The sequence below is a fragment of the Aliiroseovarius sp. genome (genome assembly GCF_030148435.1).
Lineage (GTDB): Bacteria > Pseudomonadota > Alphaproteobacteria > Rhodobacterales > Rhodobacteraceae > JASBTN01.
This window is the reverse complement of record NZ_JASBTN010000061.1, coordinates 57217-99583: the sequence shown is the minus strand read 5'-3', so window position 1 is coordinate 99583 and position 42367 is coordinate 57217. Positions and strand designations below refer to the sequence as shown.

The 42367-nt window shown below is 64.4% G+C and carries 41 protein-coding genes, 1 tRNA gene and 1 riboswitch (1 of these 43 cut by a window edge); of the genes, 24 read left to right on the top strand and 18 right to left on the bottom strand.

The features are described 5' to 3' along the window. The coding region (locus tag Q1V43_RS11390) for a DHHA1 domain-containing protein (protein WP_300517888.1) at positions 1–339 on the top strand (339 nt) is incomplete at its 5' end. 85 nt (positions 340–424) lie between these two features. Continuing rightward, complete coding sequence (locus tag Q1V43_RS11385; RefSeq protein WP_300517887.1) at positions 425–712, top strand: DUF1330 domain-containing protein; 288 nt, start codon at positions 425–427, stop codon at positions 710–712. An 84-nt stretch (positions 713–796) separates the two neighbouring features. Here the strand turns inward: Q1V43_RS11385 and typA are convergent, their stop codons facing one another. The 5 genes from typA to Q1V43_RS11360 all read right to left on the bottom strand — a co-directional run bounded on the left by typA (position 797) and on the right by Q1V43_RS11360 (position 6100). Continuing rightward, positions 797–2617: a translational GTPase TypA gene (typA, locus tag Q1V43_RS11380; RefSeq protein WP_300517886.1), complete on the bottom strand. Its 1821-nt coding sequence runs from the start codon at positions 2615–2617 to the stop codon at positions 797–799. Positions 2618–2792: 175 nt separating this feature from the next. Further along, entirely contained in the window at positions 2793–3122 is a 330-nt protein-coding gene (locus Q1V43_RS11375) for an SMR family transporter (RefSeq protein WP_300517885.1), read from the bottom strand. A 129-nt stretch (positions 3123–3251) separates the two neighbouring features. Next, positions 3252–3875: a YitT family protein gene (locus Q1V43_RS11370; RefSeq protein WP_300517884.1), complete on the bottom strand. Its 624-nt coding sequence runs from the start codon at positions 3873–3875 to the stop codon at positions 3252–3254. A gap of 89 nt (positions 3876–3964) precedes the next feature. Then, positions 3965–5179: an NADP-dependent isocitrate dehydrogenase gene (locus Q1V43_RS11365; protein WP_300517883.1), complete on the bottom strand. Its 1215-nt coding sequence runs from the start codon at positions 5177–5179 to the stop codon at positions 3965–3967. A 126-nt stretch (positions 5180–5305) separates the two neighbouring features. Continuing rightward, positions 5306–6100 (bottom strand): enoyl-CoA hydratase, encoded by a 795-nt coding sequence (locus Q1V43_RS11360; protein ID WP_300517882.1) that lies wholly within the window; start codon positions 6098–6100, stop codon positions 5306–5308. A 57-nt stretch (positions 6101–6157) separates the two neighbouring features. On the opposite strand from Q1V43_RS11360, the gene Q1V43_RS11355 reads away from it, so the two are divergent. Next, positions 6158–6583: a PaaI family thioesterase gene (locus Q1V43_RS11355; protein ID WP_300517881.1), complete on the top strand. Its 426-nt coding sequence runs from the start codon at positions 6158–6160 to the stop codon at positions 6581–6583. A 156-nt stretch (positions 6584–6739) separates the two neighbouring features. Here the strand turns inward: Q1V43_RS11355 and speE are convergent, their stop codons facing one another. The 3 genes from speE to Q1V43_RS11340 form a co-directional block, all read right to left on the bottom strand. Then, the gene (gene speE, locus Q1V43_RS11350) at positions 6740–7588 is read right to left on the bottom strand and encodes a polyamine aminopropyltransferase (protein ID WP_300517880.1); all 849 of its coding nucleotides are present in this window, start codon (positions 7586–7588) and stop codon (positions 6740–6742) included. Further along, positions 7585–8097 carry an adenosylmethionine decarboxylase gene (speD, locus tag Q1V43_RS11345; RefSeq protein ID WP_300517878.1) on the bottom strand — a complete coding sequence of 171 codons (513 nt, stop codon included), beginning with the start codon at positions 8095–8097 and terminating at the stop codon, positions 7585–7587. The genes speE and speD overlap by 4 nt, the downstream gene beginning before the upstream one ends. A gap of 244 nt (positions 8098–8341) precedes the next feature. Beyond that, complete coding sequence (locus Q1V43_RS11340) at positions 8342–8563, bottom strand: DUF1127 domain-containing protein (protein ID WP_300517876.1); 222 nt, start codon at positions 8561–8563, stop codon at positions 8342–8344. Positions 8564–8653: 90 nt separating this feature from the next. Here Q1V43_RS11340 and Q1V43_RS11335 point away from each other — a divergent pair, with 90 nt between their 5' ends. From Q1V43_RS11335 to Q1V43_RS11315, 5 genes are all read left to right on the top strand, one after another. Next, positions 8654–10024, top strand: a complete 1371-nt coding sequence (locus tag Q1V43_RS11335; RefSeq protein WP_300517874.1) for a PLP-dependent aminotransferase family protein — start codon at positions 8654–8656, stop codon at positions 10022–10024. Between the two features lie 177 nt (positions 10025–10201). Then, on the top strand, positions 10202–10666 hold the full coding sequence (rplM, locus tag Q1V43_RS11330; RefSeq protein ID WP_300517872.1) for a 50S ribosomal protein L13: 465 nt from the start codon (positions 10202–10204) through the stop codon (positions 10664–10666). Positions 10667–10668: 2 nt separating this feature from the next. Next, positions 10669–11157 carry a 30S ribosomal protein S9 gene (gene rpsI, locus Q1V43_RS11325; RefSeq protein WP_300517870.1) on the top strand — a complete coding sequence of 163 codons (489 nt, stop codon included), beginning with the start codon at positions 10669–10671 and terminating at the stop codon, positions 11155–11157. A gap of 91 nt (positions 11158–11248) precedes the next feature. Next, on the top strand, positions 11249–11551 hold the full coding sequence (locus tag Q1V43_RS11320) for a hypothetical protein (RefSeq protein WP_300517867.1): 303 nt from the start codon (positions 11249–11251) through the stop codon (positions 11549–11551). Between the two features lie 67 nt (positions 11552–11618). Beyond that, positions 11619–11695, top strand: a tRNA-Arg gene (locus Q1V43_RS11315). Between the two features lie 156 nt (positions 11696–11851). On the opposite strand, the gene Q1V43_RS11310 is transcribed toward Q1V43_RS11315, so the two are convergent. After that, a complete protein-coding gene (locus Q1V43_RS11310) occupies positions 11852–12685 on the bottom strand; it encodes a metallophosphoesterase family protein (protein ID WP_300517864.1) in 834 nt (277 codons plus the stop codon). A gap of 248 nt (positions 12686–12933) precedes the next feature. Here Q1V43_RS11310 and Q1V43_RS11305 point away from each other — a divergent pair, with 248 nt between their 5' ends. Together Q1V43_RS11305 and Q1V43_RS11300 are read left to right on the top strand one after the other, a co-directional pair. After that, complete coding sequence (locus Q1V43_RS11305; RefSeq protein WP_300517860.1) at positions 12934–13959, top strand: fatty acid desaturase; 1026 nt, start codon at positions 12934–12936, stop codon at positions 13957–13959. A gap of 169 nt (positions 13960–14128) precedes the next feature. Next, positions 14129–16342 (top strand): NADP-dependent isocitrate dehydrogenase, encoded by a 2214-nt coding sequence (locus tag Q1V43_RS11300; protein ID WP_300517859.1) that lies wholly within the window; start codon positions 14129–14131, stop codon positions 16340–16342. Positions 16343–16350: 8 nt separating this feature from the next. On the opposite strand, the gene Q1V43_RS11295 is transcribed toward Q1V43_RS11300, so the two are convergent. Then, positions 16351–17157, bottom strand: a complete 807-nt coding sequence (locus Q1V43_RS11295; RefSeq protein WP_300517856.1) for a glutamine amidotransferase — start codon at positions 17155–17157, stop codon at positions 16351–16353. A 171-nt stretch (positions 17158–17328) separates the two neighbouring features. Here Q1V43_RS11295 and Q1V43_RS11290 point away from each other — a divergent pair, with 171 nt between their 5' ends. Together Q1V43_RS11290 and Q1V43_RS11285 are read left to right on the top strand one after the other, a co-directional pair. Beyond that, positions 17329–19005, top strand: coding sequence for a tetrathionate reductase family octaheme c-type cytochrome (locus Q1V43_RS11290; protein WP_300517851.1), 1677 nt, complete (start codon positions 17329–17331; stop codon positions 19003–19005). 3 nt (positions 19006–19008) lie between these two features. Then, on the top strand, positions 19009–19683 hold the full coding sequence (locus Q1V43_RS11285; RefSeq protein WP_300517849.1) for a cytochrome b/b6 domain-containing protein: 675 nt from the start codon (positions 19009–19011) through the stop codon (positions 19681–19683). Between the two features lie 124 nt (positions 19684–19807). On the opposite strand, the gene Q1V43_RS11280 is transcribed toward Q1V43_RS11285, so the two are convergent. Together Q1V43_RS11280 and Q1V43_RS11275 are read right to left on the bottom strand one after the other, a co-directional pair. Further along, positions 19808–20677, bottom strand: coding sequence for a hypothetical protein (locus Q1V43_RS11280; RefSeq protein WP_300517847.1), 870 nt, complete (start codon positions 20675–20677; stop codon positions 19808–19810). Positions 20678–20792: 115 nt separating this feature from the next. Next, positions 20793–21362: a DUF882 domain-containing protein gene (locus Q1V43_RS11275; protein WP_300517895.1), complete on the bottom strand. Its 570-nt coding sequence runs from the start codon at positions 21360–21362 to the stop codon at positions 20793–20795. A 424-nt stretch (positions 21363–21786) separates the two neighbouring features. Between Q1V43_RS11275 and Q1V43_RS11270 the strand changes: the two genes are divergently transcribed. From Q1V43_RS11270 to Q1V43_RS11255, 4 genes are read left to right on the top strand one after another with little or no spacing between them, the layout of a single operon-like run. Beyond that, positions 21787–23379 carry a L,D-transpeptidase family protein gene (locus Q1V43_RS11270; RefSeq protein ID WP_300517844.1) on the top strand — a complete coding sequence of 531 codons (1593 nt, stop codon included), beginning with the start codon at positions 21787–21789 and terminating at the stop codon, positions 23377–23379. A gap of 43 nt (positions 23380–23422) precedes the next feature. Then, positions 23423–24520 (top strand): UDP-3-O-(3-hydroxymyristoyl)glucosamine N-acyltransferase, encoded by a 1098-nt coding sequence (locus Q1V43_RS11265; RefSeq protein ID WP_300517841.1) that lies wholly within the window; start codon positions 23423–23425, stop codon positions 24518–24520. A gap of 38 nt (positions 24521–24558) precedes the next feature. Then, positions 24559–24825 (top strand): acyl carrier protein, encoded by a 267-nt coding sequence (locus Q1V43_RS11260; protein WP_300517838.1) that lies wholly within the window; start codon positions 24559–24561, stop codon positions 24823–24825. Continuing rightward, on the top strand, positions 24822–26045 hold the full coding sequence (locus Q1V43_RS11255) for a beta-ketoacyl-[acyl-carrier-protein] synthase family protein (RefSeq protein ID WP_300517835.1): 1224 nt from the start codon (positions 24822–24824) through the stop codon (positions 26043–26045). The genes Q1V43_RS11260 and Q1V43_RS11255 overlap by 4 nt, the downstream gene beginning before the upstream one ends. A 78-nt stretch (positions 26046–26123) precedes the next feature. Here the strand turns inward: Q1V43_RS11255 and Q1V43_RS11250 are convergent, their stop codons facing one another. After that, positions 26124–26738 carry an invasion associated locus B family protein gene (locus Q1V43_RS11250; RefSeq protein ID WP_300517832.1) on the bottom strand — a complete coding sequence of 205 codons (615 nt, stop codon included), beginning with the start codon at positions 26736–26738 and terminating at the stop codon, positions 26124–26126. A 180-nt stretch (positions 26739–26918) separates the two neighbouring features. Next, positions 26919–27154: riboswitch (cobalamin riboswitch) on the top strand. Positions 27155–27223: 69 nt separating this feature from the next. Here Q1V43_RS11250 and Q1V43_RS11245 point away from each other — a divergent pair. Together Q1V43_RS11245 and Q1V43_RS11240 are read left to right on the top strand one after the other, a co-directional pair. Then, positions 27224–27550, top strand: a complete 327-nt coding sequence (locus Q1V43_RS11245; protein ID WP_300517829.1) for a hypothetical protein — start codon at positions 27224–27226, stop codon at positions 27548–27550. A 565-nt stretch (positions 27551–28115) separates the two neighbouring features. Beyond that, positions 28116–29675, top strand: coding sequence for a helicase HerA-like domain-containing protein (locus Q1V43_RS11240; protein WP_300517893.1), 1560 nt, complete (start codon positions 28116–28118; stop codon positions 29673–29675). Positions 29676–29786: 111 nt separating this feature from the next. Here the strand turns inward: Q1V43_RS11240 and Q1V43_RS11235 are convergent, their stop codons facing one another. Next, on the bottom strand, positions 29787–31082 hold the full coding sequence (locus tag Q1V43_RS11235) for an HlyC/CorC family transporter (protein WP_300517826.1): 1296 nt from the start codon (positions 31080–31082) through the stop codon (positions 29787–29789). An 82-nt stretch (positions 31083–31164) separates the two neighbouring features. On the opposite strand from Q1V43_RS11235, the gene Q1V43_RS11230 reads away from it, so the two are divergent. Beyond that, entirely contained in the window at positions 31165–31965 is an 801-nt protein-coding gene (locus Q1V43_RS11230) for a metallophosphoesterase family protein (RefSeq protein ID WP_300517823.1), read from the top strand. Beyond that, the gene (locus Q1V43_RS11225) at positions 31962–33224 is read left to right on the top strand and encodes an MmgE/PrpD family protein (protein ID WP_300517820.1); all 1263 of its coding nucleotides are present in this window, start codon (positions 31962–31964) and stop codon (positions 33222–33224) included. Before Q1V43_RS11230 ends, Q1V43_RS11225 begins: the two co-directional genes overlap by 4 nt. 79 nt (positions 33225–33303) lie before the next feature. On the opposite strand, the gene Q1V43_RS11220 is transcribed toward Q1V43_RS11225, so the two are convergent. The 4 genes from Q1V43_RS11220 to Q1V43_RS11205 form a co-directional block, all read right to left on the bottom strand. Next, the gene (locus Q1V43_RS11220) at positions 33304–34485 is read right to left on the bottom strand and encodes an ammonium transporter (RefSeq protein WP_300517817.1); all 1182 of its coding nucleotides are present in this window, start codon (positions 34483–34485) and stop codon (positions 33304–33306) included. Positions 34486–34654: 169 nt separating this feature from the next. Further along, entirely contained in the window at positions 34655–35122 is a 468-nt protein-coding gene (locus Q1V43_RS11215) for a CinA family protein (protein WP_300517815.1), read from the bottom strand. A 1-nt stretch (position 35123) separates the two neighbouring features. After that, positions 35124–35627, bottom strand: a complete 504-nt coding sequence (locus Q1V43_RS11210) for a phosphatidylglycerophosphatase A (RefSeq protein WP_300517813.1) — start codon at positions 35625–35627, stop codon at positions 35124–35126. 11 nt (positions 35628–35638) lie between these two features. Next, entirely contained in the window at positions 35639–36769 is a 1131-nt protein-coding gene (locus Q1V43_RS11205; protein WP_300517810.1) for a bifunctional 2-C-methyl-D-erythritol 4-phosphate cytidylyltransferase/2-C-methyl-D-erythritol 2,4-cyclodiphosphate synthase, read from the bottom strand. A gap of 166 nt (positions 36770–36935) precedes the next feature. Here Q1V43_RS11205 and dusB point away from each other — a divergent pair, with 166 nt between their 5' ends. The 4 genes from dusB to Q1V43_RS11185 all read left to right on the top strand — a co-directional run. Further along, a complete protein-coding gene (gene dusB / locus Q1V43_RS11200) occupies positions 36936–37913 on the top strand; it encodes a tRNA dihydrouridine synthase DusB (protein WP_300517807.1) in 978 nt (325 codons plus the stop codon). Further along, positions 37913–39004, top strand: a complete 1092-nt coding sequence (locus tag Q1V43_RS11195) for an ATP-binding protein (RefSeq protein WP_300517805.1) — start codon at positions 37913–37915, stop codon at positions 39002–39004. Before dusB ends, Q1V43_RS11195 begins: the two co-directional genes overlap by 1 nt. A gap of 3 nt (positions 39005–39007) precedes the next feature. Continuing rightward, positions 39008–40369, top strand: coding sequence for a response regulator (locus tag Q1V43_RS11190; protein WP_300517803.1), 1362 nt, complete (start codon positions 39008–39010; stop codon positions 40367–40369). Positions 40370–40460: 91 nt separating this feature from the next. Beyond that, positions 40461–42367: the 5' portion of a PAS domain-containing sensor histidine kinase gene (locus Q1V43_RS11185; RefSeq protein WP_300517801.1), read on the top strand. The gene runs 331 nt beyond the window's last position; the window shows 1907 of its 2238 coding nt (coding positions 1–1907); it begins with the start codon at positions 40461–40463; the stop codon falls past the right edge of the window.

Genomic DNA, 42367 nt, shown 5'->3' with positions numbered 1-42367 from the left:
GAACCTGCCAAGCAGATCAATGGCGTATCCTTCAAGGCACAGGTTCTGTCCGGTGTGTCGGGTCGTGACCTGCCTCCACTAGTGGATGAGCTGAAGGCGCAGATGGGCTCCGGTGCGGTGCTGCTGATCGCGGATGTGGACGGCAAAGCGGCAGTGGCTGCTGGCGTAACCGAGGATCTCAAGGGCGATCTATCCGCGGTGGACCTGGTGCGCGCGGCCGTGGCCGAGCTGGGCGGTAAGGGGGGCGGTGGCCGTCCGGACATGGCGCAGGGCGGGGGCAAGGACGCGTCGAACTCCGAAGCGGCCATTGCTGCTGCCGAAGCGGTGATCGCGGGCTGACCATCCGGTCAAATATCGCTTGAAGAAACTATGACAGGGCGCGTACCCTCGGGGGGTTCCGCGCCCTTTTTGCACAGGAGAGACCATGCCCGCGCTCTGGATTGCCCATGTCACCGTCACCGATGAAGAGGCTTATGGCAAATACGCCAAGCTGGCCGGCCCCGCGATTGCCAAGCACGGCGGGCATTTCATCGCCCGCGCCGGGCGCTATGTCCAGCTGGAGGGCCGCGACCGCCCGCGCAATGTGGTGGCCAAATTCGACAGCGTCGAGGCGGCCGAGGCCTGTTACCACAGCCCGGAATACCAAGAGGCGCTGAGCCATGCGCGGGGGGCTTCCGAACGGGAATTGCTGATCGTCGAGACCAGCGAATAAGCACCCTGCACAGCGACCCGTTGCCTTCGCGCGCAAACAAAAAGGCCCCCATCCGGGGGCCTTTCGTCGTTCTGGAACAAGCGCTTACTGGTTCGCCTTGGCGTGGCGTTTGCGCTCATGCGGGTCCAGGTAGCGTTTGCGCAGCCGGATCGAACCGGGCGTCACCTCGACCAGTTCGTCGTCGTTGATATAGGCGATGGCCTCTTCCAGCGACAGGGTGACGGGTGTGGTCAGGCGCACCGCTTCATCGGTGCCGCTGGCGCGCACGTTGGTCAGTTTCTTGCCCTTCAGCGGGTTCACCTCAAGGTCGTTTTCGCGCGAATGTTCGCCGATGATCATACCGGTATAGACATCGACCTGCGCGCCGATGAACATCTTGCCACGATCTTCCAGGTTCCACAGGGCATAGGCCACCGAAGTCCCGTTCTCCATCGAGATCAGAACACCTGCGCGGCGGCCCGGGATGGCGCCCTTGTGCGCGGTCCAGCCGTGGAATACGCGGTTCAACACGCCGGTGCCACGGGTGTCGGTCAGGAATTCACCGTGGTAGCCGATCAGCCCGCGCGAGGGCACATGGGCAATGATGCGGGTCTTGCCGGCGCCGGCCGGGCGCATCTCGACCAGCTCGCCCTTGCGCGCACCGGTCAGTTTCTCGATCACGGCGCCGGAGTATTCGTCATCCACGTCGATGGTGGCTTCCTCGACCGGCTCCATGGTCACGCCGTCTTCCTCGCGCATGATCACCTGCGGGCGCGAGATCGACAGTTCGAACCCCTCGCGGCGCATGTTCTCGATCAGCACGCCCATCTGCAATTCGCCCCGGCCCGAAACCTCGAAGGCCTCGCCGCCCGGGGTGTCCTCGATCTTGATGGCGACATTCGACTCTGCCTCTTTCATCAGGCGGTCACGAATGACGCGCGACTGCACTTTCTTGCCGTCACGGCCAGCCAGCGGGCTGTCGTTGATGCCGAAGGTCACGGTGATGGTGGGCGGGTCGATCGGCTGGGCGTCCAGCGGATCCTCGACCGCGAGGGCACAGATCGTGTCGGCCACGGTGGCTTTCGACATGCCCGCGATCGAAACGATATCGCCTGCGACGGCCTCGTCGATGTCCTGCTGGGCGAGGCCACGGAAGGCCTGGATCTTGGTCACGCGGAACTGTTCGATCTTCTGGCCGATGCGCGAGAGGGCCTGCACGGTCGCGCCCACCTTGAGGGTGCCCGATTCCACGCGGCCGGTCAGAATGCGGCCCACAAAGGGGTCCGAACCCAGGGTGGTGGCCAGCATGCGGAAGTCCTCACCCTGATGCGCGAGTTGTTTCGGGGCAGGGACGTGGTTCACGATCAGGTTGAACAGCGCGTGCAGGTCCTTGCGCGGCCCGTCCAGTTCCGCGTCGGCCCAGCCGTTACGGCCCGAGGCGTACATATGCGGGAAGTCCAGCTGGTCCTCGTTGGCGTCCAGCGAGGCAAACAGGTCGAAGCATTCATCCAGTGCGCGGTCGGGCTCGGCATCGGGCTTGTCGACCTTGTTCAGCACGACGATGGGGCGCAGCCCCAGGGCCAGCGCCTTCGAGGTAACAAACTTGGTCTGCGGCATCGGGCCTTCGGCGGCGTCAACCAGCAGGACAACGCCGTCCACCATCGACAAGATGCGTTCGACCTCGCCGCCGAAATCGGCGTGGCCGGGGGTGTCGACGATGTTGATCCGCGTGCCTTTCCATTCGACGCTGGTGGGCTTGGCAAAGATTGTAATGCCACGCTCGCGTTCCAGATCGTTCGAATCCATGGCCCGTTCGGCCACTTCCTGGTTTTCGCGAAATGCGCCCGATTGTTTCAACAGTTCGTCCACCAGCGTGGTCTTGCCGTGGTCAACGTGAGCAATGATCGCGATATTGCGAAGGTCCATGATACGCGCCTTTTCAGAAGAGTTGGCGCGCGGATACCGTGGTTGGGGCCGAATTGCTAGCCCCTAAAGCGTTTCAGGATGAACTTGTGAAACAAGTTTGTTTCAACACGCCCACAACACCGAGAGGTCGCACGCGCTTCGATAAATCACTGAAGCTGCATCGTTTCGAAACGCCTTAGTGTGAGGCGGAAGAAGAAAACAGGTTAATGACCACGATCCCCGCCAGAATCAGCGCAAGCCCCAGCACGGCGGGCAGGTCCAGCCGCTGGCCGAAGACCGCGTAGCCGATCGCCGCGATCAGCACGATGCCCAGGCCCGACCAGATCGCATAGGCGATGCCCACGGGCATGAACTTCAGCGCCCAGCCCAGCAGGATGAAGCTGATCACATAGGCCACGACCACCGCGACCGACGGGCCGACTCGCGTGAATTGCTGGCTGGCCTGCAGGGCCGAGGTGCCAATGGTTTCGAACACCACGGCGGCAAAGAGGATGAGATACTGCATGTCGCGCTCCTTTCCCCCGTCCTAGGGCCCGGCGCGCGCGCCGTCCATTGCCTTTGCGACCGGGACGCGGTTCATATGCGACACAAGGATTGTGGGCACCCCGCTCCGCTTCAGGGGCGAGGGGGGCGCTCAGCGCGCGATGTAGCGGTCGCGCCGGTGGTTCATGGTGATGATCAGGTTCAACACCACCGCGCCCAGAAGCGACCAGGCGACGACCTTCCAGTCAAGCAGCAGCATCGCCAGTGCAAAAACGCAGGCGTCAAACCCCATCTGCAGCTGACCCGCGCGGATCACGCCCTTGTCCTGCAGGTACATCCCCAGGATGCCTATCCCGCCCAGCGTCGCGCCGTGGCGAAACAGTGCCAGCAGGCCCGCGCCGCCGATGACCCCGCCCATGACGGCGGCCGCCCCGGGGTGAAGCGTATTGATGGCAAAGACCAGCGGCATCAGCCAGCTGAGGGCTGACACCAGAGCCACGGCGGCGAAGGTCTTGGCGGTAAAGACCCAGCCCATGCGCCGGACCGCGAGCCCGTAGAAGGGCAGGTTCAGCACGAAAAAGACCAGGCCGAAATCGACCCCGGCGGCATAGGATCCGACCAGCGACAGGCCGGCAATCTGCCCGGTGATCAGCCCGCCCGCGCGCAGCAGGTGCACGCTGAGCGCCATCATAACGCAGCCGGAAAAGAGCCCCAGCGCGTCGTCCAGAGGGCTGTGACGCGGGGTCGGGTCGGGGGTGTCGGTGAGCATCGCCATGGCGCATCCCTTGCCGCAGGCGGGGGGGAATGTCCATGAGGCATCTGCGCACGAATGCGCGGGCGGCAAGGGCCGCCCGCGCGCACTGGTCAGCCGATCAGCGCCTTGTTCAGGTTCTCGTCAATCTTGTCGAGGAACCCCATGGTGGTCAGCCAGCCCTGATCAGGGCCGACCAGCAGGGCCAGATCCTTGGTCATGAAGCCTGATTCCACGGTCTCGACGATCACGCGCTCCAGCGTTTCGGCAAAGGCGCGCAGGGCCACGTTTTCGTCCAGCTTGGCACGGTGTTTCAGCGCGCCGGTCCAGGCGTAGATCGAGGCGATCGAGTTGGTCGAGGTCGCCTCGCCCTTCTGATGCTGGCGATAGTGGCGGGTCACGGTGCCATGGGCGGCTTCGGCCTCGACGATCTTTCCGTCCGGTGTCATCAGCTGCGAGGTCATCAGCCCCAGCGAGCCGAACCCCTGCGCCACGGTGTCGGATTGTACGTCGCCGTCGTAGTTCTTGCAGGCCCAGACAAACTTGCCGTTCCACTTCATCGCACAGGCGACCATGTCGTCGATCAGCCGGTGTTCGTACCAGATGCCGGCTTTCTTGAACTTGTCGGCGAACTCTTCCTCGTAAACCTGCTGGAACAGGTCCTTGAAACGCCCGTCATAGGCCTTGAGGATGGTGTTCTTGGTCGACAGATACACCGGCCAACCCAGGTTCAACCCATAGTTCAACGAGGCGCGGGCGAAATCGATGATCGAGCTGTCGAGGTTGTACATCGCCTGGTAGACACCTGCCGACGGCGCGTCATAGACCTCGCGTTCGATCACGGTGCCGTCTTCGCCGACGAATTTCATCGTCAGCTTGCCGGCGCCGGGGAAGGTAAAGTCGGTGGCCTTGTACTGGTCGCCGAATGCATGGCGGCCCACGACGATGGGCGACGTCCAGCCGGGCACAAGACGCGGAACGTTCTTGCAGATGATCGGCGCGCGGAAAACAACCCCGCCCAGGATGTTGCGGATCGTGCCATTGGGGCTGCGCCACATTTTCTTGAGACCGAACTCCTCGACCCGGGCTTCGTCCGGGGTGATGGTGGCGCATTTCACCGCGACGCCGATTTCCTTGGTCTTTTCGGCCGCGTCGATGGTGATCTGGTCCTCGGTCCGGTCGCGCTCCTCGATGCCCAGATCGTAATAGAGCAGATCCAGATCCAGGTAGGGTAGGATCAGCTTTTTCTTGATGAAGTCCCACATGATGCGGGTCATTTCATCGCCGTCCATTTCGACGATGGGATTGTCGACTTTGATCTTTGTCACGGGAGAGCCCTCCGGCTGGTCACAATTGCGCTCTCTTTAGCGCAATCGGGGCTGGAGGGAAAGACTTGTATGCGATGGTATACAAAAATGCCGCAAATGCGGGCCCGTGGTCTCAGAGGGCTCGCGTCAGCTCTGCGCCCAGTCCGGTTCGCGTTTCTCGATGAAGGCCTGGATGCCTTCCTCGGTATCGCGAAACAACATGTTCTCGACCATGGCCGCACCGGTTTGCGCATAGGCCTCTTCGGTGCTCAGCGAAAGCTGGTCATAGAAGGCGGATTTGCCGACCTTGACGGCAGATCCGAGTTTCGAGGCCACCTTGGCGGCCAGCGCCATGGTCTCGTCGGTCAGGGCCCCGGGCGCGACGACGTGGTTCACCAGACCCAGATCCGCGGCCCGCTCGGCCGGGATGAAGTCTCCGGTGGTCAGCATCTCGAACGCCTGTTTGCGCGGGATGTTGCGGGTCAGCGCCACCATCGGAGTCGAGCAGAACAGGCCGATATTGACCCCGTTCACGCCAAACCGCGTGCCCTGGGCGGCCACGGCCATGTCGCAGGTGGCGACCAGCTGGCACCCGGCGGCGGTGGCGATGCCGTGCACTTCGGCGATGACCGGCTGGGGCAGGCGCTGCAGGCCCAGCATCACGCGGGTGCAGCGGCCGAACAGGTCCTTGAAATAGGCGCGACCCTTGTCCGTGGCGGCGCGTCCGGCGGTCATCTGTTTCAGGTCATGGCCGGCGCAGAACGCCTTGCCGGCCCCCGCGATCACCACCGCGCGGATCTTGCTGTCACCGGCCAGCGCGTCGATCTCAGCCTGCAGGGCGGCCAGCATCTCGTCCGACAGCGCATTCAGCGTGCCGGGGTTGTTCAGGGTCAGCCGCGCAACTGACGCTGCGTCCTCGCGCTTCAGAATCGGGTCCGCCATCTTGTCCTCCTGCGAATTTCCCGCTCACGATAGAGAGCAAAGCAGAGAGGGAAAAGCATGGACGTGAAAATGTCGAAAGAGGAGCTGGGCGCCTTCCTCGATGCCCAGTTCGAGCAGGTGGCGAAGGATTTCGTGGTCGAGGAGGTGCGGCCGATGGAAATCCGCGTGCGTAAACTGGTACAGACCAAGCATCTGCGTCCGGGCGGCACCGTGTCGGGCCCGTCCATGTTTGCGCTGGCGGATGTCTGCGTCTATCTGGCGATCCTTGCCATGATCGGCCCGAAGGCGCTGGCGGTGACGACGAACTGCTCGATCGACTTCATGCGCAAACCGGTCGCGCAGGCCGACCTGATCGCGGAGTGCAGGCTGCACAAGCTGGGCAAGGTGCTGGCGGTGGGCGACGTGCTGATCCGGTCCGAAGGGCAGGAGGCCCCGGTTGCCCGGGCCACGCTGACCTATTCCATTCCTCCCGAACGGGGGTGATTCCGAACAAGGCAGGACGAAGCTTTCCCGATCCGCGTCATCGCCAAAGTGGTGCTGATGGAGCTGATGGGGCCGGTTCAGGCAGTGCATGCGCGGGTGCATGTCATCGCGCGGGGAGAGGTCTGCCGCCCCGAGTGAGGCGGCAGGGCAGGTTTCTTACGGGATCAGCTTCGACACGTAAGGGGGCAGGGCAAAGGCGCCCTTGTGCACCTCGGGCGTGTAATACCCCGTGTCCAGCTCCGCCGCGTCGAAACGTCCGCGCAGCACGTCCAGCGGCACTTCGCGCGCATCGCCATCGGTCCCCCAGCCAAAGGCCATGGGCCCGCCCGCATAGGTCGGAACCGTGGCCAGGTAGCAGGTCGCATCCGCAAAGAGCGTCTTGAAGGCGCGCATGGTGTTCGTCAGCTCGTCACCCTGCATGAAGGGCACACCGTTCTGCGTGACCAGAATGCCGTTCGGGGCAAGCGCCCGTTTGGCATGGCCATAGAAATGGTCGGAGAACAATACCTCGCCCGGCCCGATCGGGTCGGTCGAGTCGATGATGATCACGTCAAAGCCGCCATCGGTGTCGCGCATGAAATCGGCGCCATCGGCGATCACCAGTTCCAGCCGCGGATCGTCGAAGGCCCCGCGCGACAGCATCGGGAGGTATTCCTTCGAAAACTCGACCACGCCTGCGTCGATCTCGACCATGGTGACATGTTCCACGCTCGTATGATCCAGCGCGGCGCGGGCCATGCCGCCGTCGCCACCGCCCACGATCAGCACGCGCTTGGCTGCACCATGGGCCAGGATCGGCACATGGGTCAGCATCTCGTGATAGATGAAGTTGTCGCCCTCGGTGGTCTGTACCACGTCGTCCAGGGTCAGGATGCGGCCGAAGGTGCCGTTCTGGAACACTTTCAGGCGCTGGTGCCCGGTCTTGCTGTCATAGAGCATCTCGTCCACGCGCAGGGCCTGGGCGTAGTGGTCGTGCAGGCGCTCGGTGATCCACTCCTCGCTCATGCCGCCGCCTCATCCGAAACGATACCGTCGCCGCGCAGGAGCTCCTTCACGCGCACGTTCTCGGTCAGGAAGGCTGCTTTCAGCACATCGACCGCCCGCCAGGGCTGGGCGTCGCCACACATGAAGACGTCAAAGGCGCCATAACCGATTTCCGGCCAGGTGTGCACCGAAATGTGGCTTTCCGACAGCACCGCCACGCCGCTCACGCCCTGGGGGCTGAACTTGTGGGTGTGGATGTGCAGAAGCGTCGCGCCGCAGTCCTCCACGCAGTCGCGGAAGGCCTGCTGGATGCGCTCTTCGTCATCCAGCCCGTGGCCGTCCATCACCTCGATGATCAGATGCGTGCCCGCAAAGACCTTGCCGTCGCGACGAATGAAATGGTCGTGACGGTCTTCGTCCAGCAGCTCGTGCGCAAGATTTGAATTGGCCGCAATCGGGCCGTGTGAGCCTTCCTCGTGGGCGCCTGTCTCCAGACCGATCCCCAGTTGGAAGAGGTCCGCGTCTTTCATGGCGCTCCCCTTCGTTACCAGCAGTTCGTTCCAGTCGGTCCCTTAGCGCCCCCCCAGATGGCTCGTGGGGTTGGGATCGGGTCCGAAAGTGAGGGGCAGTTAAGCCCGGCCGGGGATTCGATCAACCCCCGAATTGCCGCAGGGGCAAAAAAGCGCAAAAAAAGGGCCCGGGCGAACCCGGGCCTTGAGTGGTTCTGGCAGTACGGGGAACGTGCGCGGTGACGGGGCGGGCCCCGTCAGCCGCTTAGCGCCAGAACGGAAGAGAGCTTTCGCGCCGTGCCTGGTCAGGCGAAAGCCCGATGTCGCACAGCAGATGATTGTCCAGCTTTGCCAGGTGTTTGCGGCTGTGTCGGGTCGCAGTCCAGCGGGTCATCAATACCGCGAGCCACAGGGCCGCGCGGGCCGTCACCGGCAGGACGGGGGCCTGCGCAAGGATGTTGATCTGGTGTTGGGCGGTATGTGCCATGGCGACCTCACATTGTATTGACACAATTTGTAACACTGTATACGTATGCTGGTACAAAGCGGCTGATTGTATGGCTAGGAAAAGATTGTAATGGATACAATGTGGCCCCCAACGCTCGCCGGGGCGGGGCGGGCAAAATACAAGGCCCTCGCCGAAGGGATCCGCGGCGCCATCCGCGACGGGCACCTGGGCGAAGGCGCCAAACTGCCCCCGGTACGTGACCTGGCCTTCAAGGTCGGCGTGACCCCCGGCACCGTGGCACGGGCCTATTCCATCCTGACCGACGAGGGCGTTCTGACAGCCGAGGTCGGGCGCGGCACTTTCGTCGCCAGCCACGCCGCGCCGGTGGCCGAGGACTGGCCCGAAATCGTCTCGCTGCGCAGCCCGAGCCTGCCGGATGGGGGGCAGGTGGCGCTTTTGCGCGAGCTGATGCGCAAACAGGCGGAGGACATGCCGCTGGATCACCTCATGTCCTACCCCTTGCGCTGTCATGACCTGCCTCTGCGCGAGGCGCTCGCGGCGCGGCTCAGCCAGGAGGCCCTGGGGCCGATCGCGCCCGAGGACATGGTAATCACCCATGGCGGGCAGAACGGGCTGGTTTCGATCATGCAGGCGGTGCTCGGCGGGCCGGACCCGGTGGTGCTGGTCGAACGGCTGGCCTATCCGGGCTTTCGTCGCGCCGCCGAACTGACCCGCGCAAGGGTGATCGGGATCGACACCGACGACGAGGGGCCTCTGCCGGACCAGATCGAAGCGGCCGCGCGCGATCATGGCGCGCGGATGCTGCTGACCTCGGCGGATGTGAACAACCCGACCCTGCGCCGCACCTCGGCCCGGCGGCGGCTGGAGATCGCCGAAGTGGCCCGGCGCCACGGAATCCACGTGGTGGATGACGATTGCTATACCCTGCGCCAGTTGGAGGAGGAAGGGTATCGCGCCATCCTGCCGGAGCTGGGCTGGTACCTGTCGTCTTTTTCCAAGGTGCTGACGCCCGCCCTGCGCCTGGGCTACGTGGCCGCGCCCGAAGGGGGCGCCAAGGCGCTGGCCCGCGCGGCGGCCTTCAGCCACTTCGGCATTGCCCGCCCGCTGGCCGACCTCGGCGCGCGGGTGCTGACCGACCCGCGCCTGCCGGGCATTCGTGCCGCGGTGCAGGCAAAATACGCCCATCGGGTGCGCCTCGCGGTCAACCACCTTGGCGCCTATGACCTGTCCTGGTCTGAGGACGTGCCCTTTCTGTGGCTGCGTCTGCCCTACGGCTGGCGCAGCTCCAGTTTCGTGCGCGCCGCGCAGGATCGCGGGGTGATCCTGAAAAGCTCGGAAGGGTTCGCGCTGCGTGACGGCCGCGCGCCCCACGCGGTGCGCCTGGCGGTGAACGGGCAGGTGGCGCAGGGCTGTTACGAGGCCGCGCTGGTGAAGCTGCGCGCGCTGCTGGACAATCCGGTCGAAGAGATGACGGTTTGACCAGGCGCGCCATCTTTGGTCGGTTTGCGGCGGAATCGGTGCCAAATTAGTGGGGTAAAATAATACCTTAATTATACGTCGTTGTTTTAGTTGAGTTAAAACCGAAAGTCCGCTGTTGACTGGCCCGCGCAAATCACTAGAAACACCCCATCCGAAAACCCATCAAGGGCTGACACCATGAAAACCTTCTCTGCAACCCCTGCAGATATCGACAAGAAATGGATCCTGATCGACGCCGAAGGCGTTGTTCTGGGCCGTCTTGCCTCGATCGTTGCCACGCGTCTGCGCGGCAAGCACAAAGCGACCTTCACCCCCCACATGGACATGGGTGACAACGTCATCATCATCAACGCCGACAAGATCCAGCTGACCGGCAAGAAGCGCACCGACAAGGTGCACTACTGGCACACCGGATACCCGGGCGGCATCAAGTCGCGCACCGCGGGCCAGATCCTTGAAGGCAAGCACCCGGAGCGCCTGGTGGCGAAAGCCGTTCAGCGCATGCTGCCCGGCGGCCCGCTGAGCCGCGAACAGCTGCGCAACCTGCGCGTCTACGCCGGTTCCGAGCATCCGCATGAAGCCCAGCAGCCCGAAGTGCTGGACGTCAAATCCATGAACCCGAAAAACGCGCGTGAGGGCTGAGCATGACCGAAGAGATCAAATCGCTCGAAGAGCTGAACGCGGTTGCTGAAGGCACCGAAGCCGTGGTCGAAGTGGCCGCGCCCCGTGAACCCGTCCGTGACGAGCTGGGCCGCGCCTATGCCACCGGCAAGCGGAAGGACGCGGTTGCCCGCGTCTGGATCAAGCCGGGCTCCGGCAAGGTGATCGTGAACGGCAAGGACCAGGACAAGTACTTTGCCCGTCCGGTGCTGCAGCTGATCCTGCGCCAGCCGTTCCAGGTGGCCGGTGTCGAAGGCGAATTCGACGTCGTCGCGACCGTCAAGGGCGGTGGCTTGACCGGCCAGGCCGGTGCGGTCAAGCACGGCATCTCGAAGGCCCTGCAGCTTTACGAACCCGCCCTGCGCGCGCCGCTGAAAGCCGCAGGCTTCCTGACCCGTGACTCGCGTGTCGTGGAACGTAAGAAATACGGTAAGCGCAAGGCCCGCCGTTCGTTCCAGTTCTCGAAGCGCTGATCCGCGCCAGAGAGTTTTCTGGACAGGTATTCGAAAGGGCCGCCCATGGGTGGCCCTTTCTGTTTTCTTCCTCCTGCCGAACGAGACCCCCATGTCCGAACTGATCATCCTGAACATCGTGCCGATTGCCCTTGGCGTCGCCCTGATCCTCGCCGCTTTCGGCGCGCGCCTGATGGGGGCACGGCTTCTGCATGGCGGATTGACCGGCGCGATCTTTCTGGCCGTAACCCTGGGGCTGCTGAACTTCGTGACCGGGTCCTTCCTGATCGCACTTTTCGCCGGCAGCACCGCCGCGGCCCTGTCGGGGCGCATGCTGGGCATGACATCGATGCAGAGCCTGACCGCGCTGGGGGGCGGCCTGCTGGGCCTTGCCCTGCCGATCCTCGTGCTTTGAAAACCCCGGCCCGCGTGCGGATTTCATGTTGCGGGGCAGGGGGCTTTCCCCTATATCCCGCCCTCAGGCACCCGTAGCTCAGCTGGATAGAGCGCTGCCCTCCGAAGGCAGAGGCCATAGGTTCGAATCCTATCGGGTGCGCCAATCTTTCCAAAGGCTTGCGCGCCATCCGACCCTCGGAACAGATTTCGGGCAGGTGCGAGGAAAGCGATGCCCGTTGTTATTGTTTGCGGAATCGGCCTCATGAGTTGGCCGGTGCGGGTGCCAACGTCCCGATCCGACCCAACCCGACTGCCTGTTTCAGTTTTTGTTGCCGGAACCGGTTTGCTTGCCCCCAGGGTCTGTGCGCCAGGTTTCCTGGCGGATCGGCAGCTCGCGCCCATCAGGCAGTGACAGCACCTTGTTCTGCGTGATCAGCGCAGCCGACAGGCGGCCGGTGGCGAAGGCGCCGGTATCGACGCTGATCCGCCCGCCCCTGACTTTGACCTCTGGTTCGATCGTATGTCCGTGAACGATCCAGGTGGCGTCGGTTCTGGGTTGGCTTGCGAAGGCGGGGTGTCCCCACAGCAGGGTGCGGTCCTCCTGATCCGCAATCGATTTCGCCGGGTCCGCCGCGGCGTGCACGACGGTGACATTGCCGCTGGACCAGGCCAACGGACGCTTACGCAGCCATGAGATCATCTCGGCGCCAAGCGCATCGCGAAACCGGTCCCGCGCCTCGCGGAGCTGGTCCGGTGTCAGTCGCGGCGCGACGCCCGGTATCCGGTAACTGGCCAGGGTTTGCACCCCGCCGTGTTGGAGCCATCTCGCGCCTCTGCCTTCGGGATCTTGCAGGAAGGACAGCAACATCGCCTCGTGGTTGCCACCAAGGCAGATGACCCGATCCGGGCTCTGCTGGCTCATCCGGAACACGCGGTTCAGAACCGAGGCGCTGTCCTCTCCCCGATCCACGTAATCCCCGACGAACACGATCTTGCTTTGGCCGCCTGCGTCATGCGCGTCGATCCCGTCCAGAAGGCTGGCGAGGGCCCGGTCGCAGCCGTGGATATCGCCAATGGCAAAGAAGGGCTCCTCTGGCAACAGGGGGGCGGTGAATTCCACGGGTTCGGGCTGACGCCGCAGGCGCCGGATCAATCGCGTAAAGGGCATGTCTTGTCCGCCAGTGGCCAGAGAATTGGGCTATCGCGGTCTGGGCCCCGTAACAGCCACGACCGTATCGCGAATATGCCTCATAACATCCGCCATATCCATATCGGAACATATCTTTCGCGTCGATCTGCCCGGGGCCACGAACCGGGCCGTCTCCGCGCGGCGGAGCTACTTTAGGTTGCATACCCTTCCATTTGCTGGCCTATTGGTTGCGTTCGATACAGGAGGCAATCATGGACGGGCATATGCAAGGCGCACCCGCGCGGGCGCGCGACTGGGTGAAGGTTCTGGCGCAGTATCGCGACCCGGACGAAGCGCGCTCCTGGCGTGAGCTGGCGGTGACATTGGGGCCGTTCCTGGCGCTCTGGACGCTGGCCTGGACCTCGCTCGACGGGCCGCGCGGCGTGACCCTGGCAATTGCGGCGGTGCTGGGCCTGTTCCTGATGCGGCTCTTTGCGCTGCAACATGACTGCGGCCATGCGGCCCTGTTCAGGGACAGGCGTGTGAACGACCGGGTCGGGCGGGTGTTGGGTGTGCTGACCCTGTCGCCCTATACGACCTGGCGCAAGATGCACGCCACCCATCACGAGAACGCGGGCAATCTGGATGGCGACTTCATGGGGGATCTGATCGTATTGACGGTGGGGCGATACCGCGCGCTTGGCCCCTGGGGGCGGCTGGCCTATCGCATCTATCGCAACCCGGTTTTCATTCTGGGCATCTCGCCTGCGCTCCTGTTCTATGTGCTCTACCGCATTCCGGTGGGGCTGATGGCACATCGTCGCTACTGGGTGAGCTGCCTGCTGAACAACGCGGTGCTGGCGGTGATCCTGGGGGGTATGGTCTGGGCCCGGGGCTGGGAGCCTGTGCTCTGGATCTTTGTCCCCTCGACATTGGTCGGCGCCACGGCGGGGGTCTGGATTTTCTACTGCCAGCACCAATGGCACGGGGCGCAGTTCGATTTTGCCGAGGACTGGCAGGTGCACGAGGCCGCGCTGCACGGGTCGTCACAGCTTGTCCTGCCCGGCTGGATGCGCTGGTTCACCGCGAACTTTCCGATCCACCACGTGCACCACCTCTATGCGCGCATTCCCTGTTATCGGTTGCCGGAAGTCGTGCGCGACCACCCGGAGCTGGAGCCGGTAAACAAGATCACCATGGGCGAAAGCCTGCGCGGCCTGACGCTGGCCCTGTGGGATCCCGAGCGCCGGCGGCTGGTCAGTTTTGCCGAGGCCCGAGGCGTGACCGCCCCTGCATGAAATCGTCGCAGGGCGGGGGGAATGCGACGTTTGCGCAACCGGTTGATTGAATTTCTCTCCCGCTTGGGCTACACGGTGCGCGAACACCTGCGCGGGACAGCGTGGGATTTTCCCGCGCATCCGCGCCAGACAACACTGCCTCCAGCACTTCGAAAAAAGGGTAAGGAAAATGGCTGATCTCTCAAAACCGGATATTTTGTATACAATTGTAGACGAAGCGCCCGAGCTGGCCTCCGCTTCCTTCCTGCCGATCATCCGCAAGTTCGTCTCGGCGGCGGGTATCACGGTGGGCACGCCGGACATCTCGCTGGCTGGCCGAATCATCTCGACCTTTCCCGAGTACCTGACCGAAGAGCAGCGCCAGTCGGACGACCTGGCCGCGCTTGGCGAGCTGGTGAAGACCCCCGGCGCGAACGTCATCAAGCTGCCGAACATCTCGGCCTCGGTGCCGCAGCTGGTTGCCGCGATCGAAGAACTTCAGGCGCAGGGCTATGCGCTGCCGGATTACCCGGAAGAACCCTCGGGCGACGAAGAGAAAGCCGTGCGGGCCAAATATGACGGCATCAAGGGCTCGGCCGTGAACCCGGTGCTGCGCGAAGGCAACTCGGACCGCCGCTCCGCCCGCGCCGTGAAGAACTACGCCCAGAACAACCCGCATTCGATGGGCGCCTGGACCGGCGACAGCAAGACCAAGGTCTCGTCCATGCCGGGCAACGACTTCTATGCCAACGAAGTCTCGGCCACCATCACCGCCGCGCAGGCCGGTGACGCCAAGATTGAATTCGTCGCCAAGGACGGCACTGTCACCGTTCTGAAGGACGGCTGGCCGCTGGAAGAGGGCACCGTCGCCGACGCCACCTTCATGTCCGCCAAGGCGCTGGGCGCGTTCCTGGCCGAGGCGATCGAAGACACCAAGGCCGACGGCACCATGTTCTCGCTGCACATGAAAGCCACGATGATGAAGGTCTCGGACCCGATCATCTTCGGCCATGCCGTCAAAGCCTGGCTGGCGCCGGTGTTCGAGCAGTTCGGCGCCGAGATGGACGCGCTGGGTGTGAACCCGAACTCGGGCATGGGCGACCTGCTGGACCGCGTGTCGGGCAATGCCGAGATCATGGCCGCGATCGAGGCCGTGACCGCCGAACGTCCGTCGATGTACATGGTCGACAGCGACAAGGGCATCACCAACCTGCACGTGCCCTCGGACGTGATCATCGACGCCTCGATGCCCGCCGTGATCCGCGCGGGCGGCAAGGGCTGGGATGAAACCGGCGCCAAGGGTGACACCAACTGCGTGATCCCCGACCGCTGCTATGCCACCGTCTATGACGAGACCATCAACTTCTTCAAGGCCAACGGCGCGCTGGACGTGACCACCGCCGGAGCCGTTGCCAACGTCGGCCTGATGGCCCAGAAGGCTGAAGAATACGGCTCGCACCCGACCACCTTCGAAGCCCCTGCCGATGGCACCATCCGCGTGGTTCTGGCCAATGGCGAAACCCTGCACAGCCACGACGTGGAAGCCGGTGACATCTGGCGCGCCTGCACCGTCAAGAAGGCCCCGATCGAGAACTGGATCGAATTGGCCCTGGACCGTCAGCGCCTGACCGGGTCGGAAGCGATCTTCTGGCTGGACGCAAACCGCGCCCATGACGCCGAGCTGATCAAATACGTGCGTCCCGCCCTCGAAGCCGCCGGCAAGGCCGACCTGTTCCAGATCATGGCCCCGCGCGAGGCGACCGCGCAGTCGCTCGCCACGATCACCTCGGGCAAGGACAGCATCGCCATCACCGGCAACGTGCTGCGTGACTACCTGACCGACCTGTTTCCGATCCTGGAGCTGGGCACCTCGGCCAAGATGCTGTCGATCGTCAAGCTGATGAATGGCGGCGGGTTGTTCGAGACCGGTGCCGGTGGCTCCGCGCCGAAACACGTGCAGCAGCTGGTCGAACAGAACCACCTGCGCTGGGACTCGATGGGTGAATTCTGCGCTCTGGGCGAAAGCCTGAACTTCCTGGCCGACGTCAAGGGCAACGCCAGGGCCGGTGTGCTGGGCCGCGCCGCCGAGGACGCCACCCAGGGCATCCTGGACCACAACAAGTCGCCCGAGCGCAAGGTCGGCCAGCCCGACAACCGCGACAGCCACTACTGGTTCGCCCGCTACTGGGCCGACGCCCTGGCCGCGCAGTCCGACGACGCCGATCTGGCCGCCGAGTTCGCGCCGCTCGCCAAGGCCCTGGCCGATGGCGAAGAGGCGATCCTGGCCGAGTTGGCCGCAGCGCAAGGCCCGGCAGCCGAGATCGGCGGCTACTATCGCCCGTCGGTCGAGTTGAAAGCGAAAGTGATGCGCCCCTCGGCCACGCTGAACGCGATCGTCGACTGAGACCGGCATCAAGGAATGAGAAAGGCCCGGAGGGAACTCCGGGCCTTTTGCATTCGTGGGGTGGTTTTTGCAGCTAAGTCGCGGTAGCGCGCGACGAAATTCCTGAGAATCTTCTCGGGCATGTGCACCTCCTCGGCCTGGCACATGGCGATCAGCTTCTCGGCATCCTCGGGCGGGAAGTAGCCCCTGTCCTTGTAGATGCGGATGCGGGTTTCGAACCCGTCACCGTCCGCTTCCGGGTGGAACTGCGTGGCATAAACGTTATGGCCGTGACGGATCATCTGAAACGGGCAGTTTTCGCCCTCGACCAGGTGAATGACGCCGGGGGGCAGGGCCTGCATCGCCTCCTTGTGGCCGACGAAGGCGCGGAAACGGGTGTCGATCCCCGCCAGAACCGGGTCGGCCCGGCCTTCCTTGGTCAACTGGCAATTGGTGGCGCTGACCAGTTCACCATATTTGTCCTTGTTCACGCTGCCCGGCTGAAGGTGATGGCCCAGGATGCCGATGCCATAGCAACAGCCCATGAAGGGAAAATCGCGGGTGGTAATCTCGGGCATGAGGGAAAGGATCGCCGCCTCGATCCGGGCCTCGATCGGGTCTTTTGTGGCCGGGTTATCGGACACGCAGCCGGGGCCCCCGCCCACGATCACGCCCGCGTAATCGTCCAGCGACAGGCCGACCGGCAGCTCCTGCTGGTCTAGGCGGATGCGGTGGGTCTCGGCCTCGGACAGGCCACCCTTGGCCAGGATCGCCCGGAATTCGTCATCGGAGGCTTCGGTCTCGGGGCGCAGCTGCAGGATCAGAAACGGTTTCATGGGGAGGCATTTAGCGCGCCAGCCTCCCGTGCGCAACCGAGCGCCGGGAAAAGGAATATCGCAGATGCGTCATTATGCGCCCTCGATTTTGCTCACGTAAATTTGAAAACTCAAATAAGCAAATTAGTACCCGAGGCGCGTGCCGTCCCCGGGTAGCGAGGAGATAGCCACATGAAACGTTTCGCAGGCATCGCCCGGGCCGTGGGATTGGCGCTGGCTTTGGCGACCACCGGCGCGTGGGCCGAAAGCGCCGGGGATACGCCCCGGCCGCCCGCCGCCCCGCCGCCCATTCCCGTCAGCTCGACCGCGGACCACGCCGAGTTCGAGGCGCTGAAACGCGCGTTTGCCTCGGGCCCCGAGGTGACGGAAGCCTGCCTGTCCTGCCACAACGAGGCGGACGACCAACTGGCCCATTCGCTGCATTTCAAATGGGATTACGAAAGCACATCCGGCCAGACTCTGGGCAAATCCAATGTGATCAACGCCTTTTGCGGCAACGTGGCCTCGAACGAGCCGCGATGTACCTCGTGCCACGCGGGCTATGGCTGGGACGACATGTCCACGGCCCCGGCCGAGATGGAGGTGCAGCCCGACTGTCTGGTCTGCCACGATCGGTCCGGCCAGTACACCAAGACCGCGACCGGGGCAGGGCACCCGCCGCTGGACCCGGTAAAGCCGGGGACCAAGACCATTACCGGCGCGCCAGCCTGGGCCGTGGACCTGAGCAAGGCGGCGCAGAGCGTCGGCATGCCCGGTCGCGACAACTGCGGCAACTGCCACTTCTACGGTGGCGGCGGCGACAATGTGAAACACGGCGACCTCAGCTCGGTGCTCTATGCGCCCAGCGAGGAGGTGGACGTGCACATGTCGCCCGAAGGCGAAAACTTCACCTGCTCGACCTGCCATGTTGAAGAGGACCACAACTGGGCCGGGTCGCGCTATGACGTGGACATGTCGATCCCGGAAGAGGCGCAGGAACCCGGCGCCCACCGCGTCACTGCTACCTGCGAAAGCTGCCACAGCGAACAGCCGCACCCGCTGGAGGTGGCCTCGGGGCCCGTGTTCATCCGCAACCTGAAGCTCAACGACCACACCGACAAGCTGGCCTGTCAGAGCTGCCACATCCCCGAGTTCGCGCGCGGCGGCGTGCCGACCAAGACGCTCTGGGACTGGTCGACCGCCGGGCAGATGAATGCCGAGGGCAAACCTTACAGCGAGGACAACTGGACCAGCTCGACTGGCAAGGCGATGCACACCTACATGTCCACCAAGGGCAATTTCGAATATGGCGAGGACGTCGTGCCGCATTATGCCTGGTTCAACGGGTCCATCACCTACACGTTGGGGGACGAAACCATCGATCCCACCCGGACGGTCGAGATCAACCGCCTCGGCGGCGAAGCCGGCGACGGTGTGTCCAGGATCTGGCCTTTCAAGCGCATGGAGGGGCGTCAGGGTTATGACGTGAACCTGAACCGCCTGACCTACTCGAATGTCTGGGGGCCGGGTACGGACACGGCATTCTGGACCAATTTCGACTGGGGCAACTCGATTGAGGCCGGCATGGCCGCCGCCGGCGCCGAATACTCGGGCGAGTTCGATTTCGTCGACACCTACATGTACTGGCCGATCACCCATATGGTCGCGCCGGCTGAAGATGCCGTCGAATGCGCCGAATGCCATGCCGAGGACGGCCGGATGGCCGATCTTGCCGGCATCTACCTGCCGGGCAGCGATCCGAACGGCCTGACCGGGATCATTGGCAAAGCGATCCTGACGCTGGTGCTCCTGGGTGTCATCGGCCATGGCCTGCTGCGCGTGCTTGGCCGCAAATCGAAGGAGGGCTGATCCATGTCCAAACGTATCGTCAAGGTCTATCCGATCTTTGAACGCCTGTGGCACTGGATGCAGATGGCGCTGATCGTGATCCTCCTGCTGACCGGGTTCAGCCTGAACGGCCAGCTGGGGCTGGTGCCCTTCGGCCCGGCGGTGGTGTTTCACACGCTGGCGGCAGGCTTGCTGCTGATGCTGTGGATCTTCGCCACTTTCTGGCTGTTCACCACCGGCACCTGGAAGCAGTTCATCCCGCGTATCGAGGGCATGATCGAAACCGCGCGTTTCTATGCGCTCGGGGTTTTCAGGGGTGAAAAACACCCCTATCGCAAACTCTACCTTCGCAAGCACAACCCGCTGCAGGCGGCGACCTATTTCGGGCTGAAATGGGTCATCTTCCCGGTGATCTGGGTCTCGGGCCTGTTCTACCTGACCTACACCCTGTGGGAAGGTGGCGAAAGCGCCGGGGTCTGGATCGTCGTGGTGGCAAACATCCACGTGCTGGCGGGTTATGTGGTGGCCTGTTTCGTCGTGGTCCACGTGTATTTGCTGACCGTGGGACAGGGTTTTCGCCATCACGTCCGACCGATGCTCACGGGCTATGAAGAGGTCGACCTGACAACCGAGCAGGAGGCGTATCTGGAGGCCAACGAACCCGACCGCCTCAAGCCGCGCGGCGTGCCGGCCCAATAGGGCGGCACTGGCTGAGGCAAGAAGGGCGCCCCCCGGGGCGCCCTTCGCTGTGCGGGGAAGCCCGGTCGATCAGACTTCGCCCACGTTTGGTCCCTTCGCCCGCGCCCCGAACCGGATGGCCGTGTCATTCGGTCAAAACCCCGGCGTCCAACAGCTCCGGGCGGCTGGGAAACCACATGTCCTCCGGTGCAATGCGGGGGATCTTCGCCAGGAACTCCGGCGCGATGCCGCGCGCTTCCAGATAGGTCAGGTCCCGCTGCATCTCGGTCGCCGGATCCATATTCGGGTGCCCCGAGGGGATCAGCAGCGCATAGCTGTGAAAGCCCAGCCGTCCTTCCTCTCCCAATGTGCGCCGGGCCCCGGCCATGAAAACCAGGGTGCAGGCGGAACTGCAGGTGGCCTCAACATGGGTGCCGAGCCCACCGGCAAGCACCAGATCGGCAAGGCCACGGGCCGCCTGTATCTGCCCACCCGGGCTGTCCAGCACCAGGGTCGTTACGCCGGGCTGGCGTTCCAGCGCTGCCGCGACGCGGCCCGCGATGCCGATCGGAAGAACGCCGGTCAGCCGAAGCTGCGCACCCGCGAGGGTCAGGGTCACGGTCTCCTCGGGCAGGGTGCGCCCGGCCAGCGGGTCGGGGCGGGGCGGCGACAGGGGGCTGTGCAGCACCAGGCTCCACCAGATCGACAGCGACAGGAACAGCGCGACCAGCAAAGCCAGAAGCCCGGCCCAGACATGGCCGGTGGTCCCGAAACTCCGTGCCCGCTGATCGCCGTGTCGCACCAACCCGACCGCCTGCCAGAGATATACCGCAATGTCCGCGCCGATGAGCGCAAGCACGGGGATCGAGGGCAGGGGGCGGGGCAGAAGGGTCCACCCAAGCCCCAGGAGCAGCACCCGCAACCCGACCACGTTGACCCAGAGGCTGGCGCGTACGGGCAGGACGCCCCGCCAATGGGCGCATAGATAATCCGCAACGGGTCTGCGCGTAGCCATGCCTGTCAGTCTGCGGGCCGACAGCGAAATTCCCAAGCTGAATTGAAATTTTTACCTTCAGCCATAAAAAAACCCGGCCAAGGCCGGGTTCCTGATTGGGTTCGGAGGTGGCGGGTCAGCGACCCCAGGTACGCACCACGCCGGAATCCATATGCACGAAATTCGAGCCGGAGTACTTGCCAACCCCTCCGGCGCGTACGGAGGTGGCGGCCCGGTACATCTGGTTCACCGAACGGTTCTTCAAGCGCAGGTCGGCCGCCTGGCCCTTGATGTGCAGCGAGTTCCTGGCCACCCCGCGCGAGCGCGAGCGCAGCATCGCATTGGTCTGTGGCGAACGGTAGCCCGACAGCATCGTATAGGGTTCGTTGACGTCCATCAGCGAATGGGCCGCGGCCATGATGTCGACCGTGCGCGTATCTATCGAGATCGACTTGTCCAGCCGCCAGTCGCGCATGAAGTAATTGATTTCCTTGAGGGCTTCCTTGATGTATTTGCCCTCGATCCAGTAGATCGTGTCGACGCTTTCGCCGGTGCGGCCCGAATACATCGAAATGCGGCGGATGTCGCCGCCGCCGCGCAGGAAGCCCGCTGCCTTGGAGAAAGTCGGTGCCGCTGCCACCGTGGTCGCTGCGAATGCGCCAAGTAGCGCGCGCCGCGTCATGCCCGTCGAGCTGTTTTCCGTCATCTGTTTCAGCGCGTCCCGTCGCTTGCCTGTGCCCGCCGTTCTTCGCATGACCCGTTCACCATGCTTGGTTCCGGCAAAGCCCCAATATCACCTCATCCCCAGGTGCAGCGGCTTTATGCCATGGTTCGATTCGTCCGCCAAGCCCCCTTGATCCAATCGGCTGTTATTCAAGAAGAATCGGCGAAATTTCGCTGAAACAGCCATGATGTGGCAAAAACGCGCGTCCGGCGTGGCCCGAAAAGGACAAGGTCGGGATTTCCGGATGGTGCAAGGTTTTATGAATGGACTCCGTTAACTCTTCCGCGACATTATGTCAGTTATTCCTGAATTGCAGCTCGTAACCCGTGGCTCCTCCTGACCCGTGGCCGAGAATAGACCGAGGAAAACGATGACGATTTCGCGCCCGCGCCTTCGCGCCCCGTTCATGTTCAATCTGCTGGCCGTTCTGGCCCTGTTTTCGCTGTCCGTTCTGGTTTCCGCACCTGCCCGGGCGCAGAGCGCCGTGCCCGCCTTTGCCCAGGCCGTGGCCGAGGCCGCCGCGATGGACGAGGATATCGCCGCTTTCTACCGCGAAAATGGCTATCAGCAGATCTGGACCGGAACCGGCAATCGCCACAAGCAACGCCGCGCCGCGCTTTTGAAGACGTTGGCAAGGGCCGGGGACCACGGTCTGCCGGTCGCGGCCTATGATACGGAGCTTCTGAAAACCAACCTGCGCCGGGTCGGGTCGACCCGCGAACTGGGCAGGATCGAAGTCGAGATGAGCCGGCTGTTCCTGCTCTATGCGCGCCACGTGCAGTCGGGTGTGGTGGCGCCGAAACAGGTCGCTCGCGATATCTTTCGCGACGTGCCGCTGCGCAACCGCAAGGCGCTGCTGGCCGGGTTTGCGCAAAATTCACCGTCGGGTTTTCTGAAGTCGCTGGCGCCGACAGCGCCAGAATATGCGCGGCTGATGAAGGAAAAGCTGCGGCTGGAAAATCTCCTGGCCCAGGGCGGCTGGGGGGACACCGTTTCGGCCCGGTCGGTCAAGCCCGGTGCCTCGGGGGACGCCGTCGTGGCGCTGCGCAACCGTCTGGTGCGCATGGGCTACCTGCGCCGCTCGGCCACGCGCAGCTATGACGCCGACCTGCAACGCGCGGTGCAGCTGTTTCAGATCGACCACGGGCTGGAACCCGACGGCGTCGCCGGTGAGGACACGATGAAGGAAATCAACCGTCCGGTCGGCGACCGACTTAAATCGGTCATCGTGACGATGGAGCGTGAGCGCTGGATGAACATCGACCGTGGCGCGCGTCATATCTGGGTCAACCTGACCGATTTCACCACCAGGATCATTGATGACGGCAAGGTGACGTTCGAAACCCGCTCGGTCATCGGCAAGAACCGCAGCGACACCCGCAGCCCCGAGTTTTCGGACGAGATGGAGCATATGATCGTCAATCCGACGTGGAATGTGCCCCGCTCGATCGCCGTCAAGGAATACCTGCCCGCTTTGCAGCGCAATCCCCAGGCCGCCGGCCACATGCGCATCATTGATGTGCGTGGCCAGTTGGTTGATCGCTCGGCCGTGGATTTCACCCAGTATTCGGCCAGCAATTTCCCCTTCGACATGAAACAGCCCCCGTCGAACACCAACGCCCTGGGGCTGGTCAAGTTCATGTTCCCGAACCGTCACAACATCTACCTGCACGACACGCCCGAAAAGAGTCTCTTCGGCCGCGAGGTGCGGGCCTTCAGCCATGGCTGTGTCCGCCTGCAGAAACCCTTCGAATTCGGCTATGCCCTTCTGGCGCGTCAGACCGATGATCCCAGGGGTACGTTCCACCGCGCCCTGGACACCGGCCGCGAGACGCAGATCGACCTGGAGGAACACGTGCCGGTGCATATCGTCTACCGCACCGCCGTGATGCCCGCCAAGGGACGCGCGAACTACCGCCGCGATGTCTACGGCCGCGATGCGAAACTGTGGAATGCTCTGGCCGGGGCAGGGGTGGCGCTCCGCGCCGTTCAGGGCTAATCCTGTCGCGGGGGGCGCGGTGCCCCACGCGGAAAGGACAGTCATGCGCCATACGCTTGCCGAGATTGCCGCTGCTCTTGGGGGGGACCTTCTGGGCGATGGCTCGATCGAGATCACCGGCACGGCCGAACCTGCCGAGGCCGGGGCCGACCAACTGGCCATCGCGATAGACCCGAAATATGCCGATGCCTTCGCCGAGGGCGGCGCCCGCGTTGCGCTGTTGTGGGAAGGCGCCGACTGGCAGGCGCTGGGGCTGGACGGCGCGGTGACGCTGCCGCGGGGCAAGGCGGGCATGCCGGAGCTTACCCGCATGATGGACGAGGGGCCGGAAATCGCGCCGGGCATTCACCCCTCTGCGGTGATCGATCCCACCGCCGAGATCGCAGAGGGCGCCGCCATCGGCCCCCTCGTGGTGATAGGTCCGCGCGCAAGGATCGGCGCCCGCGCGCGGATCGACACGCAGACCAGCATCGGCGAAGACGTGTGGATCGGCGACGATGTCCTGCTGCACGCCGGTGTGTGCATCGCGCGGGGCGTTCGGATCGGCCACCGTTTCATTGGCAACCAGAACTGCGTGGTGGGGGGCGACGGTTTCTCCTTCACCACCCGGGACAAGAGTGCGGTCGAGGAACTGCGCGGCGATCTGGACCACGCGGGCAACGCGGTGGCCGGGTCCAGCCAGTGGCAGCGCGTGCATTCCCTGGGCGCGGTCGAAATCGGCGATGACGTTGAGCTCGGCGCGGGCTCGACCATCGACCGGGGCACCATCCGCGCTACGCGGATCGGACGTGGCACTAAGATCGACAACCTCGTGCAGATCGGCCACAACGCCGTGCTTGGCGAGGATTGCCTGGTCTGCGGCCAGGCCGGCGTGGCCGGATCGGCCCGGATCGGCAACCGCGTCGTGCTGGCGGGCCGGGTGGCGGTCAGCGACAACCTCTTTGTCGGGGATGATGTGATTGCCGGTGGGGGCGCGGGGATCATGACAAATGTCCCGGCGGGCCGCGCCGTGCTGGGCACCCCTGCGGTCAAGATGGACACGCAGCTCAAGATCAACCGCGAGCTGCGTCGACTGCCGCGTCTGGCCGACACGATCCGCGAGCTTCAAAAAGCAGTTTCACAAATGACGCAAAAGGACTAAATCACCTCTCAATTCCGGGAGGACGGAAAGGAACCATCATGTCCGAGACCATCAAGGATCGCGTCGTCGCCATCATCGCCGAACAAGCCGTTCTGGAGCCGGGAGATGTCCGCCTAGATCAGACGCTGGAAGATCTGGGCATCGAAAGCCTGGGTCTGGTCGAAAGCATTTTTGCCATTGAGGAAGCCTTCGACATTTCGGTGCCTTTCAATGCCAATGACCCGTCGGAGTCGGAGTTCGACATCTCGTCGGTCGCCGCCATCATCAAGGCGGTCGAAGGGCTGGTTGCCGAGCAGGCCGCATGACCTGCCGGGGGCGGCGCGTCGTCATTACCGGTCAGGGCACGATCAATGCCCTTGGCGCCAATGTCGCCGAGACTCTGGAGGCCATGCGCGAGGGGCGCTGCGGCATTTCCGAGCTGGAGTTCCGGGACGTCGAGCGTCTGTCGATCCGCATCGGCGGGCAGGTCAAGGGCTATGACGCGGAAGGCAAGTTCAACCGCCAGCAGATCGCGCTCTATGACCGGTTCACCCAGTTTACCCTTCTGGCCGCGCGCGAGGCGATCGGGCAGGCGGGGTTGAGCTTCTCCGGTGATCTGGCCACACGTTCGGGTGTGGTGCTGGGCACCTCCGGCGGCGGGATGAACACTCTTGATGAGAATTACCGTTCCGTTTACGAGGACGGCAAGAACCGGGTGCACCCCTTTGTCGTACCCAAGCTGATGAACAACGCCGCCGCCAGCCATGTGTCGATGGAATACAACCTCAAGGGGCCGTCCTTCACCGTTGCAACCGCCTGTGCCAGTTCGAACCACGCGATGGGCCAGGCGATGCAGATGATCCGCCATGGTGGCGCCGATGTGATGATCACTGGCGGGTCCGAGGCGATGCTGTGTTTCGGCGGGATCAAGGCCTGGGAAGGGCTGCGCGTCATGTCAAAGGACGCCTGCCGGCCGTTTTCCGCCAATCGCAATGGCATGGTCCAGGGCGAGGGCGCGGCGATCTTCGTTTTCGAGGAGTATGAACACGCCCGCAAGCGCGGGGCCGAGATTCTGGCCGAGGTTGTCGGTTTCGCGATGAGCTCGGATGCCTCCGACATCGTCATGCCCTCGAAACAGGGGGCGGCGCGGGCGATCAGGGGGGCGATGCAGGACGGCGCGCTGAACGCCGAGGATATTTGCTATGTCAACGCGCATGGCACCGGCACGGCGGCCAATGACAAGACCGAATGCGCAGCGGTGGCCGATGCCTTCGGACACCATGCCGACGACCTGATGATCAGCTCGACCAAGTCGATGCACGGCCACCTGATCGGCGGCACCGGCGCGGTGGAGCTTCTGGCCTGTATCATGGCTCTGCGCGAGGGGGTGATCGCCCCCACGATCGGCTATGAGGAGCCGGACCCGGAGTGTGCGCTGGACGTCGTGCCGAACGTGGCGCGCGAGGCTGAGTGCAAAGCGGTATTGTCCAATGCTTTTGCCTTTGGCGGGCTCAACGCGGTGCTGGCCCTGCGCAAGGCGGCGTGACCCCGCTGCTCTCTCCGCCTGCAACGCAAAACGCCGCCCATCGGGGCGGCGTTCGCAGGTTCAGGCTTTGTGCCCGGTCTATTGCTGCGGCGCGGCCGGAACGGTCAATGCGTCATAGGCGGCAGTGAACCCGGTGAGCGACAGCGACAGGTTCACCCGCTGATCCGGTGCAATCGCAGGCACGATCGATGCCGTGGCAACATTGCCGGCCTTCATCTGATGGATTTCGTCATCGGTCAGGCCCAGTTGCACGACGCAGCCCTGTGCGGTGCAGAGGCGGAAGGCGTATTGTTTGCCGCTCCCACCGTCCACCGACAGGGTCAGCCGTTCGGTCAGCAGGGTCTCAAGCGGCGCCACGAAGGTTCCGACGGCGGCGGCCTGGGCGCCCTCTTGCAGGCGCATCAGGTTGAATTCCGCCACCGGAGTGCCGTCGCTGTCTTTCAGAAGCTGATACATCTGGCAGGGGTCTTCGCCATTCGGGTTGAAGGCGCAGCGGCGCTCCCAATCGCCATGGACCTCCGCAACATAGACCTGGCCCGGCTGGCGTTCGGCGGTGACGTCGCTGCCCATGTCCAGCCCGGATGTGGCATCGGCGGTGCCGGCCTCTCCGTTTTCCTGTGCCTGGGCGGCCGGGACGGTGCTCAGCGCGACCAGTACGGCAAGGGTCAGCGGTTTCAACAAATCTGCCTTCATGTCCAATGTCCTGTGTTTTTCATGAACCTGTTCGGGCGGATGCTTATCATGGCCGGAGCATGCTGTCAGGCGCAAAAGGGGCCCGGATTGCGTCATGGGGGAATCCAGCCGACCGATGTCGCCAATGGCGCGTTCCGCCCGGAACCTGACGCAAACATGCGTGCGTTACGGATCGGTGCATGATAGCGATGCGGTGATGGTTCCGTTCGGTGGCGCAAGGCGCTGGACGGTCAGGGAACACGGTGCGGCGCCCGCGATCGGATCAACGGTGCCAAGTCCGCGACTGCCCCCGCAACTGTAGGCGGCGAGCTCCCCGGCATGACCACTGACCTGACGCTTTCGCGCCGAGGGTCGGGAAGGGCCGGACACGCTATGACCCGCAAGTCAGGAGACCTGCCATCACCCTGAAAGAAACCCGGGCGGGGTGCCCCGGCGTGGATGTTCCGATCCGCCCGGCACCCCCATTGAGACGCGCGGAGGGCGACATGAACCGGAAAGACGAAACGATTATCTGCACAACCTGTCCGATCACGGGGGGGGCCTGTTTGCAGGGCCATGCCCTTTTGACCCGTCTGGCTGCGGCCATCGGGGCCGCTGGCGATACGCTGGACGAGGAATTCGAGATCACCGGCGCCGCTGACGTGGCGGGCTGCGGACGGGCCTGCCGCCTGGCCTGGCGCGCCACGCGGGACGAGGCGTGGCTGGCCGGCGATGTCGATGAGGACATGCCCCAGGACCGGGTCTGGGCCGCCGCCCGCGCCGGGCGCGGATTGGTCATCGCCACCCGTCGGGCCGAGATGATCCTGAGCTGAAGCGCCCGGACAGCAGTCAGCCTGAAACACCCCCGCGCAGCCCGGCGGGCTTGCCGGTCTGCGCGGGCTTTGTGCCCTGCGGTTGACGTACCGACGCCTGCCCATAGGGGGGCTGAAGCGTTTCCACTCAAGCCTGAGACAGGATTGAGTGGAAACCCCGTGAAACCTGTCAATGCTGTGGGCGTTTAGAGCAAACTCCGTGGTTCAGGTTTTCGCCGAAGCGCTTATTTGCCGGAACAACCAAAGAAAAAGGGCCCCGAGAAAGGGCCCTTTTCCTGATTTTTCACTCCCTGCCGGACTGGCCGGCTTATTTGTGAGGGAACGCTATGACGTTTGTTCGCAACGGTCAACAGGGCAAATTGGTTGTTTTTGCACATTTTGGTTGTTTTTGCGCATTTCCGAAAAAAGCCGCGCCCGGGGGCGCGGCCAGTCTGACAGGGAGGAAGTCATCCGGGCGAAAGAGAACGCTGCCCGGATGTATTAACCCTAGCACAGGAAGGTTAATTTTGTATCTTCAACCCACAATATTTTTTCAGGCGGTAAGGGCAAGATCATGGGCAGCGACATGGACGGGCGTATTTTCATAGGCGGCGGTGACGAAAACTATGCGGTGAAACAAGGCCTTCTGCTGAAATACGCCAACCGTCACGGGTTGATCGCCGGAGCCACCGGCACTGGCAAGACTGTTACCCTGCAAATCCTGGCGGAAGGCTTCGCCGCCCAGGGCGTGCCCGTTTTTCTGTCCGATGTGAAGGGCGACCTGTCGGGCCTGGCCGCGGCGGGTTCGGACGGGTTCAAGCTGCACGAGGCCTTTATGAAACGCGCGGGCACGATCGGCTTTGACGACTTTGCCTACCGGGCCTTCCCGGTGACGTTCTGGGATCTCCACGGCGAGCAGGGCCACCCGATCCGCACCACCGTGTCCGAGATGGGCCCGCTTCTGCTGGCGCAGTTGCTGGAGCTGACCGAGGCGCAGGAAGGCGTGCTGAACATCGCCTTTCGCGTGGCCGACGAACAGGGGCTGCCGCTGCTGGACCTCAAGGACCTTCAGGCGCTGCTGGTCTGGGTCGGCCAGAACGGCAAGGACCTGTCCCTGCGCTATGGCAATGTCTCGGCCAGTTCAGTCGGGGCGATCCAGCGGGCGCTGCTGGTGCTGGAAAACCAGGGTGGCGCGAGACTGTTCGGAGAACCGGCGCTGGAGCTCGGCGACATCATGCGCACGGATACCGACGGGCGCGGGCGTATCTCGATCCTGGCTGCCGACAAGCTGATGGGCTCGCCCAAGCTCTATGCCACCTTCCTGCTCTGGCTGCTGTCGGAACTGTTCGAGGAACTGCCCGAGGTCGGCGACCCGGACAAGCCCAGGCTGGTGTTCTTTTTCGACGAGGCGCACCTCTTGTTCGACGACGCGCCCAAGGCGCTTCTGGACAAGGTGGAACAGGTGGCGCGCCTGATCCGGTCCAAAGGCGTGGGCGTTTATTTCTGCACCCAGAATCCGGCGGATGTGCCCGAGGACATCCTGAGCCAGCTCGGCAACCGTATCCAGCACGCGCTTCGCGCCTTCACCGCCAAGGACCGACGCGAGCTGCGCCAGGCCGCCGAGACCTATCGCGACAACCCGCGTTTCGAGACCGAGGACGCAATCCGCGAGGTCGGGGTGGGGGAGGCGGTGACGTCAACCTTGGAAGCCAAGGGGGCACCCGGGGTGGTGGAACGCACCCTGATCCGCCCACCGTCGTCGCAGTTGGGGCCGCTCGATCCGGGAGAGCGCAAGACACTGATCAACGCCTCTCCGATTGCCGGAAAGTACGAGGAGCTGCGCGACCGCGAGAGCGCCTATGAGGTGCTGACCAGACGCGCCGCCGATGCGGCGCGACAGGCCGAGGAGGCGGAAAAGGCGGAGGAGGAAGCCGGGAGCACAGCCGAGCGTGAATACCGTGCCGGGCGCCGGTATTCCGGCACGCGTGTTGGCCGGTCCTCGTCGCGTTCGACCCGCAAGAGCCGCGCGCGCAAGTCCGAAAGCTTTGGCGAGGCCATGGCCAATGTGGTGATCAAGGAGCTGAAGGGCACCACCGGCCGGCGCATCGTGCGCGGGATTTTCGGAACCCTGTTCAAGGGGCGCTGACAGCAGGTTCACGCGAGGTGCGTTCGGAAAACTCCAGCCGGGTGGCACGCGGGAGACATACAGCCGCTTGGGGCAAATGCAGGGCGCGGCCCCAGGCGGATCTCTTTACGCCTAAAGCTTGCTGATCTTCAGCTCGGCAATACGGTGGCCTTCCCGGCGCACCACCTGGAAGCGGAAGCCGTGGAACGAGAACACCTGCCCCTCGTTCGGGATCATCTGCGCTTCGTGAATGACCAGACCGGCAATCGTGTTGGCCTCCTCGTCCGGCAGACCCCAGTCGGTCATGCGGTTGAGGTCGCGAATGGTCATTGCGCCATCAACCAGAAAATGCCCGTCGTCGGCGCGGGTCAGTTCCGGCTCGCTTTCCGTGTCGAACTCGTCAGTGATCTCGCCCACGATCTCTTCCAGGATGTCCTCGAGCGTGATCAGCCCCTGCAGAGATCCGTATTCGTCAACCACCAGGGCAAAATGCGTGTGGCGGCGCAGGAACTGGCGCATCTGGTCGTCCAGCGTGGTGGTTTCGGGGATGAAATACGGCTCCTTGGCCACTTCCATCACGTCGAATTCCTCCAGCGCACGGCCCTGGGCCTGGGCGGCATACATGGCGCGGCTCAGATCCTTGGCATGGATCACGCCGACGATGTTCTCGGGCTCGTTGCGAAAGACGGGCAGGCGGGTGTGCGGGCTGGCCAATGCCTGTTCCAGCACTTCGATGGCGGACTGGCCCGCGTCGATCATCTCGATCCCGGACCGGTGCAGCATGATCTCCTCGACCACGCGGTCGCCAAGGTCGAGCGCCCCGAGCAGGCGGTCGCGGTCTTCCTTTTCCACCGCGCCCTCGCTATGGCCCAGGCTGATCGCACCTGCGATTTCTTCGCGCACGGCCAGGATATGGCTGTCCGGGTCGGTCTTGACCCCGAACAGGCGTAGCATCAGACGGGTAATGCTGCGCACGGTGGCAACCACCGGGGCCAGCAGCAGGATCACCAGTTTGATCGGGGCAGAGACCCGCGCGGCTGCCACCTCGGGGTTGGTGATCGCATAGGTCTTGGGCAGCACTTCGGCAAAGATCAGGACCAACAGCGTCATCACCAGCGTCGCCAGCGCCACGCCGCTGTCGCCGAACAGGCGCGTGAACAGTGCGGTGGCCAGCGAGGCCGCCAGAATGTTCACCAGATTGTTGCCCAGCAGGACCGAGCCGATCAGGCGTTCGTTATCCTCGGTGATGTCCAGCGCCCGCTGCGCGCTCAACTCGCCCCTGTCCGCGCGCGAGCGCAGCTTGCCGCGCGAGGCGGCGGTCAGCGCGGTCTCGGAGCCCGAGAAAAAGGCGGACAAGACCAACAGCCCGGCTATCGCGCCGGAGGTGATCCAGAACCCGGTATCAAGAAGCGTCGAGGCCTCGTCCATTTTTGCCTTCCAATTCCATTGTCTTTCTGTGGCTTGCGCTATCTTATGGGCCCCGGACGGAGGGCTTTCAAGGGAGGAGGCCATGCGCATTGCCGATCTGGGCACGCTGACGGGCAACATTCTGTGTTTCGGCGGGCCCCTGTCGAACCTGCAGGCTCTGGCGGCGTTGCAGGGAGAGGCCGCGCGGCATGGTGTCCCCGAAGGCAATCTGATTTGCACGGGAGATATCTCGGGTTACTGCGGGCAACCGGCCGAAACACTGGCTCTGATCCGGCGCAAGGGGGCACATGTGGTGGCGGGAAATGTCGAGGTGCAGCTGGCCATGGGGGCGGCGGACTGCGGTTGCGGGTTCCGGCCGGGCTCGGCCTGCGATCTTTTGTCGGGGGCCTGGTATGCGCATGCGGATCGGGCCCATGACGCGGCGGCGCGCGTCTGGATGGAGGATCTGCCGGACATGGCCGTCTTCGCCCATGAGGGGCGGCGCTACGCGGTCATTCACGGTGGTTTCACGGATATCGCGCGATTTCTCTGGCCGACCAGTTCGCACACGGAATTCGCGCTGGAACTGGCCGCGATCCAGGCCGCGGCCGGGCCCGTGGACGGGGTGATCGCCGGTCATTGCGGCCTGGCGTTTGAACGGGACATCTCGGGCATTCACTGGATCAACGCAGGCGCCATCGGCATGCCACCCCATGACGGGCGTCGCCAGACGCGTTACGTCAGCCTGCACTCCGACGGTGCGCGGTTTCACGCGCTGGACTATGATGTGCCGGGCGCGGTGGCGGCGATGCGGGCGGCGGGGCTGACACAGGGATACGACCGTGCACTGGAAACGGGCTTCTGGCCCAGCGAAGACATTCTGCCCGAGGAGATGCGGCTGTGAGCGAATTGATGAACCAATTGGTGGCCTTTGCCCATTGTCGTCCGAAACACGCCGAGGACGCACGCCGCATGATGCGCCTGTCCCTGCTGGACTGGGCCGCATGTGGCCGGGCCGGTGCCGGGGAGCCCGTTGCGCGGATTACCCGCGACATGGTTCTGACCGAAGGCGGGCAGGGGGCGGCGTCGCTGTTCGGCTCTGAGGCCACGGTGCCGCCCCGGGCGGCCGCACTGGTGAACGGGGCCAGCTCCCATGCGCTCGACTATGACGACACGCATTTCGCCCATATCGGCCACCCTTCGGTGGCGGTGATCCCGGCGGCCCTGGCCGTGGCGCAGGTCGAAGGGGCGTCGGGCGAGGCCTTTCTGGATGCCTGCCTGGTCGGGATCGAGGCCTCGATCCGCATTGGCACCTGGCTGGGCCGGTCGCATTACCAGATCGGGTTTCACCAGACCGCCACCGCAGGGGCCTTCGGCGCCACCGTGGCGGCGGCGCGGCTCATGGGGCTGGACCCGGACCGGACCGCTCAGGCGCTGGGCGTTGCCTCGACCCGGGCAGCCGGATTGAAAAGCCAGTTCGGCACGATGGGCAAACCCTATCACGCGGGCCTGGCCGCGCAGACCGGGGTGGAAGCGGTCCAACTGGCCCGCGCCGGGTTCCAGTCCAATCCGGCGGGGCTGGACGGGGCGCAGGGTTTCGGTCCAACCCATGCCGGGGAGGGCAACCTGTCCGCCTTCGACGGGATGAACGAGGACTGGTGGATCCTGTCGATCAGCCACAAGTTTCACGCCTGCTGCCATGGCACCCATGCGATGCTGGAGGCGCTGGCGACCCTGCCGCCTGCGAATTCGGTAGACGAGGTCGTGGTCGCCACCCATCCGCGCTGGCTGTCGGTTTGCAATATCCCGGCGCCCGCAACGGGGCTGGAGGTAAAATTTTCCTACGCCCATGTGGCGGCGATGGCGCTGTCGGGCGTGCCCACCGGCGCCCTGCAGAGCTTTTCGGACGCCGTGGCGCGGGATCCGGCTCTGGTGACGCTGGCGGCCAGGGTGCGGGTGGAAGCGGACGAGGCGATCCGGGAAACCGCGGCAAGGGTGCGCGTGAACGGGCAGGAGGCGGAGTTCGACCTCGATGCGCCGATGGCGCTGGCGTTGAGGCAGGAGAAACTGCTGACCAAGGCCCGCGCCCTGTTGGGCACGCCAGCGGATAAACTGTGGCAGGGGATCGAGGCGGGACCGGACCTTGGGGCTTTGACCCGATAGCCGGAGCATCGCCGCTGCGCTCCCAATAGAAAAAGGCGGGGCCCAGACCCCGCCTTCCTCCTGCGTTTTGCGTGAGTGGTTACGACGTGAAGTCGTAGGCGCGTTCGCCGTGAACCGAGAGGTCCAGACCGTTGGTTTCGGTTTCCGGATCGACGCGCAGCGGCGTCACAAGGCCAACCAGCTTGATCAGCACGAAGCTGACGGTCACGGTAAAGGCCCCGACGATCACCAGCGACCCGGCTTGGGCGACAAAGCTGCCGTAGCCGAACACCGCGATCATGAGCGCGCCGAAGATGCCGCCGACACCATGTACCGCGAAAACGTCCAGCGTGTCGTCGATCTTGAGCTTGTTGCGTATCACGTTCACCGCCTCCTGGCAGAGGATGCCGGCCACTGCGCCGATGATCAGCGCTTCGATGGGGCCGGTGACGCCTGCCGCCGGGGTGATCGAGGCCAGGCCGGCAATGGTGCCTGTCACCAGGCCGACCAGCGAGGCCTTGCCGTATTTGATCTTCTCCCACAATGCCCAGGTCAGCGAGGCGGTCGCGGCCGAGATATGCGTGACGGTGATCGCCATGGCGGCCGAGCCATCCGCCGCCAGCGCCGAGCCCCCGTTGAAGCCGAACCAGCCGACCCAGAGCATCGCGGCGCCGATCATGACGAAGCCGGGCGAATGCGGCGGGGTGGTGCGGTTTCTGCGCGGACCCAGGAAGATCGCGATCATCAGCGAAGCAATCGCCGCGGTCTCATGCACGACAATGCCACCGGCAAAGTCGATCACGCCGGTTTCGCCGAAGATGCCACCGTCGGACAGCATGCCACCGCCCCAGATCCAGTGCACGACCGGCGCGTAGACCAGCAGCATCCACAGCGACGAGAACAGCAGCACGAAGCCGAAGCCGATGCGTTCCACATAGGCCCCGACGATCAGCGCGGGGGTGATGATGGCGAAGGTCATCTGGAAGGCGAAGAACAGGACCTCGGGCAGGGTGCCCGACAGGCTGTCGGCATCCACGCCCGTCAGGAAGGATTTGCCCAGCCCGCCCCAGACCCCGGTTTCTCCGGGCCCGAAGGCGATCGAATATCCGAAGGCGAGCCAGATCACGCTCATCAGGCAGGCGATGGCATAGACATGCATGAAGACGCTCAGCACATTGCGCGCGCGCACCAGCCCGCCGTAGAACAGCGCCAGACCAGGCAGCGACATGAACAGGACCAGCGCGGTTGCGGTGATGATCCAGGCGGTATCCGCTCCGTTCATTTTTCCCCTCCGAATTTCCTTGAGATCAGGTTGAAAGCCTTTCTGGCGAAGGAATGCGCAAAAGAAAGCTGAGGGGTCGTATTTCGTGGGGAATTTGCGGGCGTTTCTCAAACTGCCCGCTTTTTGAGCGCCTTTTTGCCGTTCTGGCAGGCAAATGGGCAGAGCGTGGTTAGCGCCCTGCCGCTTCTTTCAGCAAGGTGATGGCGTGTTCGGCGGCAGCGTCCCGCACGATCGCGCGGCCCGGGCCGCCGAATTCCACGGTTTCGGTGCGCATCCATCTGTCGCGGGTGATGGCGAAACAGACACGTCCCTCGGGTTTGTGCTCGGACCCGCCGGGCCCGGCGATCCCGGTGATCGACACGGCGATGTCGGCAAGCGACCGGGTCACGGCGCCACGTGCCATCTCGGCGGCGACCTCTTCGCTGACCGCGCCATGGGCGGCCAGAGTACCAACGGCAACCCCCAGCATTTCCACCTTGGCGGCGTTGGAATAGGTGATGAAACCGCACTCCATCACATCCGAGCTGCCGGCCAGATCGGTGAGACGCGCGCCAACCATCCCACCGGTGCAGCTTTCGGCGGTTGCAATGCGCAGCCCCTTGGCGCGGCAGAGGTTCAGCAGTTCCGCGACGCTCACCTCAGGCCCCCAGCAGCCCGTGCGCCGCATAGGCCAGCACGATAACGGTGAATCCGGCGGCAAAGCCCGCATAGACATCGTCCAGCATGACACCCGCCGCGTCCCCGCGCCGGTCGGCGGCGCCGATCGGGCCGGGCTTGGTGATGTCGAACAGGCGGAAGGCCAGGAAGGCGACGATCCAGCCCGGGTAGAGCGCCAGGATATCCACCCCCATCATGCGCGCGCCGAAGCTGACCGGCAGAAGCGCGATCCACATGCCGACCACCTCGTCGATGACAACCTCGCCCGGATCATGGTTGTCGCTGCCCGCCGTATAGGCTCGGGTGGCATAGAGCCCGGCCATGTAGGCGACGATGGTGGCAATGGTCAGCGCCAGCGGCCCGCCGATCTGGTGCAGCACCCAGGCCACGGGCAGGGCGGCGAGGCTGCCCCAGGTGCCCGGCGCCGGTTTCATCAGGCCCGCGTAGAAAAATGTGGCAATCAGTTTCGCGGTCGCGTGGTTCATGTCATGCCCCCTCAGCCCTTGATCAGCGTTGCGACGGCCATGGCCGCGATACCTTCCTCGCGGCCGGTAAAGCCCAGCCGTTCGGATGTGGTGGCTTTCACCGAGATACGGTCCACCCCGATACCCATGATGCCCGCCAGCGCGTCCCGCATGGCCGGTGCATGCGGCCCGATCTTGGGGCGCTCGCAGATCAGGGTCACGTCGACATTGGCGATGGCAAAGCCGCGTTCGGTGGCGCGCGACACGGCGTGGCGCAGGAAGATGTCGCTTTCCGCCCCTTTCCACTTCATGTCCGAGGGCGGGAAATGCTGGCCGATATCGCCATCCGCGAGCGCGCCGTAGATCGCGTCGGTAAGCGCATGCATGCCCACGTCGGCGTCCGAATGGCCCTTCAGCTTTCTGGTGTGGGGGATTCTGACGCCACAGAGGATGACATGATCGCCCTCCTCGAACGCGTGCACGTCGTAACCTTGTCCGGTGCGGATATCCATCTGTCCTCGCAGCAGTTTCTCGGCCCGGGCGAAATCGCCGGGCGTGGTGATCTTGATGTTGCGTTCGTCGCCTTCGGTGATGGCGACGGAAAGACCCGCGGCACGGGCAACCTCGACATCGTCCGCGGCCCCACCCGGATGGGCGCGATGGGCGGCGAGGATCTCGGCAAAGCGGAAACCCTGCGGGGTCTGGGCACGGTAGAGCCCCGCACGGTCCCGGGTGCCGCTGACCTGCCCGCGCTCGCCACGCCAGAGCGCGTCCGTGACGGCCAGCGCAGGGGCGGCGCCGGAGGAGGTCTCAAGCGCGGCGATGACATCGGAGATGATCCTGTCGCTGACGCAGGGGCGCGCGACGTCGTGGATGAGCACGCGATCTACGGGCGTTTCGGACAGCGCATCCAGCCCTTGCGAAACGCTTGCGTCGCGCGTGGCGCCGCCGGGCACGCAGGTAACGCCGGGAAAATGCGCGGCCATGGCCATGTCATCGGGATGCAGCACCAGCACGATCGGCCCGACCTCGGCGTGATCGGCAAACCGCGCCACCGTGTGTTCGGCCATCATCCGCCCGGCCACGGTCTGCCATTGCTTGGGCATCTCGCCCCCGGCGCGGGTGCCGCGTCCGGCGGCGACGATCAAGGCTGCTGTTGTCATGCGCCCTGTTTACGCATTGCCGAATTCAAGGACAATGCCTGCCCGTCATTGCTGGAAGTTGCGTAAAAAATATGCAATTGATGAATTATCAGTCATTTCACCTCAGAAAAAATTGTGACCTTCCATCGGGCTGGCCACTATCGGGGCAGTTGCACAAGGAATAGGCATGTCGATTTCGCTCGGCGCAGTCACTCTGGACCCTCCCGTGATCCTGGCCCCGATGGCCGGGATCAGCGATCTGCCGTTTCGCCAGCTTGTGGCCGGGTTCGGCGCGGGGCTGGTGGTGTCGGAAATGGTGGCCAGCCAGGAAATGGTACAGGCCAAGCCGGGGGTGCGTGAACGGGCCGAACTGGGCTTTGGCGAGCACAACACGGCGGTGCAGCTGGCCGCGCGCGACGTGCATTGGGCCGGGGAGGCCGCGCGCATGGTCGAGGCAAACGGCGCCAGGCTCATCGACATCAATATGGGCTGCCCTGCCCGCAAGGTGGTGGGCGGCATGTCGGGCTCGGCGCTTCTGCGCGACCTGCCGCTGGCGCTGGAGCTGATCGAGGCGATTGTCGGCGCGGTGTCGATCCCCGTCTCGCTGAAAACGCGACTGGGTTGGGACGACAGCCTGATGAACGCGCCCGATCTGGCGCGGCAGGCCGAGGCGGCGGGCATCCGGATGATCACCATCCACGGGCGCACGCGCTGCCAGTTCTACAAGGGGCATGCCAACTGGGCCGCCATTCGCGCGGTGAAGGACGCGGTCTCGATCCCGGTCATCGCGAACGGCGACATTACCAGCCCCGCCACCGCCCGCGCCGCTTTGGAGGCCTCGGGCGCGGACGGGGTGATGATCGGACGCGGGGCAGGGGGGCGGCCCTGGCTGCTGGCGGAAGTGGCGCATCATTTGCATGGCAGACCGATGCCCGCGATCCCCTCCGGGTCCGAGCTGATCGACATGGTCTCGCGGCACTATGAGGCCAGCCTCGATTTCTACGGCCCGGCTCTGGGCGCGCGGGTCATTCGCAAGCATCTGGGATGGTACATGGACGCGACCGGCACCCCGCCCGATCTGCGCCGCGAGGTGCTGTCCTCCCGCGATCCGGCCCGCGTCCTGGCGCTGCTGCCCGAGGCGCTCCGCCAGCAGGAGGCCGCGTGATGGAAAGCGACACGCTCTGGTCCTCGCTTCCGGTGCCGGCAATCCTGATCGACGCGGATGACAGCATTGCCCAGGTGAATACGGCGGCCGAGCTGTTCCTGAACGCCTCGGCCAAAAGCCTGATGGCGAAACCCGTCTTCGACCGGCTGCATATCGACGCGGCGCTGGACGATGCCTTTGCCCGGGTGCGCGCCAACCAGGGGGCGCTGTTCATCAACACTGTGGACGTGGGGTCGGGACAGACAGCGCCGGTGGAATGCAATGTGCAGATTGCCCCGCTGGCGGGCACCGACCAGGTGCTGATGCTGTTGCAACCCCGCCAGATTGCCGACCGTCTGGGGCGAGCTCACGGGGTGAAATCCGCTGCCGCCTCCGCGATCGGCATGGCCGAGATGCTGGCCCATGAGATCAAGAATCCGCTGGCGGGCATTACCGGAGCTGCACAGCTTCTGTCGATGGGGCTGTCGCCCGAAGATCAGGAGCTGACCGACCTCATCGTCGCCGAAAGCCGCCGTATCGTGGCACTTCTGGACCAGGTCGAGCAGTTCGGCAACCTGCGCCCACCCGCCCGGCGGGTGGTGAACATACATGACCTGTTGGACCGGGCCCAGAAGTCCGCGCGGGTCAGCTATGGCGCACATATGGCCATCGTGGAACAGTTCGACCCCTCGCTTCCGCCGACCTTCGTGGATGGCGACCAGTTGATGCAGGTCTTTCTGAACCTGCTGAAAAACGCGGCCGAGGCCAACCCCAAGGGCGGCACCATTACAATTCACACCTTCTATGACCACGCGCTGCGCCTGCGCCGCAAGGACGGCACCGGCAATTCTCTGCCCCTGCAGGTCGAGATCATCGACGACGGTCCCGGCATCCCGCCCGGCATCGCCGCCCAGGTCTTCGACCCTTTCGTGTCAGGGCGTGAAAACGGCACCGGGCTGGGCCTGGCCCTGGTGTCGAAGATCATCAATGACCATGATGGCTGGATCACGCTGGACAGTGTGCCGGGGCGTACCGTTTTCCGAATATCCCTGCCAGTGGCGCCCCGTGACGCCACTGCCGATCTCGCCACGCCTGAACCCCAAGGAGACTGACCCATGGACGGCACCGTACTTGTCGCCGACGACGACCGCACCATCCGCACCGTTCTGACCCAGGCGCTGACCCGTGCAGGCTGCCGGGTGCACGCGACCAGTTCTCTGGTTACGCTGAAACGCTGGGTCGAGGAAGGGCGCGGGGATCTTGTGATCTCGGACGTGGTGATGCCGGACGGAAACGGGCTGGAGGCGCTGCCGGAAATCTCCCAGACGCGACCGGACCTGCCGGTGATCGTGATCTCGGCGCAAAACACGATCATGACCGCGATCCAGGCGGCCGAGGCCGAGGCGTTCGACTACCTGCCCAAACCCTTCGACCTGCCAGACCTGATGAAACGCGCCTCGAAGGCACTGGAGCGCAAACGCATGCGTCCAACCGCGCCGCGCGATGCGGCCGAGGGCGGGGACGACCTGCCGCTGGTCGGGCGCACACCGGCGATGCAGGCGCTCTACAAGCTGGTGGCGCGGGTGATGAATACGGAGCTGCCTGTGATGATCACCGGCGAAAGCGGCACCGGAAAGAGCCTGATCGCCCGCGCCATTCACGACTTTTCCGATCGGCGCAACCTGCCCTTCGTGGTGGTGACGCCGGATGATCTGGGACCGATCGACGGCCCGGCCCAGGTGCTGTCGCGCGCGGGCCAGGGCACGATCCTGTTCGACGAGGTGGGCGACCTGGATGAGGATGCGCAGGCTCGGGTCACGCGCATGCTCGACAGTCTCACCGACCCGGCGCCGCGCATCCTGTCAACCTCGCAGCTCGACATGCAGAAGAAGATAGACCAGGGCGATTTCCGCCAGGATCTGTTCTATCGCCTGGGCGGGGTGACGATTCCGGTCCCTTCCCTGCGCGAACGGCTGGAAGACATCCCGTCACTGGCCGAACATTTCCTGACCCGGGCCGAGCGCGACGGGCTGTCCCCGCGTCGCCTGTCCGACGCTGCCGCCGAGGTGCTGCGCACCTATCCCTGGCCCGGCAATGTGCGGCAGTTGGAAAACACCGTCCAACGGTTGATGGTGACTGGGGCCGAGGAAGAGATTTCGCGCACCGAGGTCGAGGCCACCCTGGGCGCCCCCTCGGGCGGCGTGCTGCCGCAGGCGGTGGAGGGCGAAAAGCTCTCGGCCTCGGTCGCGCGCCACCTGCAACGCTATTTCGACCTGCACGGCGGCACCCTGCCACCGCCCGGGCTGTACCAGCGCATCCTGCGGGAAATCGAACTGCCGCTGATCGAAATCGCGCTTGATGCCACCGGTGGAAACCAGGCGAAATGCGCCGATCTTCTGGGCATCAACCGGAATACTCTGCGCAAGAAGATCACGGACCTTGGAATCGAGGTGACACGGCGCCGCAAATTGATGTAAAAAGGCCACAGGCGTGGCAAAAGGGCGTCAGACCCTGTGAGTGAACACGCTGCGGTGGCCGTTTTGGCGGCGTATTTGATGGGGTATTTGCGTGGTGGCGCGCAACGGGTCGTTATCTACCTGGGAGAGGCTGAATCGCCTGCGCAAACTGCGCCGGGCGACGACTTTTGCCAGTTTCGGACTGGTCACGCTGGGCCCGGTCCTGGCTTTGTCCACCTGGCTCATCCTCGGCCCTCTGGATCAAGGGGCACGCTCAAGCGTTCTGCGACTGATTCTGCTGGCCGACCTCGTCTACGTGCTGGCCGTGGCAACGATGGTCTTTGCGGGCGTGGCCCGAATGGTGGCCGCCCGGCGGCGCAAATCGGCGGGATCGCGCCTTCACCTTCGCCTGACCGGCGTTTTCGCCGTTGTGGCACTGGTCCCCACCGTGCTGGTGGCGATCTTTGCAACACTCACGGTGAACGTGGGGATCGAAGGATGGTTTTCGGACCGGGTCAGCCGCGTGGTGAACAACTCGCTGGCCGCCGCCCAGGCCTATGAGCGCGAACACCAGGACGATCTGTTGGAGGACGCCAGGGTGCTTGCCACCTATCTGGATCGCCAGCGCCGGGTGCAGCGTATCCTGCCGGATTCCAGTCTCAGGGTTCTGTTGGCCGAAGGGCAGGTGAACATCCAGCGCGGGTTGCGCGAGGCTTTCGTGATCAATTCAGACGGCGATATCCGGGTGCGTGGCGACCGTTCCTACCGCTTCGATTACGAACCGCCTTCGGGCGAGCTGATAGCCAGGGCGATGCAGGGCGAGGTGGTGTTGGTCCAGGATTGGGACAACAACGAATTCCGGGCTCTGGTGCGGTTGGAGGCCTTTTCCGACCATCTGCTTTACGTCTCGCGCAATGTGGATGGGGATATTCTGAACCTGCTGGATGAAACTCAGGAAACGGTGGTGTTCTACAATCAGCAGGAAAGCCAGCGCGGCGCGATCCTGTTCGAATTCGCCCTGATCTATCTGGGCTTTGCGGTGATCATGATCATCGCCGCGATCTGGATCGGCATGTGGTTTGCCGAGCGTCTCTCACGCCCCATCGGACGCCTGGCCGCGGCCGCCGAACGGGTGGGTGAGGGCGATCTGAACGCCCGGGTGATCGAAGAGGAAGGTGACGACGAGATCGCCACAATGGGCCGTGTGTTCAACCGCATGACCGGCCAGTTGAAACTGCAGCGCGACGCGCTGTTGGAAAACACCCGGCAGATCGAGCGCCGCCGCCGCCTGTTCGACAGTGTGCTGAGCTCTGTCACCGCCGGGGTGATGGGCGTGGATGACAAGGGCCAGGTCACGTTCCTGAACCGCGCCGCCGCCCGGCTTTTGGATGTTGACGAAACCGCGGACCCGACCCACGACATGGCGCTTCTGATCCCGGAATTCGAACCGCTTTTCCTGCGGTTGACCGAAGAGGGCCGGGAAACGATCCAGGAAGAGCTGCGCCTGACCCGTCAGGGCCGCCAGGAAAGCCTGCTGGTGCGCATGGCGACCCGGCGTGGTGACAGTGGCGCCCTTGAAGGCTACGTGGTGGCCTTCGACGACGTGACCGACCTAGTGTCGGCCCAACGCATGGCCGCCTGGGGGGACGTGGCCCGGCGCATTGCCCATGAGATCAAGAACCCGCTGACACCGATCCAGCTGTCTGCCGGGCGCATCAAGCGCAAGTTCGGCCGGCTGTTGGAGCCGGCCGACGCCGAAAATCTGGAAAACCTAACGGATGTGATCGTGCGCCAGACCGATGATCTGCGCCGGATCGTCGACGAGTTTTCGAAATTCGCCCGCATGCCGGAACCCGAGCGTCGCTGCGAGGATCTGGTATCCCTGGTTGGCAATGCGGTGCTGCTGCAACGGGCGGGCCAGGAGGGGGTGCGCATCACCGACAGCCTGCCGAAAACGCCTGTCATCGGAAATCTGGACGGTACGATGATCGGCCAGGCGTTGACGAATTTGATCAAGAA

Bases quoted from the DNA above. Each gene is read 5' to 3' on its own strand.
- Q1V43_RS11385 (WP_300517887.1), top strand. From the start codon at position 425: ATGCCCGCGCTCTGGATTGCCCATGTCACCGTCACCGATGAAGAGGCT.
- typA (WP_300517886.1), bottom strand. From the start codon at position 2,617: ATGGACCTTCGCAATATCGCGATCATTGCTCACGTTGACCACGGCAAG.
- Q1V43_RS11375 (WP_300517885.1), bottom strand. From the start codon at position 3,122: ATGCAGTATCTCATCCTCTTTGCCGCCGTGGTGTTCGAAACCATTGGC.
- Q1V43_RS11370 (WP_300517884.1), bottom strand. From the start codon at position 3,875: ATGGCGATGCTCACCGACACCCCCGACCCGACCCCGCGTCACAGCCCT.
- Q1V43_RS11360 (WP_300517882.1), bottom strand. From the start codon at position 6,100: ATGGCGGACCCGATTCTGAAGCGCGAGGACGCAGCGTCAGTTGCGCGG.
- Q1V43_RS11355 (WP_300517881.1), top strand. From the start codon at position 6,158: ATGGACGTGAAAATGTCGAAAGAGGAGCTGGGCGCCTTCCTCGATGCC.
- speE (WP_300517880.1), bottom strand. From the start codon at position 7,588: ATGAGCGAGGAGTGGATCACCGAGCGCCTGCACGACCACTACGCCCAG.
- speD (WP_300517878.1), bottom strand. From the start codon at position 8,097: ATGAAAGACGCGGACCTCTTCCAACTGGGGATCGGTCTGGAGACAGGC.
- Q1V43_RS11340 (WP_300517876.1), bottom strand. From the start codon at position 8,563: ATGGCACATACCGCCCAACACCAGATCAACATCCTTGCGCAGGCCCCC.
- Q1V43_RS11335 (WP_300517874.1), top strand. From the start codon at position 8,654: ATGGATACAATGTGGCCCCCAACGCTCGCCGGGGCGGGGCGGGCAAAA.
- rplM (WP_300517872.1), top strand. From the start codon at position 10,202: ATGAAAACCTTCTCTGCAACCCCTGCAGATATCGACAAGAAATGGATC.
- rpsI (WP_300517870.1), top strand. From the start codon at position 10,669: ATGACCGAAGAGATCAAATCGCTCGAAGAGCTGAACGCGGTTGCTGAA.
- Q1V43_RS11320 (WP_300517867.1), top strand. From the start codon at position 11,249: ATGTCCGAACTGATCATCCTGAACATCGTGCCGATTGCCCTTGGCGTC.
- Q1V43_RS11305 (WP_300517860.1), top strand. From the start codon at position 12,934: ATGGACGGGCATATGCAAGGCGCACCCGCGCGGGCGCGCGACTGGGTG.
- Q1V43_RS11300 (WP_300517859.1), top strand. From the start codon at position 14,129: ATGGCTGATCTCTCAAAACCGGATATTTTGTATACAATTGTAGACGAA.
- Q1V43_RS11295 (WP_300517856.1), bottom strand. From the start codon at position 17,157: ATGAAACCGTTTCTGATCCTGCAGCTGCGCCCCGAGACCGAAGCCTCC.
- Q1V43_RS11290 (WP_300517851.1), top strand. From the start codon at position 17,329: ATGAAACGTTTCGCAGGCATCGCCCGGGCCGTGGGATTGGCGCTGGCT.
- Q1V43_RS11285 (WP_300517849.1), top strand. From the start codon at position 19,009: ATGTCCAAACGTATCGTCAAGGTCTATCCGATCTTTGAACGCCTGTGG.
- Q1V43_RS11280 (WP_300517847.1), bottom strand. From the start codon at position 20,677: ATGGCTACGCGCAGACCCGTTGCGGATTATCTATGCGCCCATTGGCGG.
- Q1V43_RS11275 (WP_300517895.1), bottom strand. From the start codon at position 21,362: ATGACGGAAAACAGCTCGACGGGCATGACGCGGCGCGCGCTACTTGGC.
- Q1V43_RS11270 (WP_300517844.1), top strand. From the start codon at position 21,787: ATGTTCAATCTGCTGGCCGTTCTGGCCCTGTTTTCGCTGTCCGTTCTG.
- Q1V43_RS11265 (WP_300517841.1), top strand. From the start codon at position 23,423: ATGCGCCATACGCTTGCCGAGATTGCCGCTGCTCTTGGGGGGGACCTT.
- Q1V43_RS11260 (WP_300517838.1), top strand. From the start codon at position 24,559: ATGTCCGAGACCATCAAGGATCGCGTCGTCGCCATCATCGCCGAACAA.
- Q1V43_RS11255 (WP_300517835.1), top strand. From the start codon at position 24,822: ATGACCTGCCGGGGGCGGCGCGTCGTCATTACCGGTCAGGGCACGATC.
- Q1V43_RS11250 (WP_300517832.1), bottom strand. From the start codon at position 26,738: ATGAAGGCAGATTTGTTGAAACCGCTGACCCTTGCCGTACTGGTCGCG.
- Q1V43_RS11245 (WP_300517829.1), top strand. From the start codon at position 27,224: ATGAACCGGAAAGACGAAACGATTATCTGCACAACCTGTCCGATCACG.
- Q1V43_RS11240 (WP_300517893.1), top strand. From the start codon at position 28,116: ATGGACGGGCGTATTTTCATAGGCGGCGGTGACGAAAACTATGCGGTG.
- Q1V43_RS11235 (WP_300517826.1), bottom strand. From the start codon at position 31,082: ATGGACGAGGCCTCGACGCTTCTTGATACCGGGTTCTGGATCACCTCC.
- Q1V43_RS11230 (WP_300517823.1), top strand. From the start codon at position 31,165: ATGCGCATTGCCGATCTGGGCACGCTGACGGGCAACATTCTGTGTTTC.
- Q1V43_RS11220 (WP_300517817.1), bottom strand. From the start codon at position 34,485: ATGAACGGAGCGGATACCGCCTGGATCATCACCGCAACCGCGCTGGTC.
- Q1V43_RS11210 (WP_300517813.1), bottom strand. From the start codon at position 35,627: ATGAACCACGCGACCGCGAAACTGATTGCCACATTTTTCTACGCGGGC.
- Q1V43_RS11205 (WP_300517810.1), bottom strand. From the start codon at position 36,769: ATGACAACAGCAGCCTTGATCGTCGCCGCCGGACGCGGCACCCGCGCC.
- dusB (WP_300517807.1), top strand. From the start codon at position 36,936: ATGTCGATTTCGCTCGGCGCAGTCACTCTGGACCCTCCCGTGATCCTG.
- Q1V43_RS11195 (WP_300517805.1), top strand. From the start codon at position 37,913: ATGGAAAGCGACACGCTCTGGTCCTCGCTTCCGGTGCCGGCAATCCTG.
- Q1V43_RS11190 (WP_300517803.1), top strand. From the start codon at position 39,008: ATGGACGGCACCGTACTTGTCGCCGACGACGACCGCACCATCCGCACC.